Below are 57,671 nucleotides of genomic sequence, written 5' to 3' on the forward strand. Positions count from 1 at the left end.
CGATGTGCTGAGGCAAGTTCGAGACGCCCCGGAACCCAGTCGAGCACGACGCGAGACTGTGAAGGGGCGAGTCCCTTCTTCGGCAGAAATAAAATGATTAATTTATTACTTTTCCAATAGCAGCGAAAAGAGTTGCAACTCCTAACATCCCGCCTAAAATCCAACGAGTTTGAGTAGAAATAGTTTTGCGAATATCTACAATGGACTTTTGTAATTCTAAGAAATCGGTTTTTGTTTCTGCTCTAAGATCAGCAATTTCAGTTTTTAATTCCTTTCTAATTTTAGCCATTTCGAATTCAAATTGAAGCTTTAAAATTTTAGAATTTACTTCGCTGAAATTTATTTTCATCTCTGCCCGAAGATCTAAAACTTCTCCTTGAAGATTCACAATTTTAACAGCCACTTCATAACGAAGCTTTTCAATTTCTCCCGATAGAGTTGTTTTCACTTGCTTGATCGTAGAATCTACCTGCGAAATCTCGGACTTTAAAAAAGTTTCATACTGTTGAAAGCTAATCTCAAGAGTCGCGTTCTTTGAAGCAGTCAACGCTTCTTCTAAAAAAGCCAAAAATTGATCCTTCCTTCAGGACCCAATATCTCTTCCATTTGATCAAATTCAAAAAAATCCGAGACACGATCACCAAGTTTTTAAAAAGAAAAGGAACCGAGACAATCACTACAAATATGATCCGAGAATTTCAATCGGGTTCTTCAATACTTTCTCTAAATAAAAGTGCCATTTTAAATGTAGCTAGCCAAAGACATTTAGAAAGAATCAATTGTATTGTTTCCAAAATTTTTTAATCCGATTTTTCTAAAAAAGCTTAGGAGAATTTGATTCTTTTGCAAATTTTTAAGCCAGGTTTCGGTTTTTAATGAAACAAGATTTCAAGTTAATCGTAATCCATTGAAAATAATTTAAAAATATCAAAAAACATTTTCATGATTCTTTCTCAATTTAATGTGGATCCGGCCGAAAATAAAATTATCTTTAGAATAATTGTGGAAATTACAACGCGATGTTACATCGCTGGATTTGGGAACCAAAGGGATCAAAAATTTTCAAATAGAATGATTATCAAGTTAAAAATCATTTTAAATTCTTATTTAATTTATTATTTCCTGAGAGGACAAAAACACTTTGATTCGAACTCTTCTTTTTGAATTTCCTTTAACTACCTTTTTCGTTTTTTTAATGGTAGCGACTTTTTTTATCGTGAACGTTTTTCTTCCTGAACATTTAATTCGACAATATTTTTTAAATCATCCGGGACAAATTCAACCTCTCTCTTGGATTGGAGCCGTGTTCTATCACGGAAATTTAATACATCTATTTGGAAATATGTTTTATCTTTTTTTCCTTGGAAGAGCAGTAGAATATAAAGCCGGAAAAGGAAGATGGCTTTTGTTTTTTTTTATGGCAGCTTTGATCTCTTCTTTGTTGGATTCTTTCATCCGAGGAGTGATCTTGCATGACCCCACTCCAGTTGTAGGTGCATCCGGCGCGATCTCCGGAATCGCCGCAGTAGCCGCACTACTTTCTCCTTTTTCACTTCGTTTTAATCAAAGAAACATTCCATTTCCGGTTTTTTTAGTCGCTTGGATTATGGTTTACTCGGACATTACCAATGTCTTTACGGAAGACGGGGTAGCACGTTGGGCGCATTTAGGCGGTTTTATTTCTGTAATTTTTGCGGCCTATTTTCTAAAACCGACGGAAAGAAAACAACTTCATTCTGGTTTTATACTTAATTTAATATTCATTATTTTAACTTTGATTCTTGCATTTTTTTATTCAAATCGATCTTAGAATTTAACTCGCTGGTTTGATAAAAGAAACATTTTCAAATCAATGATCAAACAACTTTATCAATACTTGATTTTATAGATCCAAGTAAAAACAGAAATAAACTTAATAAGGTTGTTGAAAAATTCCATAGTGAAGATTTATAAAATTGCTTCAATTGTCCGTTTCAATACAACGGAAACAGATCAAGAATTAATTTTTCAACAACTCTAATATTAAAGTAAGTTTGTGGAGAAATAACTTTCTTAAAGTAATAACTCTCAGATTTACTACTAATCTTATAAAATTAAATACCATAAATTTTTATTGCAAAGCCCTCTTTAGCACAAAGTATTGAAAACTTTATTTATAATTCTGAGTAATACGATTCGATTGTGTTTTATAATCAAATTCCTACAATGACGAACCAATATAAAAATGATTGTCAATAAGGAAAAAATCTCAGCCCCTGTAGGAAATCCGGAGAATGAATGAGCAAACACGGCTTTTTTCAGATTACCCAAAAACTTTTCTTAAGAAAAGGAGACGAACTTCTAATTCTCAGAGATCGCAAATCTGGTTTAGGAGATTTGCCCGGCGGGAGGATGAACGAAAATGAATTCTTTGAAGATTGGAGCCTCAGCATGCAACGCGAGATTGAGGAAGAATTAGGTTCGCAAGTACAAATTAGAGTTTCTACAAAGCCATTGTTCATTCACAAACACAAAGTTAACGAAGGAAATTTTCCTTGTATCATTATTGCTTATCACGCGGATTATCTAGGAGGGGACATTATTCTCTCCGATGAGCACGATTATATCTCATGGGAAAAAGTTCAAACTTATGAACCGAGTCCCTTATTTACCGAATATATGCTCGACGCGGTAAACCTATATCTCAAGGAATATGCCCCTTTAGTACATTAAAAAAAAAGAATATGATTCTATTTTGGAAAAACGTAGCCGCTTCATTCATCTTAATTCCTATTTTTTTAGGAATTGCGTATATCTTTTCAGGAAAACAAATTTCATCGGAACAATACAACCCCCTCACCCGTAAGGAATATCAAATTTTAACAAATGGCTACGATAGAAATGCAGGAAACGTAGTCGTAATTCAGCCAGAGTGGAGATTAGAAAATTTTTCTTCCGAAGAAAGATTTCTTAAATTTGTGGAGGCACCTCTCAAACAAGCCAAACAAAACGGGCTTTTAAAAAAGAATACTTTAGTGGTTTTTCCGCCTCATACTGGAAGTTTTTTGTATTTTTTAAATTCCCGCCAAGAAGTTTTTAAAAAAGCAAATCTTGAAGAAGCATTCCATTTTATTAAATTAGAGATTCTTTTTAAATCTATATTTGGATTGAATACGGAACAGAAACCGAACCCCAGCTCTACATATTTAAGAATTTTTTCCAATTTATCCAGAACCTACGGTGTTTATATTCTACCAGGTTCAATTTTAACACCGATTGAAAATTCAAATCCTGATTTCAAAATTTGGCAAGAAGTAGTTTATATTTTTGATCCGAATAAACAAATCTCTTTTAAAGAAAACATATTGGCTAGAACTCCTACGGCGACCTGGAAAAAAAATTTAACCGCTTTCCAAAAAATGGAAATACAGTCTAACGAAATCGAAAATAATTCACTAACAACTTATCAATTTCCTTTTGCAAGATTTGGAATTTTCTATCTGGATGAATTTAAAAACCCTGAATTTCAGGAAAAAGTGAAAAAAACATTCGTTTCAAGAGTGATCGTGTTAGGTGAGAATCCTTCCGAAACGGATCTAAAAGAATGGGCTACAAAATCCAATTTAGAATCGACGATTCGAGTCATTCCTTCAGGTTCTTTTTTGGATAAAACTTATGGGGGAGGAAGTTATATTAAAACTAGATATGGTTCTTCAACTCCGGGAGTAAATAGTAGAGAACCTCTAATTTTAAATTTATTCTTATAACCTAAAGAAATTTGTATATAAAAAATTAGAAATTTACTAATATATAATATTGATAATCCACTAAAATTTTAAATAAAACAAATCTTCACATTAGAGTTACTGAAAATTTTACAGTTCAAATTAACAGAACTGACTCAATCGACTATCTCCATGAAATAGAAACAGATGGAGAATTCATTTTTCAAAAACTCTATTCATTTTTGAACTTATTACAAAACCTAGAAATTACGAAAATTTGATGATGGATAACTACTGTAAAATTCGTAAACGTTCAACCTAAGTTCCTGCATTCTTTGAAAGCTAAAGTGTCTCTCTTCTATTGATGATCGAGATAAATTCTAAACTCACCTTATTTACTTCTTACTTCTTCATAGAGTTTCCAAATACTCCAGTCCTCGGGTTGAAAATCCAATTTACTAAGAAACAATTGGCCTGGCTCCGCTTCACAAACAATTCGATCGTCCCCTGTCAAAAAAACGCGCTCACATAAAATCGGAAGATTTTGACTTTTTTTTGCGGGACCCCAAAGATGCACCTTCCCAGAGTAACCGGACAAAAACTCATTTTTTTTAGATAACTTCCAGGGATTAATTTCTTTTCGACTAACAGTAAAAAGTTTCGTGATTACCGGTTTAGCCTTAGAAGAAAAATTAATTCTTCTAAGATGTAGTTTACCAATTTCTCCACCAATATAATAAGCACTTTCTCCATTTCCATAATATAAAATTGGACTGAGAATATCCTTATCTATCTTTTCTGCTGTTTTTTGAAAAGGATGAAACCAATATAAATTATAGGCACCAGCGTTTCCTGAAAAAATTAAAAAAGAATTTCCCGAAGGATACATTAAAAAACGTGTTTTTAAATTAGGAAAAGGTGATACGATTTTTTCCTTTTGTAAAACAAGAACTGGTTTTCTAGGCTCGACCGTTTTTTCTTCATAAAGATTATCATCAACGAAATAGTAAATTTTTGATCCATCGGGTAAAATCGATCCTCGACTTTTACAGGAAACCTGAGCACCTGCTTCGTAAGAAAGACTAGAATCTTTTAAAGAAATAGCTACATATCTACAACCGCCGGAAGCTTGCATCGTGTATTCAACCAAAGCATAATTCGCATTTTGAGAGAGGGAAAGATTGGAAGGAATCTGATCCAAACTCCTGGAATTATTTTCTCCTGCTGCGAGATCCTGAAAAAAAATCTTTTGATCTTCGGTCCAAACAAGTTTTAAACGATCGTTTGAAAATTCTATGATCCGAGTAGATTCCGGAGCTTCTGCAGAAAGAAGTTCGTCTCTATCTTTAGGAAATTGAAGTTTTTCCTTCAATTTTTCCGAAGCTTTTTCGTATTTTTCTTGTTCGACGAGTTCTTGAATTTCTTCGATAAAAGTTTCGTGACTACTTTTGCAGAAATTAAAAAAAGAAATCCCAAATAAGACTAGGATCATGTTCCTTTTTATAAAAATCTGTTTAAGAAAAAACGAAATCTTACTGCTTATTATTTTTTCATGAGAGAACAAATAGATTCCTAGAAAAATTGCAAAACAATAGGGTTTGATTTTATTTTTCAAAATAGTTTTAAATTTCATAATATACTGATAGTCCAACTCAGAAACTTTTTTATTTTTTATAATAAAGCCGTAACGTTATTATAAAAATTTCCAGGATAATAAAAAACTTTTTCCAAGTCTATTGTTCAAATCGGCCTGTAAATTCCAATTCCTTTTGAAAAAGGTCCCTAGCCCTTCTACCAGTAGTTTTTGTATCTAGAAAAGAAATCCCTCCGTTTAAAACGGAGCCGATATACGGCAACCAGGAAAATCTTGAAGAAAAATTTCCATTCCTTTGAAACAATTTCCATCCCAAATGAAACCCGATTGAACGAAAGATTTCCAAAGTAGCCGGTCTAACGAGTACTCTGGTGCCAACGTCTCTAACGATAGAACGAATCAAGGCGTGATTTTTATCCGGAAAAATACAATAACTCATAATCTCGGGAGATACTTGAGATTCTTTTCCATAAAGAGCGGCAATATCTTTTACGAGATGACCTTGAATTCTATAAAATAAGATCATTTCCGGTAACAAAGTCAAATAACCGAAATGTCTTTTAGAAATAGAAAGCCCAAGTCCAATTGCACCGGCTCTAATCGAGGCCTTTTGAATACATTCTTGAATGAGTTCAGAAGGATTTCCTACGGTTTTGCCAAATGGGCTTCGATATCCTCTAAGATCGGTCAATAAGGATAGAAATTTTTCAGAAAAAACTTCTGCGAAGGAAATATGGTTTTCCATAGAGTGCGTTGATTTATAAAGGAAAGGTCGAGTTCATTCAATGATAGATAGACTTGAAAAAATACAAGAAAAATACCTTCGAATCAGTGAAGAGTTAAATCAGGCAAAAGATCCTTCTTCGCTGAAAAATCTTTATAAGGAAAGATCGAGACTCACTCCTCTGTATCTCAAAGTAGAAGAATACCTCAAAATCTATAAGGATAGAAAAGACGCAGAAGAATTGATTCAGTCCGAAAAAGACGAAGAAATGCATTCTATGCTTAAGGAAGAAATTCGAGAAGCGAATCTAAAATTAGAAACTCTCGAAAGAGAATTCGAAATTCTACTTTTACCTCCAGATCCTAATTCGGGAAAAAACATTCTCGTGGAAATCAGAGCCGGAACCGGCGGAGAAGAAGCAGGGTTATTCGTTGCGGATTTATTTAGAATGTATTCTAAATTTGCGGACAAACAAAAAATTAAAACCGAAATTATAGATTCTTCTCCAACTGGAATCGGTGGTCTAAAAGAAATTATTTTCGCTTTAGAAGATGATCGTGCTTACGATCTTTTTAAGTTCGAGGGCGGGACACATCGGGTTCAAAGAATTCCAAGCACTGAATCAGGAGGAAGAATTCATACGAGCGCTGTGACAGTTGCAGTTCTTCCCGAAGCAGACGAAGAAGAAGTCCAAATTAATGAAAGCGACCTTAGAATTGATGTATATCGTTCTTCCGGTGCGGGAGGTCAGCACGTAAATACTACAGACTCTGCGGTTCGGATTACCCATATTCCTACCGGAGTTGTAGTTGCGTGTCAGGACGAAAAATCTCAGCATAAAAATAAGGCAAAGGCTTTGAGAATTTTAAGCGCTCGAATTTTAGAAAAACAAGCCGAAGATAAAAAGCAAGCTTCGGATGCGATCAAAAAACAAATGATTGGAAGTGGAGATCGTTCTGAAAGAGTAAGAACTTATAATTTTCCTCAAGGTAGATGTACAGATCATAGAATCGGTTTTACGAGCCATAATCTTTCTGCAATTATGGAAGGAGACTTAGACGAATTGATCGGAGCCTTAACAGAAGAGGATAGAGTTCGAAAAATTTCCGAGACTCAAACACATTAGAATTTTAATAAATTTACATATTAAAAAATTCCCAATGAACAACCACTGGAATCCATAAAATGTTAAAAGAAATCAACGAACCACACCGAACACTTTGCGGAGAAAGAATTCCATTTGAGAACATCCACGCGGTTTCTGTAAGTCTTCCACAACTGTCAGATGTGATTGGTTACGAAGAAAAAAGAACGGAAACTCTTTCTAGATTGAAGTCTGGTTATCCCAGATTTGTCGCACATTCTTATATAGCCAGAATTTTAGACTACAACAGGGATACAAAAAAAATCAACACGCCCCAATTTATCATTTCTTCCAAAAAAGCTGCAAACTGGATCGTACAAAAATTCTCCATTCAAAATTTTGAAATTATCGAAGACGAAGGAATTACAACCTTAGTCATTCCAGATTTAAAAGATTTAGAAAAAGAAATTCTTTCTTTCATTCAACACACCGGATGTCTTGCTTCTTCTAGAATGGCAGAGGACTTCCTTTTAAAAAAAGGAATCCTACAAGAAATTTTTAGGGAGAAAGTTGAAAAAGAAAATCCGGTCGATAAAATTCTTTCTACTCTATCTTCTTTCTATGGAGATCTAAATCCTGAAATACTTCTTTCCGCTTCTGGAATGAACGGTGTCTATTCTGCTTTTGAATCCTTAAGCTTAATTCAACAAAAGAAAGGAAAAACTATTTGGGTTCGTTTGGGTTGGCTATATGTTGATAATATTAGAATATTAGAAAAATATACAGAAAGTTCTTACGTAATTCACAACGCTACTGACCTAGAAGAACTGGAAATATTTTTAAAACAAAATTCGGAGCAAGTCGCTGGAATTATCACGGAATGCCCTACTAATCCACTTCTTTTGGTTCCGGATTACGAAAAACTTAAATCCATCGTAGACCATTACAAAATTCCTTTGATTGTAGATATTTCCGTGGCAGGATCAGCGATAATCAACATTCTCCCCTACGTAGATGTAATCGTGGAAAGTTTAACCAAATTCGCCTGTGGAAACGGTGACCTTATGATGGGTGCTGTAATATTAAATAAAAATTCAAATTGGTTCTCCGAAATTCTTCCGCTATGTAAAGAATGGATTGAAAAACCATATTTTAGAGATTGTGAAAGACTAGCTTATGAAATCAAAGATTATGAAAAAAGAGTTTTTAAAATCAGCGAGAACGTCAAAAAACTCGCAGATTTTTTTTCAAAACAACCCGGTATTAGAAAAGTTTTTTGGACAGGGGCAATAGATTCTTTTCAAAACTTCCAAAAAGTTACCAGACTTCCAAATATACATTCTGGAGTTTTATCGATTGAACTTTCAACTTCATTAGAAAAGTTTTATGATCGACTTACTTTATTAAAAGGACCAAGTTTTGGCACCGAGTTTACTCTCAATATGCTTTATGTCTATCTGGCTCATTACGACTTAGTGATTCAAGATGAAGGAAGAAAATTTTTAAAAGAAAACGGACTCGATCCAAACTTGATCCGAATTTCCGTTGGCATTGAAGATCCGGAACTTTTAATTGAGGAATATAAAAAGGCTCTAGAAGTTTAATTAATTTTAATATACTAATTTAATGTATAAAATTTATTTATAGAAATCTAGATAAAATCCAAAAAAGAACCATAGTCTTAATTAAACTTTTGTATAAAATCGTCGTTTTATGGACATTATAAAAATGGAAAAACTATTTTATATAAAAATTCCCTCAGTGTAAATTTAATGCAAAAAAAGTTTTACCGTGAAATCTAAATTTGAGGTGAGTTCGGAAGTCCATGGTTTATTTTTCTAAAAACCTGATTTTTCCATAAAAATGAATGTTTAAAAATTCATTATGTGACTTAATCTGTGGGAACTCTCACAAATTTAGATTTCACGGTAAAACTTTGAAATGTGGGAACTCCCACAAATCACGATTTTACGAACAAATTCTAAAATTGTAGGAACTCATACTTTTAAAAAATTTTTTCTCATTTTCTTACGCCGAACTCACGTTCAATTTATAGGAGTTCCTACAGATTTTGTTTCTTTACAAAAGTCTAAATACATCTTTCGTAATTTAACTCGTATGAGTTCCTACATCTTTCAAAATTAAGAGCCTACCTCAAAACTTTAGAATAATCATTTTTAAATCTTCAGCAAAATGTAGTAGCTCCCACAGAAACTGTTGTATTGTATGATTTAGAGTTTTTTAATATTATAGTTATTGAAAAATTAATTCTCCTTCTGTTGCATGGGAAGCCGTCGATCGAAGCAATTTTGTTAATCTCCGTTATGAATTTTTTAACAACTCTATTTTTCTGTTATTATAATTTTTGTAAGAGTTCCCACTTTACGGGAAAATAAACTTTCATAGAAAAATATTTTAAGATGGGCAAAATGGCGACCTAGGCTTAAAAAATCTCAAAAATTTTACGTAGTCGTCCCTAAAAAAGGCCTCAAATGTCGTATAACATAAATAAAACGCCATCCAAGAACAAATAGTAAGAAATAAAATCACCGGAAAGCATTAAAAAATTATATAAAACGTGGTGAAAATTAAACTAGAAAAAGCTAAATTTTTTGAAATCCTTTAGATTCTTCTTTTAGCCTCAAAATTTGAGTTTTTCCATTTTTTCAGGAACGACTATGTAATCATTTTTTAGAAATTTTTAATCAAATGCGGTAGTTCCTACAAATTAAGTCGTGTTTGGAAACTTTCAAGTAGTTCTAATGTCGTTCAATTTTCGTAGTAATTCCCACATTTTTGTGAAACTCAATCTCGCGGGTCATTCGAAAAATTCAGCAAACACCTCTTAAGGATCGGTGAAACTCAGCGTCTCGCTTCTATTGGCGCTCGACAGGATTTGGGACAAGTTCTAAATCAACCAATCGAAAGAGGAATATGAATTTTAAACTGAGTTCCTTTTTTAGAGTCAGATGAAAAGTCGATCTTACCACCTAGTTGTCTCACAAGTATATTCACAAGTTTTAATCCGAGCGAATTAGAATCCTTCAGATCAAAACCAAAAGGCATACCAATTCCATTGTCTTCAACACGCATTTCTAAATTTTCACCTGATTTAGAAAACGAGACTCTTAACTCCGGTTTGTTAGGAATTGATCTACCTTCCGGAAAAGCATACTTTAAAGAATTTGAAACTAATTCGTTGATAATCAATCCGATCGGAATTGCACGGTTAACCGTAATATCCAAAGGCTCTAATAAAGTTACTAATACAACCGAATCTGATTTTCCATAAACCTGGAAAAGTTGATTTAAAAGTTTTTCGATATAAACAGAATATTGAATTTTACCCAAATTCTCGGATTGATAAAGTTCCTCATGAATCATGGACATCGTCCTGAGTCGATTCTGGCTTTCTATAAAAACAGAAAGGCTTTGTTTATCCTGAACGTAATCGGATTGCATGGATAATAAAGAAGAAATCACTTGAAGATTATTTTTTACTCTATGATGAATTTCCTTCAACATAACCTCTTTTTCGTTCAGAGAGAGTTGTAACTTTCTTTCTGCGGATTTGATTTCTGTAAAATCAAGAAGAGTCACAATCACACTAGAAAGAGAAGATTCAAAACCAGGCGGAACGGACCAGCGAATTTTGATGTCAAGTCTTGTATTATCCTTAACCCTAAAACCAACTTCAACTTCGTAAAAATAAGATTTTTCGCGAATCTTTCTTAAAACTCTTTTAAAAACTTTAAAATTATCCTGACTGAAAAAAAATCTCCAGCCTTTATAAACCTCATCTATAGATCCGACCCTCAACAAATTTACAGTTTCTTGATTTACTCCAACTACTTGGATCGAATTAAAACAATGCCGAACAAAATCGGGACGTGTTTCGATGTAATCGGAAAAAATGTCCCCTTGAATATCAGAAGGAAGACAATCTAAAACTCGTTTGAGTTCAGAATAGTCTGCCTCGATAATTGCAACGGGAAGGTGTTCAAACAATCCCATATATCGAGTCTGGCTTTTTTCAAGAGCGGCCCTTGCTTCATTCTTTTCTTGAATTTCTTCTCGAAGAATTTCATTAGAACGAAGAAGTTCATGAGTTCTTTCTTCCACTTTCTCTTCTAAACTTTGATGAGAAATTCTAAGCTGATCTTCCACTTCTTTTCTTTCATTCACCATACTCACAACAAGTAAACTCGTGATGGATAAAACTGCGATAAAGAACTGAAGTAAAATACTAGACTCCCCAATAGATTCCGCATTGAACCTTGTAGGAATCGATCCAAAGATCGCTATGATAGAAGAAAGGATAACTGCTAAACTGCTGGCCCGTTCTCCCAATCGAAATGCCGACCAAAGAATCAGAGGAACCAAAACATAACCTAAAGAATAATTGAAGAAAAAAACTGAAGTAGTTAAATCAAATGAAGTAAGAGAAAAAAATACGATTAAAAAAAGTAATATTGCAGATTCAAAAAATTCTTTCCATCGAAATAACTTGTATGGCCCTCTAAACCAAAACAGAATAAACGGTGCTCCTACATAAACTCCAAGTACTTCTCCCACCCACCAAGTCAACCAACTCTGACGAATTGAGGATAAGTCGATCTCTCCCAAAAAGTACATCGAAGCCACAGAACCGGTCGCGTTGATTACACATACAATCGCTTCTAGAAAAATAAAAAGAAATACAAACTGAGTACGATCGGAAATCTTATATCCGGGAATCTTACGGGTAAGAACGGTCTTTCCAACATAGCTTTGAAATGCAGAAAAAAAACCGATCAAAAAGTTAAGATATAAATTATCTCCGGATAATATACCCGTTCCAAAGTTGAAAAGAACAGAAGCTAAAAAAACTCCTAAAACCGCATAATTTCCAAAAAGTAAAGTGAAACCAAGTGCTGCTCCAGAAGCAGGCCAAATCGCGGCAGCATAACTTGGATAAATCGCAGTTTTCCTTCCAATCAGCGCGAGGACATAATAGATCATTCCAGAAATAAAAATGATTCCGCAGATCTTTACGATTTCTTTGAAACGAAGAGACAAAATGATCAATCCAAATTAAATTTGTTCTATAATGAGAATCGAAGAACTACTATTCTCTGACCAGCCTTTTATGATTTTTGACGAAGGATTCCATCCTTTCGGGAAAATTATATTCCGCAATCCAATTAAAACAATTGAAGTTTATCATTTAGATACACTGTTAACTTCTCTTAACGAAATAAACGTTTATATAAAACAAGGTTATTATGTAGCCGGTTTTATTTCCTATGAGGCAGGTTATTTTTTTTCCGACATGAACTGGAAAAAAATCGATACCGTTTTGCCGCTTTTGTATTTTGCGGTTTTTCAAAACCCCGAAAAATTTCCCGAAATTGAAACAGGACCCTCTCAAAATTATGGCTTTTACATTTCCTCGATTCCAAACCGTAAAACTTATTTTGAAAATCTAGATATGATTCGAACCAAACTTTATCAGGGAGAAATTTATCAGATTAACTATACTGATAAAATTTTTTTTGATTTTGAAGGAGATATATTATCTTTTTATAAAACACTGTCCGAAAGACAACCCGTTCCCTACGGATCTTGGATTAGAACCTACGATTGGGATATACTTTCTTTTTCACCGGAACTTTTTTTTGAAAAAAAAGAAAAAACTCTGATTACAAAACCAATGAAAGGAACTTATCCAAGAGGCAAATCTCCCAAAGAGGATAAAAAAAACGCCGAGGCTCTTATCAATTCCGACAAGGAAAAAGCAGAAAATCTAATGATCACAGATTTAATGCGAAATGACCTCGGAAAAATTAGTAAAGAAGGAAGTGTTCATGTTCAAAATTTGTTCTCGGTAGAAAAATATAAAACGATCTTTCAAATGACGAGTACGATTCAATCAGAACTATTAGATTCAATCGAATGGAAAGATATTTTTAAAGAACTTTTTCCAGGTGGATCGATCACAGGAGCACCAAAACTTAGAGCGATGCAACTGATTCAAGAGTTAGAAAAACCCAGAGGAGTTTATACCGGAGCAATCGGAGTAATTCAACCAAACCAAAACGCAGTTTTTTCGATCGGAATCCGAACTTTAGAATTAAAAAAAGGAAAAGGAAATATTGGAATCGGTTCGGGGATTACTTGGGATTCTGATCCTGAAAAAGAATGGCTTGAAATTTTAGAAAAAGCAAAATTTTTTACGGAAGCTTCCAACAAATTCTCTCTTTTTGAAACCATACTTTATAAAAATGGAATATTTTATTTTCAAAAAGAACATTTAAAAAGGATCAAAAATTCAGCAAAAACATTCGGATTTCCTTTTTCCGAACAAGAATGGATTTCTTGTTTGAAAAAAGTTTCCACAAATTGCATAAGCTCTAATACTTATCGAGTAAAGATCAGTTTAAATTATCTCGGAAAATTTACACTTGAGTTTCAAACACTCGAAAACTTCCCCAAAAAAGGAACATTAAAAATATGTAATACTTTGATGAATTCTTCTTCCGAATTCAGAAAACACAAAACAAATCTAAGAGAAATATACGACCGGGAAGGAAAACGTTCTAGAGAAGCGGGTCATCTTGATATTTTATTTTTGAATGAAAAAAAAGAAATCACCGAAGGAAGTATCAGTAATATTTTCGTAAAAATTGGAAATTCTTACTTTACCCCCCCGGTGTCTTCAGGTTTACTTCCCGGTATTTTTAGAAACCGCCTTTTAAAACGAAAAGGATTTTACGAGAAAACTCTTTCTTTGGATGATTTGTTTCGATCAAATTCGGTATTTCTATGCAATTCTCTTAGAGGAATTTTAAGAGTAAAAGAAGTTTATAATTTCATAAAAGAATAACGTAGGAATCTAGTTGCGTAAACCCAAAAGGATTCTAAACTTTAAGTATGAGAACTTTTCTCGGAATCTCTATTCCAGAAGAAATAAAAGAACAATTAACTTCGATTTGTTACGGTCTTTCGGACATTCGATGGGTTCCAAAAGAAAACTTTCACATCACCTTAGTATTCTTAGGCGAACAATCCTCTGAATGTCTGGACATTCTATCCGACTTTTGCTCGGAAATATCTTTTACCGAATTTGATCTGAGTTTAAAATCAGTGGGAACTTTCGGGAAACAAAAATCTCCTTCTATCCTTTTTGCAGCTGTAAAACCTTCCATCGAACTTTCACAACTTCACAAAACTTTAGATTCCGGAATTCGCAAACTTGGTTTTTCTATAGATCGACAGAATTATCAGCCTCATCTTACAATCGGCCGTTTTAAAAATTCGAACGAAACAAGAGTAATTATGTACTTGGAAGAATTTGCAAATTTTGTTTCTTCCAATTTTAAGGTTTCCGAATTTCATATCTACTCTTCTAAAACATTCTCAAATGGACCGGTCTATTCCATCGAAGAATCTTTTTCACTTTTACCGTCTTACAAAATATGAAAATCCTAAATTATAAAGTTTTAGAAAATTCTAAAATAGGAAACAAACCTTGAAAGACTTCTCCGATTTTTTTCGAAACCCTCACATTTGGGATCGAGAAATTGTAGCGGTCGGAGGTGATCTTTCTCCCGAGCGACTTTTATATGCGTATAAAAACGGTATTTTTCCCTGGTCGGATCAACCGATCCTTTGGTATTGTTTAGACCCGAGAAGTATTTTTGATCTTAACAAACTACATATTTCTAAACGATTAAAAAGAAAAATCAATCAAAAACGTTATACGATTACATTCAACCGTGCATTTGAACAAGTGATGCGATGTTGTGCTTATCGTCCAGGTGAAGATACTTGGATCACAGATCTTTTTATCAAAAGTTACACTGAATTTCATAAACTTGGTTATGCTCATTCTTTAGAAGTTTGGGACGAAAACGGAAAGTTAGGTGGAGGAGTTTACGGAATTGCAATCGGAAATTTTTTTGCCGGTGAATCTATGTTTTCTTTCATTCCAGACTTTGGAAAAATAGGACTCTTTCATTTATTTGAAACTTTAAAAAAAGATCATTTTACTCTGTTCGATACTCAACAATTAAATCTAGTTACTCTAAGTCTTGGAGCTTATCAGATTCCAAAAAAAGAATATCTCAAACGATTAGAATCTGCCGTAGCTTCCGGGAAAAAATGGAATCCTTCCCATTTCGTTCTTTAAAAAACGTATTTACATTTTTCCTGAGGATGTTGGACTTCTCCAATCAATCATTCTATTCAATAGGAAATTTACAAATGACCCTTTTTAAGAAAATTCTTATCCAACTTTTGATCGCCGCTATGGCCTTAACCGGATTCTCAGCACTCGTCGCAGAAGAAACTTCAGAGACCCCAAGTGAGCAAACGGAAAGCCCAAAAGAAACTAAGTCCGAGAAAAAAGGAAAGAAATCTAAGAAATCAAAAAAATCCAAAAAAGAAAAAGCAGAAAGTAAAAAAGAAGAAGCCGCTCCCGCTTCGGAATCTTCTACTCCTGCAGGTGAAGAACAATAATATCTTCTTCTCCGTCTATCTTTCAAAAGATAGACGGACTTTCCTTTTATCTTTTTGCAGCGCACCTTCCAAATTCTCTTTCTAAAATTTGATTGACTCTTTTAATTTTTCTTTTAGTTTAATCAGCCTTTAACCTACCGAAATCAGTTCGGTAAAACTCACTTAAGAGGAATTGAAAATGTATAAAAACCTCGCGGATATGTTGATACAATCCACCGAGAAATATGGAGATCGACCTGTATTTTGGAGTAAAGGAGAAGATAAAGAATTCCATCCAACTTCTTATAACCAACTTTATGACATGGGTATAGCGCTTGCCGAAGCGCTCATTCAGTTAGGATTAAAAGCGAGAGAACACGTCGGAGTTTTGGCAGACAACAGACTAGAATGGATATTAACCGATTACGCGGTTCAATTTTCTGGAGCGGCCAATGTGCCAAGAGGAACGGACGTCACCGAGTCTGAATTGGAATATATTCTCAATCACTCGGAAGCAAAAATCGTTTTTATCGAAAATGATAAGATGCTGGAAAAATACAATAAGGTTAAATCAAAAGTTCCTAAAGTAGAAACAATCATCATTATGGATAAGTCTTCCTCTGCAAAAGGAAAAAACATTCATAAAATTTATGATTTGGTTGAAGAAGGAAGATCCCTTAGAGCCAAAGGTAGTAAAAAAGCAGAAAAAAGGATCGAAGAAATTAAACCAGAAGATCTTTTTACTCTCATTTATACTTCTGGAACCACTGGAATGCCTAAGGGTGTAATGCTGATGCATTCTAACATGATTCATCAAATGGTCTACGTAGTTCCTATGCTTTTGACCGAAATCAAGCCTACGGATAGTATGCTTTCTATATTACCAATTTGGCATATATTTGAAAGAATAAACGAATACGGAGCTATTTCGAGCGGTATCCAAACGTACTATACAAAAGTAGCCGATCTCAGAAACGACCTCGCGAAAGCAAAACCTTCCTTTATGGCTTTTGCCCCTCGCGTTTGGGAAAATGTTTATGCAAATATTTACAATAAAGTAAACGACCCAAAACAAACCCCTCCAATTCGTAGGGTTTTGTTCAAACTCGCGTATTTCTTTTCGAAACACTATAATGCTTCTAGAAGATTTTTAAATGGACTAGAAGTTGATTACGAAAACAGAAATATAATGAAATCTCTTGTAATCGGAATCAGATCCCTGATTGTCCTTTTACTAACGGGGCCTTTTACGTTAAGCGCAATTTCGATTCTGGCTTACCTGACTCTTCCGGTCTATGGGATCCATCTTCCAAATTGGCTTTTCTTCTCTTCAGTGGGTTTAGGGCTTGTTTTCAACGCAAAAACTTTAGATACGATCGTTCTTTCTAAAATCCGCGCCGCTACTGGAGGAAGATTAAAGGCATCTTTATCGGGTGGTGGAGCACTACAATCACACGTAGATAACTTCTTTAACGATATAGGTATGCTCGTTTTAGAAGGGTACGGCATGACCGAAACAAGTCCCGTAATTTCAGTAAGACCTTTTGTAAAACCAATCATTGGTTCCGTAGGTTTTTTGGTTCCTAAATCTGAACTGATTATCAAAGACGAAAACGGTAATGTGCTAACTCACATCAACGATCAATATGAAGTTTTGGCTGGCAAATTAGGACAAAAAGGAATCGTTTTTGTAAAAGGCCCACAAGTAATGAAGGGTTATTATAAAAATCCAGAAGTTACTAAAAAAACCATCGTAGACGGTTGGATGAATACTGGAGATATAGGGTTTATTAATTTCAAAAAAACTCTTACACTGACCGGTAGAGCCAAAGACACCGTAGTATTGTTAGGTGGAGAAAACGTAGAACCGGTTCCAATTGAAAATAAAATGGATGAATCTCCATTTATCAAACAATCCATGGTAATCGGTCAGGATCAAAAAGTTTTAGGTGCGATCATTGTTCCTGATATGGAACATTTAGGCGTTTGGTGTAAAGAAAATGGAATCGATTCTTCTAAAATTGATGAAATAATCAAAAATCCTAAAGTGATCGACTTTTATAAGAAGGAAGTTCGTAGCTACAATAGTACTAAAACTGGGTTTAAGTCTTTTGAACAAGTTCAACACGTAATTCTAGCTAAAAAACCTTTTGAAGTTGGAGACGAGTTGACCAATCTTCTTAAAATGAAACGTCATGTGATCACTGAAAAATACAGTAAAGAAATTAAAAAAATCTACGAAAAAGATTAAATGTAAAATCTATTTTCGTATTAAAAATAAAAGCTCGGAGTTTTTACTTCGAGCTTTTTTATTTCTTTGTCTTAGCAAAGAATTGACTTGTTACAACTTAACTAAACTTTAAAATACGATGAATATAATCTTTCCTGGTGAAGCAGAAACTCCGTTTTTAATATTTTGGGCTTTCATTTTATTAAGTGGCCCAGCTTTGGGAATCTTGATAGGAATTTTAACCCGATTCGAAACAGGGTTCGTTATCGGAACGTTCATCCCAGCTCTAATCGGATTTTTTTTTACGATCCAACTTTTTCAAGAATACAAAAATCTTATCACACCAGGTTCCGATTTATATCCAGGCAAAGTGGTCGACATTAAATACAATGGAAAAATATCGAGCACGTTTTCAGAATTATCGTCTGAACCAGTAATACAGTTTGTTACTAATAAAAATAAGACTATTGTTTTTCATGGTGGTCCTAGAGATTACGAAGAATATAAAATCGGCTATCAAGTCGCAGTCTTATACGATATTACCACTGACAAAGTTATTTGGACTTACAACGTTTCAATTCTAAAAATCCAAGTTCTCGTCTTAATGGTAAGCTCAACCTTCTTATTGATTATCGGACAATTTCTTAGTATGGAAATCATCACAGATATCATAAGAGATATAAAAGCGACTCGAGCTAAAGAGTATGCCTATCCCGAAAAGAACGTTCGAGGAACTTTGTCCATCATCTGGGAAAATCTTTTACGAAAAAATAGAAGCTTGCCAATCGAAAAAGAGAAGGAAGTTTCCTTATATTATAAAAGTTTAACCGTTAAACTCAATTCTATATTTACAGTTCTTTTGTTCATAGGTGTTATAATACCGGCCTTTTTTCATGATCTTCGTTTGGGTATTCCGATAGGATATGGAATTTTCTCTTTCAGTCTATTAGGTATTATGATAAAAGAGTTTTTTAATCCGAATAGATCTTTACAAACGTGTTACGGTTTATTCTTATTTTGGATCATGTTATCAACTATAATCTTAGCAATTACAGTCTGGATTTAATAAAACCTTAGTAAAGTGAATTCGATACAATCAAATTTGAACGAATTCAGCAATGTTCTAGAAAAGTAAGTTTGAATATAATAAGACAGAAGTGAGCTTTAGTTAATACGAATTTGGTGAGTAAAAAAACTCAATGTTGTTTTTATGAATCGTAATATAATAATCGCCTTCACATTATTACACCAAACTTACGTTAGTTACTGAAAAGGATTTACTATTCTAATTTTTGAAAAAACTCATCATAATATTGTTTTTATGTGTTCTAGTAGTAAAACCAAGTTAGATAAAAGTAATATTTCAAATTTTTTTATGTAAATTTTATAATTGATATAAACTTCTAAAACGACTATTAAACGGATTAAGATCGAAATGAAATAAATCTAACAGATATAGCAAATTACTTGGATTCTTTTTACAGCGAAAATTGAGTTGAACACAAGTCGGAAATAAATATAGAACAACACCCATTTTTAAAAAAAATCAAGAACACGAACTCCGGGGGTAATTTCTTCTCCTTCCTGCAAAATGGAAGGATCATGTAACGTAAGTATCTTTGTTCCTTTACCGTTTAAGATCCGGATATATTCTATAAAATCACGATTTCGTTTTAAAGAAAAAGCGGCTTCTTTAGGAAGACCAATTCCATTTTTACATTCTTCAATAAAATAACATTCATCGCCAGTAAATAAAATTTGTATTCCAGAAGGCGAAATCCATTCCAAAGCTTGAGATCCAGGAGTATGCCCACCCGTAAATAAAATTTGTAATCCCGGTAGAAGTGAATAAGTTCCATCAAACGAATGGATTTGATTTGTTTTTATTAAAGAATTTAAATACATAGATTGATTTGGAAAGTAAGATTGTTTTTTAAGAAGATCCAAATCGTGATTTTGTATGTGTAAAATTGCTGAAGGAAAAAGAAAAATTCCTCCTGCATGATCGAAATGAAAATGTGTAAGTACTATATCTGTAATTTCTTTTGGATCAATTCCACATTTTTTTATTAGGCGATCTGGATTTTCAAAACTTAAAAAACCAAATTTTTTTTTGTAAGATTCGTTTAAAAAGCCTGAATCAATTAAAATATTTTTTCCAGGAATTCGAATTAGATAAAATAGATAAACAATTTCACGACTTTCTTTATCTTCTTCTACATTTAAGAAACGGTCGGGATATAAACTTCTTCCATAAGTAAACACATAAAGACCAAAACCAGATTTACAATTTCCACGTTCCGTAATTTTCAAATTAGTTGTATTATGATTTTTTGAAATACAATTTAAGATCAAAAAAATAAAAACTAAAAATCCGAAAATAAAATATCTCATTTCAAAACTTCTACGGGCCCACTTTTGATTATAGAAAAACCTTTTTGAATAGGAGTTCTGAATTGCATTAGGATTCCCTTATGAAGATGACCAGATAATAACATCCAATCCTGCAAATTTTCCAGAGGTTGAACATTATAATGTAAAGGATAATCCACCGGAATTTTTTCTCCGTCAGGTGATCCATATTCTTCCTTGGTTCCATTTTGCATTGTTCTCAAAACAACTCCCTTTTCATCCGTGGGTAAACTCAGTAGGTTGTCTCGAAAACTATCACTGTAAGAAAAATAGTCTTCTATATTAGAAAGATAAACAACTCGAATTGGAACGTTCAATCTTGCGGCTCTCTCCGCCACAGATCTCATACTTTTTTCAGCATTAATGTCCCCTTTTAATATTTGTATTCTTCCTTGAAGAACCATGTTTCGAATGTAATTGTATTCTTCTTTAGAATGAATAAACGTCTTAAGGCCAAATCTTTGCGACGTTCGATCAAGCTCATTCCATCTTTGTGGAACGTCTGATTTGCCTCTATGAGCCACTTCCCAAGCTTCTCGAATGAGTGGCCATTCTGGATCTTTCTCCCATTCTTTCTTTATGATTTCAAAAGAAGTATGTTTATTTTTTCGAGCCCAAAGCTCCCGATACGATTCAGGATCTACGGCAATTCTAAAAAACAAAAGATGAATTCGATTAATTAGACAAATCGTATAATCAAAATCCATTAACCATACATATTTACTCTTTGCCCAAACGATAAATGTAAAGTTCTGATCCGTTCCAGCACCTAAATAACCACCTTCTAAATTTTCAATATACGGTTTGAAAAGATCGATTCTGAGTTCGCTCGATGCAGGATAATGCCTTCCTCCTAAATCTTTAGAAACAAACTCATCAACTTTCAAAGGAGCTAAAAATAGTTTTTCATTCTCTTTAAGAGAAGGAACGATCCACGGATCTTTAGGAGGAGGCGTTTTACAAGCCGAAACGAAAAAAATAAATCCAGTTAAAACAAACAGGATCGTTTTAAAATGAAACATAAACCTGATTACTTAAAGTTGAGTTTATACCAATTCAGCCATTCGTTCCGAGAATGGAAGTTCTTTCCTGTAATCGATGAGAGAGAAAGCATTAAAAGTTTAAAACTTACTTCTTCGTTTTCATGCAAAATTTTCATCAAAACGGGAATACTAGCACGTTCCTTTCTTTCTCCGAGTTCGGAAATCGCAACCTGTTGTAAAGAAACGTTTTTCTTTTGTGCAAAATCTTCTAAAACTTTGCGTGATTCTTCTCCTGGAATCGAAGCAATTGCGGAAACTATAATGGAGGACGAATCTGGATTTTTTTCCGCGAGCGCTGTCAAAGTTGAAAGCGCTTTTGGAGATCCTAAAAACCCAAGTGCTTCGATAGCCAACAAAGAAAGCTTTGAATCCTTAGATTTTGATGCTGCAATTAAATCGTCTAAAACTTCTGTTGCCTGTAAAACTCCCAAAGACCAAACCGCTCCGTATCTGCCCTCTCCTTCCGATTCTTTAAGAACATTCAATAAAACTGGAATACTTTTTTTATCTCCTAAATAACCTAAGGATCTTCCGATCATTTCGCGATCGGGTAACTGAGAATTTATAAAACTTTTTTCAATTGTTGGACGCGCCGGTTTAAAACCAATTCTACCTAAAACCAAAGCTGCCGGCCCAACCGAGTTCGGCTCATTCTCCTCAAGAATTTTTAAAACCTTAGGCCCAGTTTGAGAGGAAGGAATTTCTGAAAGAACATTTACCGCACGATAACGAACATCTCGATTTTTATGTTTTAAAATTGGAATTGTAGGCGTAATCGCAGCCGGACTCTTAATCTCAATCAATGCGATCATAGAATTTTCACTTCCTTTATCAAAATCTCCTGCTAGTCCTCGAATTAAAATAGGAATCGATTTTTTACTGGAAATCCTTCCCAGAGCAAGATAAGTAGCGGCTAACGTAGGAGATGGTTCCGCCATTTTTGCAAGTTCCATCAGATAAGATTCCGCAGAACGAACCTTAAGTTTTCCTAAAGCCATTGCATACGTTTTTGCAATTTTAGGATCTTGATTTTTGCGAGCTAAATTAAGAATCGCTTTTCCGGCAGAATCGGCCCCTATACGAACCAGGGTATCAACGGCAATCAATCTCAAAGTGTGATCCTGAGATTGTAAAAAAGGAAGGATAGTATTAGCACAAGAAGGATCCCCCATTCTTGCAAGAGCTTCCAGTAAAATTTCCGGAGTCACTCCAGAATCTTTAGAAAATAATTTTATGATTTCCGGAATAGAAGTCTTATCTTTCCAGGTCCCGAGCGCAATGGCAGCCGTTCCTTTAACCGCAGGATTGACATCGTTTTTGAGTAAATTTCGAATTTTACCCAAAGAAGGTTTATACATTCTATTAGAAATCTCTAAAATAGCTTGCGCTCTAACCTGTGGATTTTCGGAATTTAATTCCTCTTGGACTTGTTCTAACGGAATTTCTTTTTTTTCTTCTGGAACCGGTAACATTTCAGGTCTCGGCGGTCCCTCACAACTCCATAGAATGAATATACAAATTGAAAATAATCGCATAGAACTCTCTCTTAAATATTTTAGTGAATAGAAAAAATTACAAATCTGGAATTTGGTTTTGAACCTGTTTTAATTCCGAAAGTTCTTTTTTCCAATCTCCTAAATCCTGATATGCCGTTTCAGCTTGGTCTGGATCTAACCTTCCTTCTTGAATCGTATATTCAATTAATTGAATTCTTGATTCTAATTCTTCGATCCGATATTGGAAATAAGTACGTTGTTCCTTTGGATCTACATTTGGTTGAGAAGAAGGTTCTTCAGGCGCTTTTCCTGGTTCTGCATATTTCGCTAAAGAATATATAATCGCGTTTTTGGTTTCTATATCCGTAAAAGTATCTAATCTTTCTCTCGCTTTTTTTTCTTCTGTTTCCGTCAAAGGAGGTCGGAACTCCGAAGGAATGTATAAATTTTTGGGATACCTTGCTATAAAGTCCGCCCATTCTTTGCGAATCTGTTCTTTTTCTTCGGGAGTTTTTTTAGGACGGAATGCTTCCGGCCAAAGTTTTTTCGCCTGAACTTCCAGATCTGGATCTTCATTAAAAGGATGAGGAGCATCCGGATAGTAAGGATCCATTTCAGAATAATATTTTGTTTTTAAGACAACTTTGTTTTCTTCTGCAATTGAAACGACTCGTTTTTTTGAATTTTCAGGCCAAAAGACAAGGAACAATATTAAAAATACTGCAAGTATAAAAATTATAAAAATATATTCTTTTTTGAATTTCATAAATAACTCCCTAAATAATTGAACATCGCCTACCATTAGGCGACATTCAATTACACTCTCCTGTTATTTTAGGTAATCTGCATAAATGAATTTTTCATTTTTGATAATATTCGCATAATATCAATTTAATGAAAAAACCTGATTTTACTAAGCTATATAAAACGAAGCGCCATAAATTTTTATTACAAAATATTAGAGCTCTGTTATATAGTTCTGAGTAAAACCTATATATTTTTAGATTTCATAGAAATTCGCTTAAGTAAAAGTCCGAAGAATCCAAGAAATAAATATTCCAAAAGTATATTCCTTTAGATATTTTTTTAGATCGATTGGATCTCTATTTAAACTATCGTAATACCAAGCTGCATATTCGCTAACTTGAGGAATACTAAAACCGTAATGAGAATTTATGGCTTTAATTAGCTCATTTGCAAAAACGGCATGTCCATACATGTTAGGATGTACACCGTCCAAGCTAAAAACCCCAGGTTGTCCTGGTAAAGGCCAGCTTGCACGAGCATTACCCGGACTCCAACCACTAGGGCTTTCAATACGACGTCCATTTTCTTTCAAATCGTCAAAGACTACTTTTAGATCCGCAACCGCAAATCCCATCGCTGCACCTTGAGCTTTGATTTCATCGTTCAACATACTTAAATAATTTGTAATCTGATTAACTTCTCTCGAATCTAAAACTTGACCTTCATGAGTTACGAAACTACGGTAAAACGCTTTTAATCCTGTTAAATTTCCTCTCCCTCTTGGATCCCTATATCGATCCAAAAAGAAAAGTGTAGTTACATTCGGAATCGTAAATAACACTCCACCTTTGATACTCCCAATAGCTGCCAAACGTTTCATTACTTCACGAATATCTTTTTTATATCGCGCTTCATCCAAACAAGAGGTAGAAGTTGTAAGTACAGTACAAAGCACGTGATTGCCTGCTGCGGTTCCAAAAATAAAGGTGGGTTTTACCTTCTCCATAATTTCTATTTGAGTACCAGAATCGCGAAGACCAAATCGATGAAATTTATCAGGAGTTTGACAATCTTGGACTTTTACCCAACGATAAGTAGGCCAAAACCAATTCCACCAACTCCATTCTTTCTTCCATTTCATCGCGGTAACATCTTTACACTTTCCCGAAGTTCTCAAAACGGAACTATATTCGGCCCCTGTAATTCCGGCATTTGTAGGAAGATCTACGGTAGAAACGTTTCCTCCTATCAAAGAACTTACAATACAAAAGAGCCCACAATTTCCTTGCAGAAAACTCTCAAAATCTATCCAAGGTCCTTTAAGAACGTTATACGAAACAGAAGAGCCTGCCTGCTCACTGACTAATACAGGATAAGCCCAGCGTTGAGTTTTTTTTTCCACGGTAGCACCAAAAAAACCTTGGCTCAAAGAATCGCCGATAACTCCAGGCTTTGCAAAAAGTTCGGCTTGTGATTGAGCCGCTAAATTTGCGACTTCAAAAACAAACGACAACAGAAAAATCATAAACCATTTTATCTTTCTAAACATTTGCATTTCTCCTTATTAGAGTTCGGACAACCTGTTTGTTACTATAAAAAACTTATTCTTTGATCATCCATAACCCTTGTTTTTTTATAATAACACTAATAATAAAAAAGATTCGTCAATAGGATTTATAAAACATGTTATGAAAAAAATAATTTTTTTCATATTTGCTACAAAAGTAACAAATAAAAATCCATTGAGTAATAAGTAATTAAGAATATAATATTAAATTAATAAATAAAAATTATACTAAAGAAACACATTACTTAAGAATACGTAACATTTTTGTTAATTTAAGAAACTTGCATAAATTAAACTTATATAAAAAAATTGATCGTTTTCTTTGAAAAGATTATAGATTTTTAGATTGTATTCCGTATAAAATTAGCCGCTTGAGCTACTATGCAAAAATTAAAAATCGTTTTATAGAATCTTGCTAAACAATAAAAAATTTCGAGAAAATCTTGAATAAAATTTACGTACGAATTCACTTAGAATTATATAAAATAGCATAAAACAAATTTTTATCACAAAAGTACAATTACTACTCGGATGCATAAAAAGAATATTATGTTGTACCTGTTTCAAAACTTAGAATATTAGATTCTTTCAAAAAAGCGAACAATTCTAGGTTTGGCGCAATTTTGTAAGGACTTCTATATCTTTAAAAAAATTACCTGTTAATTTTTGATGAACATTTTCACGTGTCCGAGTAGTAAGTATAAAATATTGGAACACAATAATATGATTATCAGTAAAATTTGAAACGCGACGTGTTTCAAAAAGGAATAAAAAAACCGGAAGAAATCTCCGGTTTTGTAATGAGATAAATCGAAAAATTTTTATTTTAACCTATACTTTTCTTATTTCCATACCACGAGTTTATTTCTATATAAATTGAAATTAAAGTTTTTGTAAAATTCCAGTCGCTGCCGAATCTTCAATCTGTGTCCCCGCAACTCCACCATATGAATTTCCACAATAAACTCCACTGGAACTAGCAATAAGATTAATTTTAAATTTATCTCCTGCACTTGCATTGAAAATAATAAAAGACCCCGTCTCATCACTTCCATTTACCGGATTTAAATTAGAATTAGAATTATTTAAATAAACTGCAAGATGCTTTTCATTAGAAAGAGTTGAAGTTCCACATTTAATTTTATAATAACCACTTTTCATAGAACCTACTTTGTATCTGCCACTCTTCTGAATCGTAATTTCTGCAAATCCTTTGTCCATACCACAAATCGTAATCGGCTTATCTTCTGAATATGAATAAACAACCTCAATATCATCGAAAGAAAAGGATGCAATTTTTCTTGCGATCGCTACGTCTGCACCACATCTTGGAGTAACAATATTATAAAACTGAACAAGACTCATGATTTCTTCATCAGATAAATCTTTAAATGGATCTTTTGAATCTTCTTGGTCTTGTTTACATTGTAGTAACAAAAAAATTAAAATGAATATTTTTAAAACGAAATACAAATATCGATACATAACGTTATTTTTTATGAAATTGTACATAGTCAATTTAAATTGATAAGATTTAAACATTTTTAGAAATTAGAATATTTAGTACAATGTTTCGTTTTAGTAAAAATAGAATTTTATATACTTAAAAAATTATTTCCAATCTTTTTACACAGAATTTACGTTTATCAGCAAAACAAATTTTATCACAAAGCCATATTTGAGTTAAAAATAATAGAGTTGTTGAAAAATTCCATAGTAGCGATTAACAAAACTGCTTCAATAAACCGTTTCCATAAAACAAATGGAGAATTAATTTTTCAAAAACTCTAAATATAGAAACTCTGAGTAATAATAAAATTTTAATCTTTCTTTTCGACTTTTACGATAACTTCAAAGTGTTTCGTTCTTGGAAAAAAGTCGACTAACGTTACATTAGAAAGTTTATAATCTTTATTTAAAAACAGAGAAAGATCTCTTACAAGGGTAGAATGATTGCAACTAGAATATAAGAAACCATTTGGACTTGTTTTTATTAGAGTTTGTAAAACTTTTTTAGAGAGTCCCGCTCTAGGAGGATTCATAATCCAAAAAGAAGAATTCAAAACTTCTTCGGAATCAATCCAATCTGTTTCCAGATTCAACGTTTTAAAATCACAAGATGAAATACCATTTAGTAAAACATTTCTCTTTGCTTGTTGAACACAATCCGAAGAAATCTCATAACCCAACCAACTTGTAGTCTTAGACTTAAGAGCAATTGCGATCAAACCTGATCCACAATATAATTCTAATATTCTATTTTGATTATTTGGAACTAATTCAAAAATTTTTTCCAACCAAGGAGCAATGAGATAACGATTTACTTGGGAGAATCCTCCTGCCGGAATTTCCCAAACGATCTTCTTTAATTCTGGAATTCTAATATTTTCACTAAAACTTACCGATTTTTTTTTGTAGGAAATAACTTTTGTCCCTTCTAATCGAAAGGAAAGTGTTTTTGACTTTAAAATCTGTTTTGACCCCTTAACTTCCTGTTTTAAAAACTCAGCAAAAGCAAAATTCATTTCTTGAGGTAAATTTTTACACCCTTCTTCGGGAAGATTTACAATAGAATGAGAAAATTCCTCGTAAAAACCTGCGAGTCTTTGATTCCCAGCAAATCCTAATTGGATCTGAGCCGTGTTTCTATAACCGTTCGGATCACCGCTGAGAATTTCAATTTCAGGAATTTGAATATGTTTTTTGGATAAAAAATGTTCCAACGTTTCTTGAAGCAGAAACTTCTTGATCTCTAATTCTTTTTGATAAGAAACGTGACGATAAGAACAACCACCACAACGAGGAAATATGCTACAATCGGAAGAAATTCTCTCCGATGAAACCTCTTGAATTTCGGAAGCAACTCCCCAAAATAAAGAACCAGATCTTTTAAGAAGAACCGTATCAACCGTTTCACCCGGAATCGCATTTTTTAAGAAGAAAGTTTCTTTTTCTGAATTTGCGATCGAATAACCTAAATTCACCCAAGAACGAGGTTTAAGTAAAATTTTACCTTTATGAATTTGTATTTTAGAACTACTTTTATGTCCCTCAGAATCACTTTTCATTTCTATCTATAGTGATTCCAGGAAATACAAAGATCCAAGAACGCAAAGAACAATTCCCTTGACACAGAGGGGTTTTCTCACGGTAAAGTAATTCCGTCGTCAGGAGAAGTGGCTGAGTGGTCTAAAGCAGCGGTCTTGAAAACCGTCGTGGTAATCCCACCGTGGGTTCGAATCCTACCTTCTCCGACTGCAAACCTTTGGAGACGTGCCTGAGTGGCCGAAAGGAGCAGTTTGCTAAACTGTCGTACGGGTAACTGTACCCAGGGTTCGAATCCCTGCGTCTCCGGATTTTGCTTTCATTTTAACTGAATCACTTGAATTCTCACTTATGTCCTCAGAACGATTCAAAACCCAGGAATTGATTCAAGAAACCTTGAGAATTCTCAAAAGTGAAGAACTTCCAGGTTTGATCGCAGCCCTATCCTACATTCCTTTTTTCGGTTGGTTGCTTATTTGGATTTTCCGCAAAACCCAAAAATTCGCGTATTTTCATATTCTGCAGTCGTTAAAACTTAACTGTGCCTTTATTGTTATTTATTCTATAGTCTGGTTTCTCAGAGAATTTCCAGTGATTAGTTGGATTTTATCTTTAATTAGAATGAATCCGATCGTTACAGATTTTATCAGTTACGTTTCTTGGATCGCATTTTTAAGTTATAGCCTACTAGGGGCATGGAACGCGTATCAAGAAAAAGAATCTACTCTACCTTTTTTTCCGGAGATGGAAAATGAACTTCAAAAAATATTTAAAAAAATACGAACCGGTTCTCCGTAATTTTCCCGAAATCGCAAACCGATTTCTCAGATCGGAAAGATTTTTGGTCTACTTAGTTTCGTTGCCCTTCTTTGGAACTTGGTTAATTGGATTCACTTTTTATTGGGAGAACCAAACGGTTCGAAAGTATTCCGGAATTTCTTTCCTAAATTTTCTTTATTTTCTAGGATTTCTTTTAGTGAGTGTTTTAGTTTCTTGGATCCCAATAGCAGGCCCTTGGCTAGGAAATATAATCCATCTTATGGGTATTTTGATTTATCTAGGGATTTCCGGATTACTGCTATACAATTACACAAGTGCAAAAAAAATTGGACTTACGATTCCTGAAAGACACCTTTCTCATTTGGAATCTTACATCCATTGACCCACGCGCCCATAGCTCAGCTGGATAGAGCGTCTGACTACGGATCAGAAGGTCGGAGGTTCGACTCCTTCTGGGCGCGCCAATTTTTTCAAGACTCTAAACAATTTCATTTTTAAAATCAAATATCTGCATGAAATGACAGTTTTACGATCATCATCGAACTCACATTATTCGGTGTATAAAGAATTCGTTTTTAAAGGTTTGTTTTACAGTAAAAAAATAAAATGAGTATGGGATTAAGTTCAAAAGATTAGTTAACGTGAATTCTACATAAGAAAACGAGAAAAGATTTTCTAAAAGTATGAGTTCCTACATTTTGAAAATTTACTACAAAATTTAAGTTTGCAGTAGTTCCTACAAATTACGTCGTATTGAAGTTTAAAACAGATTTTTCATACTAATAGTTTCCACACTTTAAAAATCGATTTGTAAAGTTCAAATCCAAACTTTTTTCAGAAAAATGAATTCATTATATATCGAATTCACGTGAACAAAAAAGTACTCAGTATTTTGGAAATAGTCTCTTGTAATAAAAATTTACGATACTCAACTTTATAGGAATCAAAATACCTTTTATTGAAGATTTAAAAATAGAGTTGTCGAAAAAATCCATATCAACAAACGATTTTTACCCATTCAGGCTTATAAAAAAACGGAAGAAAATTAATTTTTCAACAACTCTAATGATTCATCCTAAGGTTTTAAGGCAAATCCAATGAAAAAAATATTTGTAAATTCTAATATATTAAAAAAGAAAATTTTTATCTTTTTCATTTTTGCATTGGGAATTGGAATAAGTATTTGGATTATAATTCAAAATTTTACAAATTATCAAATAACAGTTTTTTCTAATATTTCAAATGAAACTCAAAAATCAATCGTTCAAACCAGTCAAAATCAAAACTCTGAAAAAATCATAGAAGGTTGTAAAATTCTTCCTCTCAATGAAAAATTTAAAAATTCTACATCAGAACATCTACGTGGCGGAGCAATATGTAATTTTACAATTCATAGGAATTTACCTATTTATAAATTTCATCTTGTAGGTGGAATCAATACATATAACGTATTTGATCGTATTGAGATTTCAAAAGGAAGTGAAAACGTTTTCGTCCAGACACTGAAGATTGAAAGAATTGATTCTCCACAAGAAGATGAAGAATTTTTTGTAGCAGAAGATATGAATTTCGATGGGTATAAAGATATTAGATTGATACTCTATCAAGGGGAAACTGGAAACAAAGGTTATATCTTTTGGTTATTTGATCCTTCTAAAAATTTTTTTATTGAGAATAAGGAATTAAATGAATTAGTACGTCCTGTATTCGATTTAAAAACAAAAACGATTCAGACTCATTATCACATCTCTGCTTGTGAATATATAAATCAAACCTATAAAATCGCTAAAAACGGAAAGTTAATTCAGATTAGCGAAGAAACACAAGAATGGATCGAAAAAAATAAGTCGTTTCGGCAAAAAATCGGAAAATTAAAAAATGGAACTTGGGTATATCGCACTCGATTGACAGAATGCTAATTTTTAATTTGAAACGAAGTAGTTCCTACATTTTGAAATCTAATACAATCTTTGATAGTTTGGGATCGATTTAAATTATAGAATACCTTATATTCCAAAACCTCTAAAATCAGAAATCTTCCTTGAAATCTTTTTCAAAATTATGTCTCTTTTAAAATTTATAAATTTTTAGATTTTTAAAAAATTCTTAAAAAATCAATGTACGATTTGACACTAAGACTGAGTCTCATTTACATTGTTAAGGAAACCGTCCCAAAAGTAGTTAGATCAAAAATGGATAAATGTCACTGTGCACAAGTCGCTTTCGAAACTATAGTTGAAACCGCGAGATACGAAGGTGTAGAATATCAAGAAATTATAGAAAGGGTAAATGCGGGAAATACTTGCACAGCCTGCAAATCATATCTTATTGACTACTGTGAATCTAGACTCCAAACCCCACAGACAACTACTTACGGATTCTCTTTTTTTGGAAGTATTGCAAAAAGCGAATGCCTCCCCTCGTAAAAGAGCAAACCACAACTTTCACGAACTTTCCGAAGTATATCAAAGATTTTTAAACGTGCTCACACGTGATACTTACGTACAAGCGCACAGACATAAATTCCCACCAAAACCGGAAACCTTTTTGGCGTTAAAAGGAGATCTAGGATTTATCCTTTTTAATGATGATGGCTCAATCCAAGAAACTCATTACCTAAGTTCCCAAGGTCCAGTATATGGAATCGATATTGTCCCTGGAGTATTTCATACTCTCGTTTGTCTTTCTGAAAACGCGATTTGTTTTGAAGGAAAGTCAGGGCCCTATGAGCCCACAACGGATAAAGATTTTGCTTCCTGGGCTCCGGCTGAGACCGACCCAAATCGGAACGAATATTTGGATAAGTTAAGAAAACTTTTTTAATTTGAATTCAAATTTGTTTTTTACTTTTCTTATTCTAAATTCAAGTTCCTATTTTTAAAATATAAGGTTATAAAACAAAACCTTGTAACGAAAGTGTAACTCCAAATTATCAACTTGATCTTTCTGATAAAGTTGAATTAGTTTTTAGAGCATTCTGTAAATCATCGATCATAAAGAATTCGAAAAATATTATGAACTACCCCGTCAAATACGGCCATTATAATCTTATACCGGATTCTCTTCCTTGTGAAAGCGAATTTACATTAAAGCTAAGACCTATGGATCTTAGGGTTCAATGGAGACGTTGTTCTCTCACCGCAGATTACATCTCAAATTATTGCTCTTATCAAGAAAAACTGGATTCCGATGCTTCTAATACAATTTCGATTATAATCAATGAACTGATAGAAAATGCCGCAAAATTTTCCAAAGATAGAAAAGGAGAAATCTTTTTAGATTTAAAATATTATTCCGAAATACTAAAGATAGAAATTAAAAACTTAACCGACGAAATTTCAAAGAATAAACTAGAAAAATCTATCTCGGCTCTGGTAGATCGAAACTCAGACGAGATCTATATCAACAAGCTTAAAAAAGGAGAAAAAAACGATTCGGGAATCGGCCTTTTACTACTTTCAAAAGACTTCCCTGTTCGATTAGGATTTTTAATCAACGAAGTTTCTTCAGCTACTTACGAAGTAATTGTAAGGGCTTACTTAGATTTAAACGAAGTTATTAAAACAAAATTTAAAACTTTGAATTTTTAACTTTCACTCAAGACTTGTTTGAATTTCTGATCTGAGTTTTTTAACATTCTCCAAAAACGCGATTTGCCAATATCTATTTTTATTACCTTTGATTTCTACGTTACGAAAGTTTTTCTTATCATAAACCGCTACAAATCTAGAGAGACTGGCGATTCCTGCGCTATTTAAAAAATCCAAATTTTTAATATCAATGACAGCTTTTCCACGCCCAGAATTATCCAGAACAGTTTCAATAGCTGAGATGATCGGATCATATTCATCCACATTCAATAGACGAAGGGTTCCGGAGATTTTAATTCTTCCGCGATTTTTTTCCGTTTCCACAGAATAATCTTCTTTTGAAATTTCCATTTTGCACTAAAGCCAAAGTTTAATCTCTGTTAAAGATCATATCTAACTATTAAAAAATAAGAAGGCATTTCTTGTATTTTTTTAAAAAAAGATCAATCTTTTTCATAATGTTTCCAAATTTAAAATTTCACTGAAAAAATAATTTCTCACAAAGTTTCCGTATTTTTTCTGTGTTCCAGATACTTCTTTTAGGAAATTCTAAAATTTTACTTCCTTCTTTCTGTTTTATAATTTCAATTTGTCTGACTTCCTCAATTTTTAAATTATGTCGTTTTACGAACTCGCCTTCTATCTTCTCCATAAATACTACTTTCGGATTTGAGATAGCTAATCTTCAGGGATAGCCTTCAAAAAAGAATCCTACACTAAAATTATTTTAGGTCTTCTAGCTAATAAGTTTGGTGTAAGAGATTTTGCTTTATGAAATCTAATTTTTTTGTAAAAAATAAAATGTGGGAACTACCACAGGTCTGGGTTTTATAATGAAATTCTGAAAACGTAGGATTTTATACGAATTAAATCATGAAAAAATAGGCATTTAAAAACTCGTAAAACGACAAAATCTATAGGAACTCTTCACAAATCTATATTTTACGGTAAAACTTTGAAATGTGAGAATTTCATCATTTTTAGTCTTTAGAAACTAAAAAACCAGGATCAATCATTTCCATAAATGTAGAAACTCTTACTTTTAGAAAAATTTTCCCAGCTCCTCTATTATGTCCATAACCAACCCCACAAGCTGAATAGGATTTTAGAACCAGAATGAACTCAACAGAACGGGCTTTCTATGGATCGCCGTTCTGGGCTCAAAAAGGCACATTTTTCAAGTGTTCCGACAAGAATGAGTCTTTTTACTTGCAAAAAGTATGTTTTTCTGATAGAGAAAAATTTTCCGAACCTTACCGCCTCCACCCCCACCCAAAAATAGGGAAAACTCAACACAACGCCCTCTATGAATCGCGTTGTGGGGTGGGAACTAAGTTTTACAGAGGATTTGTCGTAACTCCGACAGATTTATATTGAGATCAAATACTTGTGGGGCTGGTTATGATTATGTCAAGTCACGTTAATCTATTAAAAAACTAGAAGATGCTTCTTATGCTTTAAGAAAATCAATCTTTACAATAACTTCTCAACTCAAAAATCCTATTGAATAGCTCTTCACAAAGTTTTCATATTCCAAATACTTATTGGAGATAAGAATTTGGATAAATTTTATTAATCTATTAAAGGACCAACAAACCTCATTAACCAACATCTTCTACAAATCGTTAGATTTGTTATCTCAAACTTATATAGTTTTCAAATGCATTTTTTAGAGTTTACGATATGAAAACTCTTGCAAGACCGCTCCCCAAGAAGACTATATGAGATTGTGGGAATTTTACCCACCTATATAAATAAACCTGGAAAAGAAGCTCTATGCCTGAGTTTGATTCGATTGATCTGATGAATTATGCTGTCTACGGGAACGAATTAGATCCCGAATGGGCCGATATAAGAAATTATATTAAGTCCAGTGCTTCCGCACAAAAAGAATTAGAAGAATTAAGACGTTCCGTTCCGCATCCACAGAACGCCAGAAAAAGGAGAGACCCTTCTCAACCCCAAGAATTGGGCCGAGATAAGTCCTACAGTTCCGACCCAAGAAACGCAAATTCTACAGAGGAAAAAAAGAAATGGTGGTCTATTTTTTCGGGTGAATAAAATAGCTCCCCTCATCGTAACGATTCGAGGAAATGCCCATGGAAAAGGAAGTTCAAACTTATCTCAGATTGAAACAATTCGTGGCCCCTTTTTTGGGTTTTGCCGTTAACATAAATGCATATGGTACGGAACATATTGCCCATGAAGGAAAATTAATTCTAGTCAGCAACCATAGATCTGATATGGATCCTTTCATTATTTCCTACACTTTTCCACGTTATATATCTTGGATCGCGGCCGATTATACTTTTCGAATTCCTATTTTTAAAGACTTAGCTAAATTAGCCGGAGGAATTCCGATGGCTATCGACGGAAAAATTTCCATGGCAAGTATCAAAATGGTACAACAAGTTTTTAAAAGAGAAGGTGTTTTAGGAATTTTTCCAGAAGGCCATGATTATATGGTTCAAAATAATTTTTCCGCGCCTATGGTACCATTTCACGAAGGTTTTGCTGCATTTTCGATCCGAAATAAAGTAGATATTCTCCCTTCTGTAATTGTTCCGATCGAAGAAAGTTATTCCGATATTCCAATTCCTTCATTAGTTCGTTCTTTTATGGGAATGCCAAAAGAAGTCTGTGACATCAAACGAAGATCCATTTATAAAAAAGTTCGCGTTCTCTATGGACCTAAAATTGATCACAGACCTTATCTAGAAGGAAAACTAGAAAACAATCTCAAAAAACTTTCCAACGAAGTTCGAGTGAGAATGGAAAACTTACAAAAGACGGAAGTAGTTTAGAATATACTAAATTTCTATTTCTCCTGAAAATATCTCACGGGCTGGGCCAGTCATTAAAATGTTTCCAGATTCTTGCCACTGAATTCTAAGAGTGCCACCTCTCAAATCGATTTGAACGTCTTTTCCAGATCTTCCCGTTAAATTCCCAGCCACCATCACGGCACAAGCTCCTGTCCCACAAGCGAGAGTTTCTCCCGCCCCTCTTTCCCAAGTTCTTTGATAAAGATGGTCTTTTCCACGAATAGTAACAAATTCCACATTCACTCTTTTCGGAAAGATAGAATGACGTTCGATTAACGGTCCAATTCCTCTTACTGGAAATTCATCGCTATCATCCACAAAGATTACACAGTGTGGATTTCCCATACTAACCGCAGTAAATTTTAAATTTTTATCTCCGATCTCAAGTGGTTGATCAATGATTGTTTCTTCATTTTTCCAAACGACCGGAATTTGAGATGGAACTAGAACCGGCTTTCCCATATCTACGCTTACAAGATCAACCTTGTTACCGGATCCAATTTTTAAATCTACTTCCAAAATTCCCGCGCCAGTTTCGATCTTAGGATTTTTAGAACTCGTTAAACCGTGATCATATATGTATTTGGCAACACAACGAATTCCGTTCCCGCACATTTCGGAAGAACTTCCATCCGAATTGTACATATCCATCATAAAATCGCCTTGTTTTGAATTTCGAATAAAAATGACTCCGTCGCTTCCAATTCCGAAATTACGATCGGATATTTTTTGAATCTGTTCTGGTGTTAGACGAATATCATTCCGAGTAGAATCGATATAAACGTAGTCGTTACCGATTCCTTCCATTTTGGTGAACTTAAGCGAAGCCACAAAAACTCCTAAAATAAATTGATTTCTATATTTTCTTAGACTGTGATCCGAGGAAATTCAAAAACGAGAAAACGTTTTATAGTTTTTTCTGGCTTTTCCGGGTTTAACCTTAAAAATTGAATATACGAGGAACCTTTTTTGAATCGAACCTGTTATCTTTGCTCAAGCGCACAAAACTCCGTCGTTTTCGTGGAAAATGGAATTGACATCGTTCAATGCTCCAATTGCAGCCACGTCTTTTCTACATACGAACAAGAAGAACACTACGAAGGTTATTGGGATGATGATTCTTCGTATGATCTAGGTTGGTGGGACAACGCTCACAGAGAAATTTATCAAGACTTTATCAATAAGTTTTTAATTGCTCCTTCTGGTAAAATTTTAGACGTGGGTTGTGGACTCGGCTTTTTTGTTAAGCGCATTATAGATCAAAAACCAAATTGGGAAGCGATTGGTTACGAAATATCCGAAAAGGCGGTTCAATTTGCAAAAGATAAAAACGGATTAAAAAATGTTTTTTCAGGAATCGTTCAAAATTCGGGAATCAAAAAGGGTTCTTTAGATATAATCACTCTTTGGGACGTAATCGAACACATTCCTAAACCTCATAGTCTATTAGAATATTTGCATTCTCTTTTAAAACCGGGTGGAATCCTTTTTTTACAAACACCTAACTTTCCGATCCAACTTTTTAAAGCGAAATTAAAGGTAATGCTCAAAGGTATGAGGACAGACGGTCATTATTTAGAAGCGAAAGATCATATTAACGACTACACTGAAAAAACGATGAAGATGCTCGCAAAACAAACCGGATTTCAAAATTGTAAATTTACGATTTTAAAACCGATCGCTTCTGTTTCGGGAAGCCAAGGTGGAAGTTTTGGTTCTTTTTTTAAAAAAGTTTACTATTATGTGACTAAAATTATTTGGTTGTTCAGTTTTAAAACGATGAATCTAAATAACACGTTATTCGCTGTTTTAAAGAAATGATTCCAAAGCCGTTCTAAGATCGTTCGTTTCTAAATAAGAATATTCTTTTTTAATGGAATTGACCTCCAATTCTATTTTCCGTTCTTTTAAAGGCTCGTTTTTCTTTGAAAAGATAGAAGTGAGATGAATCGCCGGAATTCCATTACAAAGAGCACCTTCTACGTCGTCTTTGAGAGAATCTCCGATCATCGATATTACTGTTTCATTGTTAACTAATCCGCTTGCACGGGAAAAAAATTCTTTCGATGGTTTTTCCTTTCCTACCTCTTCCGAACTTAAAATTGAATACAAGAAAGATTTTGGAAATACAAGATTCATTTTAATTAGTTGAGTTCTTAAATTTTCATTTGTACAAAAAAGAAGTTTATGTTTTTCTGAAATTATTTTTAAAAGCATAAAAACTTCTTTATATTCTCTTTTGTACTTTTGTTTACGAACCTTTATTCCCTCTTGGAAATATTTAAAATAATCGTTCTCTAATTTTAAAATCCATTTAGGATCTAAGGTCCCCCACTTAGATAAACACATCTTTTTAAAATAGATGAGACGGAGTCGGTTAGAGGGAGAATCCGATAATTCGAACTTGGTCTCTTTTCTTGCTACTTCATAGAATCGTGAAAATTCTTTAACAGATAAAAACCCGTATTCTTTTGCATTTTTACATAGCTGCAAAATCGTAGTCTCGTAAATTCCTACTGAGTCCAAAAACGTGTTATCAAAATCCAAAAATAGAGCCATTTTTGCAAAAGAATCTTTTCAATTTCAAACGCAATTCTTTTACTCCATTTTTCCTTGCACTACCAGAGATTCCATTGAATCTTCCCAACAAGTATGAATTACAATTCAAAAAACATCTCCAGAAAATCCTTTCTTGCCATTTTGGGTTTTTGTTTTTCGGCGCTTGTAAGTGGAATTTGGTTTTTAAAATTTAGGAAAAAAATTTCAGGAAAAATCATAGGTCCGAACATGGAAATCGGACATAGAATTCGTAATTCAAAATTCAATCAAATAGCGCATAACGTCAATTTTTCTAATTCTGAAAAAGTAAAAGTTCTAATTTTAGGCGCTGGGATTTCAGGACTAAGCGCTGGTTATTATCTTTACAAATCTGGTTTTGACGAATTTAAAATTTTAGAACTGGAAAACGATCCTGGTGGAAATTCAAAATCCGGAAAAAATTCAATTGGTTCCTTTCCTTGGGGAGCACACTACTTACCACAACCAAACGAAGAAGCCGTGCTCGTTCGAAAATTTCTAGAAGAAAATAAAATCATCATCGGTAAAGATAAAAACGGAAAACCAATCTACGAAGAAAAGTATCTTTGTTTTGATCCCGAAGAAAGAATTTTTTACCAAGGAAGATGGAACGAAGGTTTATTTCCTGGTGGAACTCCAGGTTCAGTATCTGCAAATGAAGAACAAAAATTTAAGAATTTCATTCGGATTTGGAGATCTAAAATCGGAAGAGACGGTAAAAAAGCATTTTCAATCCCGATTGATCTTTCCTCCAGAGATCCTGAATTTTTGAAATTAGATAGAATTAATTTTTTTGAATATATTAAGGAACAAGGTTTTCGAACCAAAGAACTTTTTTGGTTCTTAGACTATTCGGTTCGAGACGACTTTGGCGGTTCTATGAATACAGTCTCCGCGTGGATTGGTTTACATTATTTTTGTTCTCGCCCCGTAGATGAGAATGGGGAAGACTTAACACTTCTTACTTGGCCAGAAGGTAATGGATTTTTAGTAGAAAAACTTAGATCCCCAATTCAATCTAAAATTCAAACGGAAACACTCATAGAAAAAGTTAAACCTTCCGCTTCTAAAAAAGCTAGGTTTGAAGTTCAAGTTTATCAACCTTTCACCAAAGAACAAAAACATCTTCTCTGTGATTCTATCGTTTACGCTCTTCCTGCTTTTACTCGAAAATATATTCTGGATGAAACTTCAAACGTAACGGAAGGATTGGTTTATTCTCCTTGGCTCGTAGCAAATCTAAGTGTAGACAAAGTTCCAACAGGAAAAGGAATTCCTCCTTGTTGGGACAACGTAATTTACCAAAGTCCGTCTTTAGGTTATATCGTATCCACACACCAAGATTTACGCGCCAGCAGAGAAAAATCGATTCTAACATATTACCAAGCCTTTGGCGAAAAAGACACTATTTCCACACGCAAAAGAATGATGAAAACTTCTTGGGAAGATTGGAAAGAATCTATTTTTTTCGATTTGAAAAAAGCTCATCCAGACATAGAAAAAAGAACACAAAATATAGACATAACGACTTACGCACACGCTATGATCCGCCCAATTCCAGGACTGATCTGGGGCGGTCAAAGGGAAAAACTTTCTGTATCTTATTCAAATCTCCATTTTGCACATTCTGATTTAAGCGGAATTTCTATTTTTGAAGAAGCACTTACAAGAGGGTATAACGCAGCTAACAAGATCCTAGGAGAACAAAAAATATGAAGTCTCAAGGTTGGATCTTTAAACCTTCTCTGGATTTAACCTTTATCATCTTTCCTGGAATTGTTTCTGTAGTTTTTTTATTTATATTAAAGAAATATAATATTTTGCCTTCCGAAATTAATCCCTGGACCTGGTTTTGTACAGTCTTGTTAATAGATGTCGCCCACGTGTATTCTACTCTTTTTCGATCTTACTTTAATATGGAAGAATGGAGGGAGAAAAAAAATCTTCTCATTACACTGCCGATTGTTTGTTTTTTATTTTCGATATTTTTATATTCTTTTGGAACGATTTGGTTTTGGAGAATCATGGCATACGTCGCTGTGTTTCATTTCATCAGACAACAATTCGGATTTTTAGTGCTTTACCGAAAGAAAACAACTTCCGTTCAAGTTCCGTTTCTATTTGATAAAATCACGATTTATCTGATGGGAGGTGTTCCTATTTTATATTGGCATCTTACGGATCAAAAAAGGGAATTCTCCTGGTTTATGGAAGGGGACTTTTTAATATATCCGTTTCCTGCATTAGCAAACTCAATACTTTGGTTACAACAAATTTGGCTCTGTTGTTATATTTTAATTCATATATATCATTTTACAAAATACCGTTCAATACCTTTGGGTAAGATTTTGCTTGTATTGAATACTTGGATCGTTTGGTTTTTTGGAATCGTTTACTTTAATTCTGATTTTTCTTTCACAATTACAAACGTAATCAACCATGGAGTTCCTTATATCTTTTTACTTTTTTATTATACAATTCAAAACCAGTCGGAAATTAAAATAGAAATGTTCCAAACTGGATCTTGGATAAAAATTCTGAGTTGTTTCTTAGGTATTCTATTTGTATTTGCTTTTATTGAAGAATGGATTTGGGACAGTTTTATTTGGAAAGATCATTCTTTTATTTTTAAAAACTCAAGTTTCTATTCTTTCGAACTTCCCGAGTTTGTATCCGCACTTTTAGTTTCTGTTCTTTTTCTCCCTCAATTTACACATTATATTTTAGATGCTTATCTTTGGAAGGTAGAGAAATCCAATCCGAGACTGTTTCATTTTTTTGAAATCTCTGAAAAGAATTAAAAATCTATTTTCTTGAATTTCTATCACATTAGGAATCAGTTTTCGTTTTTAAATAGACAATCCAGGTTTTCCTACCACAATGACGAAAAAGTTAAACAGGACTGGATCCATGATTATCGTTGAAGGAATCGACTATTTCTTAATACCTGCGGAGAATCCGGAAGCCTCTGCGAAGTTTTATTCTGATATATTCGATTTTGAATCGTTAGATGAGAAATCAGGAGAATATGTTATAATGGGGCTCGATTCCATTAACATCAAACTTCAAAAAATTTCAGGATTTAAAAATTCTTTAGGAGAAAACAAAATTCCTGTTCTTAGTTTTGTTCTTGATGTAGATGATTTTACAGAAGCGATTGCAGAATTAGAAGAAAATAAAATCTCCATCGTTCGTGGTCCTGAAACCAATCAAAGCGGAGAATTCTTACATTTTTTAGATCCTTCCGGAAACGTTTTAGAAATCAGCTATAAAGATTAATTTTAAAGCATTCTTCTACCCAATAAAAAAGCCTCTCAAAGGAGAGGCTTTTTTATTTTCTAAGGATTTAAACCAATTTTCTCCCGGTTCAACCTACCTTATCAACAAAAGTTCCCTTAACCTTATAGAAATCCCCGTCTTGGCCGGCTTCAATTGCAAAGGCTCTTTTATCTGAAACGTTAGCCTGCTTATTTTCATAAGGCTCGACGTGAATCATCCCTTCTTCTTTTGGGATTTTTCTTGTATCCTTGACTCCTTTTTCTGGAAGCCCTAGCTGAACCGAGGAAACTACCTTCATGAGACAACTCCTAATCGAACTCTAACAGATTTATAGAAAAATCCAAACATTTTTTATAAAGAACGATTCTAGGAAATTATAATTTCTAGCAAGTTTTTCTCGAAATCTATTCTTAAAGTTCTGTTGAATGATCTCAGAAAATTTTTATTCGTTTAAAAAATCTTATGCTATATTGAACATTTTTTTGTATCTGATTTAAGCTTTTTACTAAGTTATATATGATAGAATGCCGTGAATTCTAATTTATAAACGGATTTTGGACACTCAGTTTTATAGTTCTGAGCTACACCTATAAAGTTTAAAATCTTAACATTTGAGTGTTTTATAATACTCTCAGGTACATTCACGAAAACTAAGTTTTATAGAACTGAATTTTTACTAAAAAACAAATGGGGACTCTTACAAATCTAGACTTTACAATAAAATATTAAAATGTAAGAACCACTATAAATCCAGTCTTACAACGAAATTTTCAAGATCTAGAATTTACTGCACGAAATTAAAACACAAGTTCAGCTTTAATTGATGTAAAAACATTGAAGTCTAGCTTGGTGCATCGCTTCTATAGTCAGAATTCAGAGACGCTTCAATAATGTACAAACTATCAGTTTTTTAATTTAATGTGAATTCGGTATAATACGAAAGGGATCGCAAAAGGAACAAAGCAGAACACTCTTTCAAACCCAGCGTCTCGCTCGGTCTCCATGAGTCGTTTGATGGATCGCGTTCTATAATAAATTGAAACTAAAGACGATATGTTATATAATGTTTCCTATATACAATTTATTGACCAGAGCTGAGAGCCCGGTCCAACTTGCCTGTAAGCTTAGATTCGTCCAGATTTTCTTACTTCGAACTCATATTAATTTAGAACTTGTTTTTATCTTTGAGAATGATCGATAATTTATTGAAAGTTGATTTTACAACTTCCCTTTCCAGTAGTTATAAAATATTGAACCGCATAATTATCCGTAAAATTGATAGTTGGATTAAAAACCGGAGCATCAAAAGTACCTACATCTGTGGTTTTACAACTTGGAGAAAAATATTTTACGGAGATTAGGTTATCACATTCGAACGCGAGTATCGTTCCTCCAGCTTCTCTAAGATTAGAACGAAAAGCTTTTGTGGAAAAATTTTCCTTAAATTCTATTGTCTGAGAATCCGGATAATTAATTGCGGTTTCATCTCCATAAATATTGTTGTAAGCCTTATAACAATCCACGTAGAACCTTCTCGCGGAACAGTTATAACCGTCTGTCCCGTAAACAGTATCACAAGCACCATCCGCTTTTGACACCGTTAAAAATCCTGCAGTCGCTCCCGTAGGAACCGTCGTAATAATTTCAGTCGTGGTTATAGAAAAAATTGTGCCCGTAATTCCATTAAACTTTACAGTCGTTTCGGTTGAATTGGGGGTGAAATTCCTCCCTTGAATGGTTATCTGAGTCCCAGTATAAGAAACTCCGTCACTTTGAGGAGGTGATCCTGACGGTGGATCAATCAAAGTAATTACCGGATTTCCAAAACCAATTGCGGCCAATAAGCCGTTATCCGAATTTTTTTTATCACATTGAATGAAGAAGAATATGAATGGAAATAAGAAAAGAATCTTTATCAATTTATGCAACATAACTTTATTTGATCTAAAAAATCTAATACGGGCCTCTAGTTTATAAAAGTAAAAAGGTTTCGGCAAGAATTATTCTGCTGAAAAAATGGTGTACTGAAATGAACGAATTTTCTACAGTATTGTATTCCACGGAAAAAGAAATCGCGGTTCTACTTCTAAATAGACCGGAAAAAAGAAACGCAATCAGTAAAGAACTTCTTTCTACACTTCATAAAAATATTCTCAAAGCAAAAAAGGAAAAATCAATCCGTAGTCTTGTTCTAAGCGGCGTTGGACCTTCCTTTTGTGCAGGAGCAGACTTAAAAGAAAGAGTAACCATGTCTCCTAAAGAAGTGAAACGTTTTTTAGAAGATCTCAAAAATTGTTTTTTGGAATTGGAAAACTTTCCATATCCTACGGTTGCCGCCTTAGACGGAGACGCATTTGGAGGAGGATTGGAACTTGCACTTTGTTGTGATTTGATTCTTCTTAAAAACGATATTAGAATTGGACTTACAGAAACTCGTTTAGGAATTATTCCTGGTGGAGGAGGAACTCAAAGACTTTCACGTAGAATCGGAATCTCGAAAGCGAAAGAAATGATTTTTACGGGCAAAACAATTGACGCACAAACCGCTTTAGATTTTGGAATCGCAAATTCCATTTGGCACGATTCCTCCCTTCCCGCAGCAAAAATGTTAGCTGAAGAAATCGCATCTCAATGTGCACCAATCGCACTTCAGCTTGCAAAGAAAGCAATTACAGAAGGTTATGGTCAGGACATACGAAAAGCTCTCATAACCGAGAGTAAATACTATAATAACACTTTAAATACGGAAGATCGGTTGGAGGCACTCAAAGCGTTTCAGGAAAAACGAAAACCGATTTTTAAAGGAAAATAAATGATTCTTACTGGAAAAGAAATTCAAAAACGAATCGGTAATGATATTGTAATTACTCCTTATTCAGAAAAACAACTCAATCCAAATTCTTACAATCTAAGACTTCATGAGGAACTTCTAGTATACACCGAACTTCCTCTGGATATGAAAAAACCAAATCCGGCCGAAAAGTTGGTAATTCCTGAATCAGGTCTTTTATTAAAACCAGGTATATTGTATTTAGGTAGAACCTTAGAATCCACCGAAACTCACAATTTAGTACCTATGCTTGAAGGACGATCTTCTATTGGAAGATTAGGAATGCTCGTTCATGTAACTGCAGGATTTGGTGACGTAGGTTTTAAGGGATTTTGGACTTTAGAAATTTCGGTTATCCAACCCCTCATCGTTTATCCAGGTGTGGAAGTTTGTCAGATTTTTTATCATACACTAGAAGGACAGATAACGGAATATACTTCCGGAAAATACCAAGCCAATCGAGGAATTCAAACTTCTATGTTATATAAGGATTTTGAAAAATAGGGATCCTTTCTTTTTTGTTGACTTTCTTCGTATTCTTTTGAGAATTTTGTCCGCAAAACACTCTTGGAGAATGGAATGAATAAGTCTAAGTTGATCGCAATTTTTTTTGCGTTCGTATTGATTTCAACGCCGGCGTTTGCAGGCGAAGAAGATGCAATTCTTGGAAAATGGTGGAATAAGGAAAAAGACGCGCAAGTAGACGTACATAAATGCGGAGCTAAGATTTGTGGAAAAATCGTCTGGTTAAAAGAACCTACTTATCCAGCGGATAGTAAGGAAGGTACTCCGGGTTCTCCAAAAATAGACGTACACAATAAAGACGAAAGTCTTCGTACTCGTCCTATTTTAGGATTGGTTTTTCTTACCGGTTTTTCTTACGAAGGAGAACAAATCTGGACCGGAGGAAGAGTTTACGATCCGAAAGGTGGTAAAACTTACGATGGCAGGCTTACTTTAAGAAATGCTGATACTCTCGATTTAAAAGGTGGTTATAAAGTCGGCTTTATGATGATCGGGAAAGAATCTACTTGGACTAGAGTTAAATAAAATTTCTAAACTCCGCTTTTCCTTTGTTGCAAACTTCAAAAGACCCTCCTACAGGAGGGTCTTTTAATCTAAAAAATTTTCTTTTGATAATCACTATATAATAAACTACTCAATACTTTGTATTCAAATGGGCTTTACAGTAAAAATTTGTGATACTCCATTATATAATTCTGAGTAATGAGTAAATGCAAAAGTTGTTTTGCATTTTGATTAAACCATTGTTTTTTCGGATTTATGAGAACAAACTTCTATAAAGTTCAAAAAGAATAATTGTTTTCGCACTGATCATTATTTACTACTGATTCTAGCGTAATCGAATGTTGTAAGTTTTTAAGATAAATTTTAGTTTAGAGATAAAATTTGAGACACTTTATTGTAACGTAAATTCGACGTAAAGAATCCATAATTTATTTTCTGAAAAAGTTGACTCCGAATTTTACAAATCGTTCCTAAAATGTGGAAACTACCACAAATCACAATTTAAGAATAAATTCATAATTTTAGAAAATCTTTTCTCAGCCAGAACTTAAATTAAGATATAGATTTGTGAGAGTTCCGACAGATTAAGTCACATAATAAATTTTTAAACATTCATTTTTTGTGATTTAAATCGGAGTTCCCACATTTATTTCTTATGGAAAAACCAGGTTTTTATAAAACGAATTCTTATGCCGAACCCACATTAACATAAATTGCATTTTGAAATTTAGTTTTAGGTTTTAGATATACCATTTTCAATTTTCCTAAGAATTTTTTTTGCGTTTTCATTCTGAGGATCTAAATCTAATACCTGAGCTGCAATCTCCTTAGCTCGAGTATATTCATTTTGGAGTCGATACAAATCAGATAGATTTACTAGATTGTTTGTATTGTCAGGCTGTTTTGCTAAAACCTTTTCAGAAGCATAAATTGCTTCAGAAAATTTTCCTAATTTTTTATTCGCAATAGAAAGATAATACCAATATTCGCTTAGTTCAGAATCGACTTCTAAATACTTACCTAAAACTTCCACAGCCTTTATATAGTCCTTATCTTTAAAACTTAAAAGTGCGAGTAATTTAATTACTTTTATGTCTTCAGGAGTTTTTGAATAAAGTTCTGCAAGTTCATCAATGGCTTCTTTTACATTTCCATCTTTATACAATTGTCTAGCGTGTGAGTAAGACGCACTCCAATCTGAAGTTTCTTCTTTTAAAAAATCATTTCGGGTTTTATCAGTATTTAAAGAACTTTCCTCTGGATCAGCCGACCTAATCCCGTATTCTATTCTCAACAAAGATAGATCGTCCGTAATTTCTCCTTCTTTGTAAATAAGTTGTTCAATCTGTTCTATATTCCCTTTTCCAATTTCTACTGTTTTTAAAAAAAGCGTTTCGTCTTCGTTAATCGTTCTTGTATCTTGATCGGGTGTAAGATCTAAATCATCTTTACCATCAGAACCAACAATCAAAACGTCTCCTTCTTTGAGAGTAGTTGTAAAAACTTGGAAAGGATATTCTGATTCTAAACCTATCTTTCGAAGCATTAAGGAAGAATCCAAAAAAGTGGCTTTGCCATCTTGATAAAAAACGGTAAAAGGATGTTCTGCGTTAAAATAATAAGTTTTACCTGAACTTTCTTCAATTAAAAAGAAAGAAGCTGAAATCACCATACTACCGTTAAACGATTTAAACACGGAGTTTATTTCCTCATAAGTTTCCGTAAGCCATTGTTCAGGAGAAATATCCAAAATCCGATCGTTTGCCGCAGATCGAGCCAAGATGGAATTCACTACAACCCCCATAACCAAAGCACCACCTGCACCTTGCATCGATTTACCCATTGCGTCTCCGTTCATCGCAAAAACATATCTCTTATAATCCGATGGTATTCCTAAACGTAAATTCCCAGTTATGCAAACATCTCCACCTAAATCGGCTCGTTTTCCTCTAAATTCAAATTGCTTCTTTTGTCTGAGTAAAAACTGAGTCGAAATACGAGTTGATTTATTTGCGTTATAATTTAGAGGTTTTGCAAGTAGAGAAGTTAAAAAATAATCCCCATCTTGTTGGATCTTAAGTCTTTGAAATTCTTCGATTTTTTCAGACAATTCTTCCGTTCTTAATCGGACCTTTGTAGCAAGGTGTTCTGCATAATCTTGAAGTTCTTTTCTTGCGTCCCGAATGGAAGAAACCATGTCATTAAACGAATCCGCCAAAAACCCAATTTCATCTTTAACTCTAATTGGAACTTCAACTTCTAGATCTCCCTCATTTACTTTTTCTACTCCACTCAACAAATCATTCAACGGAGCGACAAGACTTCCTCGAAAAAAAAGTGGAAATAAAAAAATGATTACTACGATTACAACTCCTAAAACTAAAATCTGTTTTAACGCGGTAGGATGCATAAACTCTCGATAAGTTCTGTAAGAAAATCCGACTTCGCTTACGTTATTCTTTTTATGATTATATTTTATAAATCCTATATAATGAAGGCTATGATTCCCTACGTCTTTCTTACGATAATACCTAGTAAAGGAAGGTACAAACGGTCTAAAATAATTCAAAACTTCTTCTTTTAGTTTTGATAAAGCTATCTCCTTACCATCCCATTTACAATCGTTCCAACGAGACTCTAATGCGACACGAAACATTCTCACTTCTTGAGCATTTTCTAAATAACTTTTTCCTTTTGTACAAAAATCTTCTTCGAATATGTTATCCAGTTTATTAGAAGTTACGAATACATGAAGTCCTAATCTTGATAATTCTTTATTTAATTCGAGTTTAAGAGTTTTATCTTTTAAGTCAGGATGTTCTTTCAAAAAATTAATGATCGAATATTTATATCCCCCAAAGTTTCTATGAGACTCTTCCATAAGCTTTGTAAGTGATTCTCTAAAATCTTTTTCAGAAAGATTGAATATTTCATCATATAATAAAGTGTTTTTAAAATCGATTTCTATCTGTTCTAGATTAGGATGAAGTTTAGAATCAAATTTCTCTTGATCAAAAGAATTATCTTCTCTATTCCATTTGAGTATATAAGCAATTCCACCCTTTACGGTTCCACCTTCTAACACCTTTTCCATATAAATTTGGCTTAATATATCGTATTCGGATTCTTTGTCTTGATTGGAAATATAGACCAACACTTGCATAATTGTTAATACAGTTACAAATGTAATTCCTACGATCTTAAGCATAAAAGAAGTTTTTTCGACAGAGAAATTTAAATACAAGATGAGAATGATAAAAAACGCGGCCATGAATAAGAGCACTATCGAAGTAAGGTAAATCGATCTTTCAATATAACCGTCTCTACTTAAAAGATTGGCGACTACAGGTACCGTTCCTCCTACCAAAAAAGACATTAAAAATGCGAAAATGATCCATCTCGTTTTTCCTTTAAGATAAATTATTCTCCAAATAGGAATCGCAAGAAAGTTGATAAACACATAACTAAAAATAATAATCGCAATCGTTCTACTTACGTTTTCTGCGTTAAAGTCCCAGTGATGTGCAGTGAAGTGATATTTTACAGAAGCATCCCACGTAGAATAACAAAAATAACCTACGGAAAAAACGGCAACTATCCATAACACGATCATAGTTATCCGATTGAACTTCGGAAAATCATTCTCTGGATAACGAGCAACAAACTGTCCTATATGTAGGATCGCAGGTAAAATCAAACCTACTGTAATCCAACGATGATATGCAGCAAAAGGATGATAAAGAACAGCAGCAAAAACGTATCCAAATTGGAATATGCCAAGGAGTAAAGCCCCAAATGCTAAGTGTTTTGTGCTTGATACTTTTTTATCTATAAAAAGGAAAACGCCAGCTATGAGTATAGCCGTTACAAACGACAATAAACTCCCAAAAGAATAGTAATTGAGAAGTATGTTGCTCCAAATGGATTCAGTTTCACTCATAATTTTAATAAGACCTTTTTTTCAAAAAATTTTTTCCGATCTATTTTATTCTTTCAAAACAGGCATTACTTTAGCTACGGGAGTCTTACTTTCAATGATAAAATCAAAATGATTTCGAATTAACGAACGTCTATAAGACCGATTACCCAGAACTATAGAATGCCAATATTTTGCATTCAAACGATACTTTGTAATAAATTCACGATACTTAATTTTATAGATATCCGTATAATTTGAAAAACTGAAATTTTTGGAAGATTTCAAAATCTTCACCTAAATAACAAAAATAAATGCAATTTTTTCAATATTCTATTTCTTTTAAACAGTAAACCAATATTTACAAAATAGAATATATAAACTTTGAGACAAGCTCACTATTTAAATACAAAATTGCAAACGTTCTACCATTCAGTACTTGAATAGGATCTAATTTTTGCATAAAACTGCTGTTCTACGAAGACTTTCTAATTAAAAATTAGAGTATGGAATTAAGTTAATATAACGTGAGTTCGATCTAATTCATTTCTCTGAAAAAAATTTGAATTTGAGTTTTATATACCTAAAATGTGGAAGCTACCGCAAATCACGGCTTTAAGAACAAATTCTAAATTTGTAGGAACTCATACTTTTAAAAAATTCTTTCTTATTTTCTTAAGCCAAACTCACATTATTCATAACTATATAATAAAGTACCTAATATTTTGCATGGAACCAGCGTTTTGCGATAAAATTAATGGTACTCAATTTTATAGAGATCAGTATAAGAATTTGTGAACAGACTCTTATAGTTATTTTTGTGATAAAACAAAATCAAGTTTTAGAACACGTTGTAAGTTCAATTTAAAAAAAAGAAAACAATTTTTTAAAGCTTTATTAAGGCAGCTGTACAAACGTTCCTAAAATAGATTCTTTTTGGAAAGTTTTCCAAGTATAAACTTCGTAAGGCCCTGGAATAACCCAACCTTTCAATAAACTCGTCCAGTTCTTATCTCGAATCGATTTTAATTTTAAGATCACTTCTTTTGTGGTCTTAGGAGAATTCTCAAAAACCAATTTCTTGACGAAATCTCGATAACCCGCAGGACCTAATTCCTTATAAAGAATATATTGAATTTTTAATGCTTTATTATAAAAGGTAGAAGTAGAAGAAGGATTTTTTTCCCTAAAATCAGGATCTAATGGGAAATCTTTTTCTCCTTGAAGACCTTCCTCTGTATTCCATTCTTCTGCGATCGAAATCAATTCTTCTTTTGTAAGATTTATTTTCCTCTCCTTATACAAAACAAAAGGTAAAAAAGAAACCAAACCTTCACTCAACCAAGGCAAATCCGAAAAGTAAAAATGTCCGAGTTCATGAAACAATAACGCAGGATAACCTACAGGAGAAAGATTCGGTTCCATAAAAATTCCACGCACCGATCCTAAATCTCCTGAAATATTATTGTATCCACCTACCCTTGTTCCATTTAAAAGAATTCTATCTTGGACTATTAAAAGAACCTTATATTTCTCGGAAGCCTTTTGACCCTCAAACACGGAAGCGCTCGCTTCGTGGAAGGAAATCCCGGAATAAGATTCCAAAGCCTTAAAAAGGTCAGAAGTTTTATGATAAGCGAATTCATTCCAATTTTTATCTTGGGAATGATTTTGAATTTCAAGGACGAGTTCCCCTCTACTTAGAGGAATTTTTCGAATCCACGCGCGTTTATCAGAATAGAGACTAAAAGAAATTAGGAATAAAATTCCAAATAAAAATTTATGCACGATCTCTTTCGATGAGTTTCAAAAGTCTTTCTCCGTTTTGATTTCCTGGATCCAAGTGTATTAATTTTTTTGCAACTTCTTCGGCCAAATCAAATTGATCCATCAAACGATAAATATCGGAAAGGTTGACTAAATTGGATAAATTTTCCGGTTGAATATCATTTAGTTTTAAACTCGCCTGAAGAGCTTGTTCATATTTTCCTACTTTTTTATTTGCAATCGAAAGATAAAACCAATATTCGTGTAATCCCGGATCGGTTTTGAGATAGTTGTTCAAAACTTCAATTGCAGTTGTATAGTCTTTCCCTTTAAAACTTAAAAGACCTAAAAGTTTATTGATCTTTTGATTTGCCGTATCGTGTGTATATCCCGTTTTGAGAAGCTCAAGAGCTTGATCTACTTTTCCATTTTTATAAAGTTGTTTTGCATCTTCATAGATTATATCAGGATTTAAGGCGACTTCAATTCTATCTCCACCGGTAAACGTCTCTTCTTCCGGTTCATCCGATTTTCTTTCCATCTGGAATTCTACTTTTAAAAGAGAAAGGTCATCCGTTAATTCTCCATGTTTGCGAATTTCACTTTCAATATCTTCTAAGTTTCCTTTACCTTTTTCTACGTTTACGAGAAATAAATTTTCGTCTTCGTTGATTGTTCTTACAGTTTCTTCGGGGGTAAGGTCTATATCGTCCCTACCGTCCGATCCTAATATTAAAACGTCTCCTTTTTTCAATTCGAAAGTTCGTACTTGAAAATCAAATTCAGAATCCAGTCCTAATTTACGAAGTTGTAATCCTTCTTCCAAAAAACTGGCTTTTCCATCTCGATATAAAACCGTAAACGGATGTTCTGCATTGAAATAAAAACATTTTCCAGATTCTTCTTCGATCAAAAAGATCGTCGCGGAAATCACCATACTTCCATTAAACGACTTAAACACCGCATGGATCTCGTTATATACGTCTTCTAACCATTCGGAAGGAGTTTTATCTAAAATTCGATTGTTAGCCGCTGAACGAGCCATAATGGAATTCATTACAACGCCCATCACCAAGGCACCACCCGCACCCTGCATGGACTTGCCCATTGCGTCCCCGTTCATGACCATCGTATAACGTTTATAGTGATCTGGTTTTCCTAAACGTAAATTTCCGGTGATACAAATATCTCCACCTAAATCGGAATGTTTTCCACGGAACTCGAATTGTTTTTTTTGTTTTAACATAAATTCTGAATGTACGAGTTTCGATTTGTTTGCATTATAAAAAAGTGGTTTAGCTAAAAGAGAAGTAAGAAAGTAATCTCCGTCCTGTTGAACTTTTAGTCTTTGGACTTCCTCCATTTTCTCTTGAACTTCCTGAGTCCTCTCTTTTACTTTTTCCTCTAAGTTCTCCGCGTAATCTTGAAGTTCTCTTCTGGCTTGTTTGATAGAAGAAACCATCGAGTTAAAAGAATCCGCCAAAAACCCAATTTCATCTCTCACTTTTACGGGGACTTGAACGTCAAGATCTCCTTTATTTACCTTTTCCACACCGGACAATAAGTTGTTCAATGGATTAACAAGACTACTTTTGAAGAACAATGGAAATAATACAAGAACCACAAAAATCACCGCAAACAAAATGATCGTTTGTTTTACAGAAGTAGGATGTACAAACTCTCTATACCTTTTATAAGAAAAACCTAATTCTACCACTTGTTTTTTAGAAGGAAGATATTTCATAAACGCAACGTGATGTCCAAGCCCGTCTATACTTCTTCTATAGTGTCTGGTTTCTGCAGGTTTAAAATAACTGAAGTATTTTAAAAATTCTGCTTTCAACTCTTTACCTGAAAGTTCCTTTCCTTTCCAGTTACATCCTTCTAGATTTTTCAAAATCCCGTTTCTATACGATTCCAAGTCCTTATTCTTTTCTAAATAAGACTTTCCTTGTTCACAAAAAGAATCAGAATTAATTCCCTGAAGTTTATTAGTATTTACGAAAGCGTCTTTATTTAGTTTTTCTGCATATTTCAAAAGTTCTTTTTTTAGATCTTTTGTATTTAAAGAAGAATTTTCTTTTACGAAATTATAAATGGTGTCTTTGTGGCCCGCAAAATATTCCGGCGATTCATCTAAGATAATTTTCAAATTTTCACGGAAACGATCTTCTTTTAAAGACGCAATTTCTTCGTAAATCAACGTATTTTGTAAGTCAACTTTAACAAGGGATAAATCCAATCCGTATTTCGGGTCGTAATCATCTGTGATCAACTCGCCGGTTCTTTCATCGTATCGAAGCGTATATTGTACCTCGCCGTTACCACGACCGCTCTCTAAAACCCTTTCGGCGTTTACAATATTCAAACTATCGTATTCTGATTCTTTATCCTGGTTAGAGATAAATACAAGAGCCTGCATAATCAAACAAATGGTAAATAACGTGATACCCACGATCTTAACCATAAAAGTAGTTCTTTCGGTGCTATTATTGATAAAAGCGATAACCACAACGGAAAAAGCCGCAATAAAAAAGATAACGTTGGAAGTCATGTATGTGGATCTTTCCATATAACCGTCTCGACTTAAAACGTTTGAAATATTCGGATAAAACGCAGCGATCATAAACCCGATAGAAAATAAGAAAATCGCAAATTTTTTCTTTTCTTTATCTGTAATGATTCTCCAAGAAGGAATGATAATAAAAGCGATAACGGAATAAAAGGCGATGATAAACGCAAGATACTTGCTTGCAATCAACGCGTTAAAATCCCAATGATGAGCAGTAAAATGATATATCTTTTCGGAAATAGCAGTAAGATAAATAAAAAAACAAGCAACAATAAATCCCAGGATGTGTTGGAATACCATCATCCAAAACCCAAACTTTCGATTGTTATTGCTCGGGTAACGGATAAAAAATTGAGTAAAGTGCGTGATTGTAGGTAAAATTAAACAACCAGTCAACCATCTATGATAAGCCGCGATCGGATGATAATAAAACGCAGCCATGAAATATCCGATTTCAAAAAGACCAAATGTAAAAAAAGCAACTCCGAGATGAAACGTAGCGACCGTTTTTCTTTTTAAACTAAGAAAAAAAGCGGCGAGAAAAAAAGTTGTAATCGTTACTAAAAGACTTCCAAAAGAATAATAATTGAAGAGAATCAAATCTGATCTCAGAAAATCTAATCCCATAATCTATAAGTCCGTTTTTCTAATTCTTTATTTGTTTCGAAAAAATAGGGCTTCATTAAAATCTCGAAAACGGCTTTAATAATTCACACCAAAACTAAAAATCAATAGAAAAAATAAGGAATCAAAAGAGTTTTCCAATATGCGAGTTTTCGAGAAACTAACTTCCCTTAATATCAAGATCCTAAGTAGTTTGAAAGAAAAACTTTGGTTAAAAATCTTCGTTGGAATGTTAGCTGGAATTCTTACTGGGGTTTTACTTGGTTCCGATTTATCTTTGGTAGATAGAAACACCGCACAACTTACCACTTCTTGGCTCATTATACCCGGACTTATATTTATCAACCTTTTGCAGATGATTATGATACCCTTAATTTTTTCTTCTATTATTCTCGGAATTTGTTCCGCCGAAAATTTAGAGAATATTAAGAAACTAGGAATCAGAACCTTAATTTATTTCGTTTTTACAACCTTCATCGCAGTTACAATTGGGATTACGTTAGCACTTTGGTTAAAACCCGGAAAGTCAGCGGTCCAAATTCAAACCACTTTCAGTTCCAAAGTTCCAGCTCCGGCTGAAATCCCATCTTTAGATAAATATCCAGAGTTATTGATGTCATTCTTTCCGAAAAATCCGTTTCTATCGATCACTCAGGGAGAAATGTTAAACGTAATCGTATTTTCAATTTTACTTGGAATTGCAATCCTTTCTGTTTCAAAAGATTTATCAAAACCAATTTTGACAATATTGAATTCAGTTTTTCAGATTAGTATGAAAATTGTACATTGGGCGATGGTTCTAACCCCTTTCGCCGTTTTCGGTTTAATGACAAAAGCGATTTCTTCTATTGGCATAGAATTGCTAGTTACCTTAGGCGTTTATATGAGCGTCGTTTTATTGGGACTTCTTTTAATTATTGGAGTTTATTCGATTATCCTTATTTTTTTAGCAAGAAGAAGCCCGATTGACTTTTTCACTAAAATTGCAGGTTTACAATTACTAGCATTTTCAACCTCAAGTTCAGCAGCTGTAATGCCCGTTTCAATTCAAACCGCAACTGAAAATTTAGGAGTAAGAAAAAACATAGCAGAGTTTATCATCCCGGTCGGAGCAACGATTAACATGGATGGGACCGCACTTTATCAGTCAGTAGCTACAATATTTTTAGCGCAGTATTTTGGAATCGAATTGGCCCCAGCTCAATTGGTATTTATTCTTTTTGCGACTGTCGGAGCATCAATTGGAACCCCAAGTACCCCAGGTATTGGAATTGTAATTTTAGCCACAATTCTTTCAGGACTAGGCATTCCGACAGAAGGGATTGGAATCATTTTAGGAGTAGATCGTTTTTTAGACATGTGTAGAACGACTATTAACGTTACGGGGGACATTACGGCATCCTGTGTAATGGATAAGATGACTTGATTGGGATATCAAAAATTTGTCCCGAAAAGAACTTAACACTTTGTTACCTAAAGATCTCTCGATAAGTATTGAAACACGTCATAAGTTTTACAAACTTACATTCTACAACATTCTTGCAAATATCACGGTTCCTCTTACTGGTATAGTAGATACATCTATATTAGGGAATCTTAATACCTATGTTTTCATGGCGGGAGCTGCTTTATCCGGAATTCTTTTTGATTTTATGTTTTGGATGTTCGGTTTTTTAAGAATGGGAACCACAGGTTTAACTGCACAGGCAGTAGGAGAAAAAAATGAAAAAGAATCTATTTTCATTTTGGTTCGATCAATTTCTTTAGCTTGTTTTTTCGGAGCGATGATTCTAATTTTTTCTCCTTGGATTCGAGAAATTGGATTTCAAATTTTGGAAGGAAGTTCCGAAGTCAAAATGGCGGGAATTTCATACTTTGACGCTAGAATTCCGGGTTCGATTGCGGTTCTTTGTAATTACGTTTTTACGGGCTGGTTTTTAGGAAGAGGAAAGAGCTCGGTCGTATTGATTGCAACCGTAGTTGGAAACGGAATCAATGTTATTTTAGATGTTTGGTTTATTTTCAAATTAGGTTGGGAAGCTTATGGAGCAGGTTTAGCCACAAGCATCAGTCAATTTGGAATGTTGTTAATTTTTATATTTTTATTTTTTATAGAATTAAAAATTCAGAATATTTCAAAATTCTTATTCTTAAATAATAAAAATTTATTTTCAGTCCAAGGTTTTTCTTCCCTTCTCCATCTCAATAAGGACATCTTTTTGAGAACCTTTTTTCTGATTATTACATTTAGTATATTTCGAAATTTTAGTTCGGAAGCGGGTACAGAGATTTTAGCGACAAATTCAATTTTGCTTCAACTGATACTTGTCAGCGCTTATTTAGTAGACGGTGCAGCGTTTGCTACGGAAAGTTTAGCCGGAAATATATACGGTAAAAAAAATTGGAAACTACTTAAAGAACTTCTTTATTTAGCTTTTTATAATTCTATTTTTTTTACTTCCATTTTTCTTGGTTCTGTTTTTTTGTTTCCCAATTTTATTTTCGGAATGATTACAAAAAGTGATAAGGTATTATCTCTATTAATAGACTATAGATTCTGGTTGTTTCCTGTATTAGAAGTCGGAGCAATAGCATTTATTTTAGACGGTTTTTTTATAGGACTTACAAAAGGAAAAATTCTCCGTAATTCTATGTTGATAAGTACCGCTTTTTTCTTTTTTCCAATTGTTTATCTTGGAAAAATTCAGAAGGACAATCACCTTCTTTGGCTTTCTCTAGTTTTATTCATGGTTGGAAGAGCTTTAACTTTATCCTTTCAAGCAAAAAAAATTTTTGAAAATTCTAAACTACAAAACGTAAACTAACATGAGTTTGGCGTAAAATGGAAAAAAGATCTTATAATTAACGTGAATTCGTGAAGAAATCTATGATTCTGAAAAAATTAGAATCTGAACCTGCAAATTTTTTTCTAAAATATAGGAACTACCACAGAAAGCTTTCTCCTTCCCTCGAAATCTGACCTCTATCCACTAAAATACTTTTAGAAAATTAGAAAGCGACTCCTATATTGATAATACATGATTACTCATCGAGCATACCTAACAGAGCTTTACAATAAAAATTAGAGAAGTTAAAAAATGAATTTTTCATTTTGTTTCTGTTTCATGAAATAGTCGATTGAAGCAGTTTTGTTAATCGCCGCTATGGAATTTTTCAAAAACTCTATTACTAAACTCTCGTTGTAACTACTGCATTCTTAGAATTTTCTTCCCGGCATTAATATAAAAAATAATATTATAAATACAAAAATTCTAATATAACATTTCCAACTGTTTATATATCTTATCTGGCTCTCTTAAGAATAAATTATAATTTTTTTCCTCCGTATCACATACATTTAAGATATTCAAACTGTAAAACCATTCACCTGTGTCCGTATGCCTGCCGTTATATAGGATTCTTCCGAATTTATTAAAAAAAATATCAAAAGCTTTTTCATGTAAAAATCCAAACGTCTTTCCGTAGCGTATCGGATTTCCGCAATTTTTAGAATATAAAAAATATAAATTGTATTTAGAATTTTTTATCGTTTTACACTGAACACAGTTTATATTACATTATTTATAACTTATTCAAAAGTTACGGAATCACTCTAAAATTACCTGAATTTCAGCCGGAAGATTTTTCCATTCTTCAGAACCCCTACTTTTGTAAAAAACAGGGGATTGAATATCGTTCCAACTATCAGCTCGAAATAGATCGATACTTTCTTCTCCCTTTTTAAATACACGAGAAGA

At 33.6% G+C, this 57,671-nt stretch carries 51 protein-coding genes, 3 tRNA genes and 2 pseudogenes (1 of these 56 running past the window's edge); 32 read left to right on the top strand and 24 right to left on the bottom strand.

Features of this window, described 5'->3' with window-relative positions; all coding sequences use genetic code 11:
* Window positions 1-97 precede the first annotated feature (97 nt).
* A pseudogene (locus BW942_RS09865) lies at window positions 98-606 on the bottom strand (LA_3696 family protein).
* Between BW942_RS09865 and BW942_RS09870 the strand changes: the two are divergent.
* The 3 genes from BW942_RS09870 to BW942_RS09880 all read left to right on the top strand — a co-directional run bounded on the left by BW942_RS09870 (window position 607) and on the right by BW942_RS09880 (window position 1,810).
* A complete protein-coding gene (locus BW942_RS09870; RefSeq protein ID WP_000589227.1) occupies window positions 607-804 on the top strand; it encodes a hypothetical protein in 198 nt (65 codons plus the stop codon). It abuts the pseudogene before it with no gap.
* 138 nt (window positions 805-942) lie between these two features.
* Complete coding sequence (locus tag BW942_RS09875; protein ID WP_000603897.1) at window positions 943-1,164, top strand: hypothetical protein; 222 nt, start codon at window positions 943-945, stop codon at window positions 1,162-1,164.
* Window positions 1,142-1,810 carry a rhomboid family intramembrane serine protease gene (locus BW942_RS09880; protein ID WP_000621499.1) on the top strand — a complete coding sequence of 223 codons (669 nt, stop codon included), beginning with the start codon at window positions 1,142-1,144 and terminating at the stop codon, window positions 1,808-1,810. Before BW942_RS09875 ends, BW942_RS09880 begins: the two co-directional genes overlap by 23 nt.
* 317 nt (window positions 1,811-2,127) lie before the next feature.
* Here BW942_RS09880 and BW942_RS22105 read toward each other — a convergent pair whose 3' ends face one another.
* On the bottom strand, window positions 2,128-2,310 hold the full coding sequence (locus tag BW942_RS22105) for a hypothetical protein (RefSeq protein ID WP_002075512.1): 183 nt from the start codon (window positions 2,308-2,310) through the stop codon (window positions 2,128-2,130).
* Here BW942_RS22105 and BW942_RS09890 point away from each other — a divergent pair.
* Window positions 2,278-2,712, top strand: coding sequence for an NUDIX hydrolase (locus BW942_RS09890; RefSeq protein WP_000033731.1), 435 nt, complete (start codon window positions 2,278-2,280; stop codon window positions 2,710-2,712). The two genes, BW942_RS22105 and BW942_RS09890, sit on opposite strands and share 33 nt — an antisense overlap.
* Window positions 2,713-2,723: 11 nt before the next feature.
* Window positions 2,724-3,746 (top strand): carbon-nitrogen hydrolase family protein, encoded by a 1,023-nt coding sequence (locus BW942_RS09895; RefSeq protein ID WP_000600224.1) that lies wholly within the window; start codon window positions 2,724-2,726, stop codon window positions 3,744-3,746.
* Between the two features lie 349 nt (window positions 3,747-4,095).
* Here the strand turns inward: BW942_RS09895 and BW942_RS09900 are convergent, their stop codons facing one another.
* Window positions 4,096-5,337, bottom strand: coding sequence for a hypothetical protein (locus tag BW942_RS09900; protein ID WP_000669757.1), 1,242 nt, complete (start codon window positions 5,335-5,337; stop codon window positions 4,096-4,098).
* A gap of 100 nt (window positions 5,338-5,437) precedes the next feature.
* Complete coding sequence (locus tag BW942_RS09905; RefSeq protein WP_000427417.1) at window positions 5,438-6,043, bottom strand: hypothetical protein; 606 nt, start codon at window positions 6,041-6,043, stop codon at window positions 5,438-5,440.
* A gap of 40 nt (window positions 6,044-6,083) precedes the next feature.
* Between BW942_RS09905 and prfA the strand changes: the two genes are divergently transcribed.
* Both prfA and BW942_RS09915 read left to right on the top strand, forming a co-directional pair.
* On the top strand, window positions 6,084-7,148 hold the full coding sequence (gene prfA / locus BW942_RS09910; protein ID WP_000567183.1) for a peptide chain release factor 1: 1,065 nt from the start codon (window positions 6,084-6,086) through the stop codon (window positions 7,146-7,148).
* Between the two features lie 59 nt (window positions 7,149-7,207).
* The gene (locus BW942_RS09915; RefSeq protein ID WP_000910559.1) at window positions 7,208-8,710 is read left to right on the top strand and encodes an aminotransferase class I/II-fold pyridoxal phosphate-dependent enzyme; all 1,503 of its coding nucleotides are present in this window, start codon (window positions 7,208-7,210) and stop codon (window positions 8,708-8,710) included.
* 1,309 nt (window positions 8,711-10,019) lie between these two features.
* On the opposite strand, the gene BW942_RS09920 is transcribed toward BW942_RS09915, so the two are convergent.
* On the bottom strand, window positions 10,020-12,164 hold the full coding sequence (locus BW942_RS09920; RefSeq protein ID WP_000058536.1) for an MASE1 domain-containing protein: 2,145 nt from the start codon (window positions 12,162-12,164) through the stop codon (window positions 10,020-10,022).
* Window positions 12,165-12,195: 31 nt separating this feature from the next.
* Here BW942_RS09920 and pabB point away from each other — a divergent pair, with 31 nt between their 5' ends.
* The 6 genes from pabB to BW942_RS09950 all read left to right on the top strand — a co-directional run bounded on the left by pabB (window position 12,196) and on the right by BW942_RS09950 (window position 18,880).
* Window positions 12,196-13,971, top strand: coding sequence for an aminodeoxychorismate synthase component I (pabB, locus tag BW942_RS09925; protein ID WP_001217386.1), 1,776 nt, complete (start codon window positions 12,196-12,198; stop codon window positions 13,969-13,971).
* Window positions 13,972-14,018: 47 nt separating this feature from the next.
* Window positions 14,019-14,567, top strand: a complete 549-nt coding sequence (thpR, locus tag BW942_RS09930) for an RNA 2',3'-cyclic phosphodiesterase (protein WP_001258732.1) — start codon at window positions 14,019-14,021, stop codon at window positions 14,565-14,567.
* Window positions 14,568-14,616: 49 nt separating this feature from the next.
* Window positions 14,617-15,276 (top strand): leucyl/phenylalanyl-tRNA--protein transferase, encoded by a 660-nt coding sequence (gene aat / locus BW942_RS09935; protein ID WP_000651373.1) that lies wholly within the window; start codon window positions 14,617-14,619, stop codon window positions 15,274-15,276.
* Between the two features lie 74 nt (window positions 15,277-15,350).
* The gene (locus BW942_RS09940) at window positions 15,351-15,605 is read left to right on the top strand and encodes a hypothetical protein (protein ID WP_001984564.1); all 255 of its coding nucleotides are present in this window, start codon (window positions 15,351-15,353) and stop codon (window positions 15,603-15,605) included.
* A 178-nt stretch (window positions 15,606-15,783) separates the two neighbouring features.
* Window positions 15,784-17,835 carry an AMP-dependent synthetase/ligase gene (locus BW942_RS09945; RefSeq protein ID WP_002971210.1) on the top strand — a complete coding sequence of 684 codons (2,052 nt, stop codon included), beginning with the start codon at window positions 15,784-15,786 and terminating at the stop codon, window positions 17,833-17,835.
* Window positions 17,836-17,953: 118 nt separating this feature from the next.
* A complete protein-coding gene (locus BW942_RS09950; RefSeq protein WP_001021257.1) occupies window positions 17,954-18,880 on the top strand; it encodes a hypothetical protein in 927 nt (308 codons plus the stop codon).
* 470 nt (window positions 18,881-19,350) lie between these two features.
* Here the strand turns inward: BW942_RS09950 and BW942_RS09955 are convergent, their stop codons facing one another.
* The 7 genes from BW942_RS09955 to BW942_RS09985 form a co-directional block, all read right to left on the bottom strand.
* The gene (locus tag BW942_RS09955) at window positions 19,351-20,208 is read right to left on the bottom strand and encodes an N-acyl homoserine lactonase family protein (RefSeq protein ID WP_001268419.1); all 858 of its coding nucleotides are present in this window, start codon (window positions 20,206-20,208) and stop codon (window positions 19,351-19,353) included.
* Window positions 20,205-21,248 carry an LIC_10091 family lipoprotein gene (locus BW942_RS09960; protein WP_017861863.1) on the bottom strand — a complete coding sequence of 348 codons (1,044 nt, stop codon included), beginning with the start codon at window positions 21,246-21,248 and terminating at the stop codon, window positions 20,205-20,207. Before BW942_RS09960 ends, BW942_RS09955 begins: the two co-directional genes overlap by 4 nt.
* A gap of 8 nt (window positions 21,249-21,256) precedes the next feature.
* Entirely contained in the window at window positions 21,257-22,741 is a 1,485-nt protein-coding gene (locus tag BW942_RS09965; RefSeq protein ID WP_001984000.1) for a HEAT repeat domain-containing protein, read from the bottom strand.
* A gap of 100 nt (window positions 22,742-22,841) precedes the next feature.
* Window positions 22,842-23,531, bottom strand: a complete 690-nt coding sequence (locus BW942_RS09970) for a hypothetical protein (RefSeq protein WP_000669416.1) — start codon at window positions 23,529-23,531, stop codon at window positions 22,842-22,844.
* A gap of 255 nt (window positions 23,532-23,786) precedes the next feature.
* Window positions 23,787-25,061, bottom strand: coding sequence for an SGNH/GDSL hydrolase family protein (locus BW942_RS09975; RefSeq protein ID WP_000488656.1), 1,275 nt, complete (start codon window positions 25,059-25,061; stop codon window positions 23,787-23,789).
* Between the two features lie 900 nt (window positions 25,062-25,961).
* Window positions 25,962-26,564, bottom strand: a complete 603-nt coding sequence (locus BW942_RS09980; protein ID WP_000286526.1) for a hypothetical protein — start codon at window positions 26,562-26,564, stop codon at window positions 25,962-25,964.
* Between the two features lie 335 nt (window positions 26,565-26,899).
* On the bottom strand, window positions 26,900-28,147 hold the full coding sequence (locus BW942_RS09985; RefSeq protein ID WP_000834071.1) for a class I SAM-dependent RNA methyltransferase: 1,248 nt from the start codon (window positions 28,145-28,147) through the stop codon (window positions 26,900-26,902).
* Window positions 28,148-28,249: 102 nt separating this feature from the next.
* Here BW942_RS09985 and BW942_RS09990 point away from each other — a divergent pair.
* The 8 genes from BW942_RS09990 to BW942_RS10025 all read left to right on the top strand — a co-directional run bounded on the left by BW942_RS09990 (window position 28,250) and on the right by BW942_RS10025 (window position 32,494).
* Window positions 28,250-28,333, top strand: a tRNA-Ser gene (locus tag BW942_RS09990).
* A 13-nt stretch (window positions 28,334-28,346) separates the two neighbouring features.
* A tRNA-Ser gene (locus BW942_RS09995) sits at window positions 28,347-28,433 on the top strand.
* Between the two features lie 42 nt (window positions 28,434-28,475).
* The gene (locus BW942_RS10000; protein ID WP_000093706.1) at window positions 28,476-28,922 is read left to right on the top strand and encodes a hypothetical protein; all 447 of its coding nucleotides are present in this window, start codon (window positions 28,476-28,478) and stop codon (window positions 28,920-28,922) included.
* The gene (locus BW942_RS10005; protein WP_001009658.1) at window positions 28,876-29,286 is read left to right on the top strand and encodes a hypothetical protein; all 411 of its coding nucleotides are present in this window, start codon (window positions 28,876-28,878) and stop codon (window positions 29,284-29,286) included. Before BW942_RS10000 ends, BW942_RS10005 begins: the two co-directional genes overlap by 47 nt.
* Before the next feature lie 5 nt (window positions 29,287-29,291).
* Window positions 29,292-29,368: transfer RNA gene (locus BW942_RS10010), tRNA-Arg, on the top strand.
* A gap of 633 nt (window positions 29,369-30,001) precedes the next feature.
* Entirely contained in the window at window positions 30,002-30,823 is an 822-nt protein-coding gene (locus BW942_RS10015; RefSeq protein WP_000719355.1) for an XAC2610-related protein, read from the top strand.
* 370 nt (window positions 30,824-31,193) lie between these two features.
* Window positions 31,194-31,727, top strand: a complete 534-nt coding sequence (locus BW942_RS10020) for a WbuC family cupin fold metalloprotein (protein WP_001206947.1) — start codon at window positions 31,194-31,196, stop codon at window positions 31,725-31,727.
* A 191-nt stretch (window positions 31,728-31,918) separates the two neighbouring features.
* Complete coding sequence (locus BW942_RS10025; protein WP_001109024.1) at window positions 31,919-32,494, top strand: slr1658 superfamily regulator; 576 nt, start codon at window positions 31,919-31,921, stop codon at window positions 32,492-32,494.
* A gap of 3 nt (window positions 32,495-32,497) precedes the next feature.
* Here BW942_RS10025 and BW942_RS10030 read toward each other — a convergent pair whose 3' ends face one another.
* Window positions 32,498-32,845, bottom strand: coding sequence for a slr1659 superfamily regulator (locus tag BW942_RS10030; protein WP_000406163.1), 348 nt, complete (start codon window positions 32,843-32,845; stop codon window positions 32,498-32,500).
* Window positions 32,846-32,972: 127 nt separating this feature from the next.
* A complete protein-coding gene (locus BW942_RS10035) occupies window positions 32,973-33,146 on the bottom strand; it encodes a hypothetical protein (RefSeq protein ID WP_000411020.1) in 174 nt (57 codons plus the stop codon).
* Window positions 33,147-34,270: 1,124 nt separating this feature from the next.
* On the opposite strand from BW942_RS10035, the gene BW942_RS10040 reads away from it, so the two are divergent.
* Window positions 34,271-34,555 (top strand): hypothetical protein, encoded by a 285-nt coding sequence (locus BW942_RS10040; RefSeq protein WP_001113793.1) that lies wholly within the window; start codon window positions 34,271-34,273, stop codon window positions 34,553-34,555.
* Window positions 34,556-34,593: 38 nt separating this feature from the next.
* Entirely contained in the window at window positions 34,594-35,298 is a 705-nt protein-coding gene (locus BW942_RS10045) for a lysophospholipid acyltransferase family protein (protein WP_000410308.1), read from the top strand.
* A 6-nt stretch (window positions 35,299-35,304) separates the two neighbouring features.
* Here the strand turns inward: BW942_RS10045 and dapF are convergent, their stop codons facing one another.
* Complete coding sequence (gene dapF, locus BW942_RS10050; RefSeq protein WP_000157608.1) at window positions 35,305-36,150, bottom strand: diaminopimelate epimerase; 846 nt, start codon at window positions 36,148-36,150, stop codon at window positions 35,305-35,307.
* 138 nt (window positions 36,151-36,288) lie between these two features.
* On the opposite strand from dapF, the gene BW942_RS10055 reads away from it, so the two are divergent.
* Window positions 36,289-37,140, top strand: a complete 852-nt coding sequence (locus BW942_RS10055) for a class I SAM-dependent methyltransferase (RefSeq protein ID WP_001082180.1) — start codon at window positions 36,289-36,291, stop codon at window positions 37,138-37,140.
* On the opposite strand, the gene BW942_RS10060 is transcribed toward BW942_RS10055, so the two are convergent.
* Entirely contained in the window at window positions 37,129-37,878 is a 750-nt protein-coding gene (locus BW942_RS10060) for an HAD family hydrolase (RefSeq protein WP_001173175.1), read from the bottom strand. The two genes, BW942_RS10055 and BW942_RS10060, sit on opposite strands and share 12 nt — an antisense overlap.
* 93 nt (window positions 37,879-37,971) lie before the next feature.
* Here BW942_RS10060 and BW942_RS10065 point away from each other — a divergent pair, with 93 nt between their 5' ends.
* From BW942_RS10065 to BW942_RS10075, 3 genes are all read left to right on the top strand, one after another.
* The gene (locus tag BW942_RS10065) at window positions 37,972-39,612 is read left to right on the top strand and encodes an NAD(P)-binding protein (protein WP_001108815.1); all 1,641 of its coding nucleotides are present in this window, start codon (window positions 37,972-37,974) and stop codon (window positions 39,610-39,612) included.
* Complete coding sequence (locus BW942_RS10070) at window positions 39,609-40,697, top strand: hypothetical protein (protein WP_000842011.1); 1,089 nt, start codon at window positions 39,609-39,611, stop codon at window positions 40,695-40,697. The genes BW942_RS10065 and BW942_RS10070 overlap by 4 nt, the downstream gene beginning before the upstream one ends.
* Window positions 40,698-40,806: 109 nt before the next feature.
* Window positions 40,807-41,175: a VOC family protein gene (locus BW942_RS10075; protein WP_000587664.1), complete on the top strand. Its 369-nt coding sequence runs from the start codon at window positions 40,807-40,809 to the stop codon at window positions 41,173-41,175.
* An 88-nt stretch (window positions 41,176-41,263) separates the two neighbouring features.
* On the opposite strand, the gene BW942_RS10080 is transcribed toward BW942_RS10075, so the two are convergent.
* Window positions 41,264-41,473, bottom strand: coding sequence for a hypothetical protein (locus BW942_RS10080; protein ID WP_000869875.1), 210 nt, complete (start codon window positions 41,471-41,473; stop codon window positions 41,264-41,266).
* A gap of 904 nt (window positions 41,474-42,377) precedes the next feature.
* The gene (locus tag BW942_RS10085) at window positions 42,378-43,106 is read right to left on the bottom strand and encodes an LIC10067 family putative lipoprotein (protein WP_000902644.1); all 729 of its coding nucleotides are present in this window, start codon (window positions 43,104-43,106) and stop codon (window positions 42,378-42,380) included.
* Between the two features lie 98 nt (window positions 43,107-43,204).
* Between BW942_RS10085 and BW942_RS10090 the strand changes: the two genes are divergently transcribed.
* The 3 genes from BW942_RS10090 (at window position 43,205) to BW942_RS10100 (ending at window position 45,055) form a co-directional block, all read left to right on the top strand.
* Complete coding sequence (locus BW942_RS10090) at window positions 43,205-43,987, top strand: enoyl-CoA hydratase-related protein (protein ID WP_001001943.1); 783 nt, start codon at window positions 43,205-43,207, stop codon at window positions 43,985-43,987.
* Entirely contained in the window at window positions 43,988-44,509 is a 522-nt protein-coding gene (dcd, locus tag BW942_RS10095; RefSeq protein WP_000604072.1) for a dCTP deaminase, read from the top strand.
* Between the two features lie 75 nt (window positions 44,510-44,584).
* On the top strand, window positions 44,585-45,055 hold the full coding sequence (locus tag BW942_RS10100; RefSeq protein ID WP_001043223.1) for a DUF2147 domain-containing protein: 471 nt from the start codon (window positions 44,585-44,587) through the stop codon (window positions 45,053-45,055).
* A gap of 712 nt (window positions 45,056-45,767) precedes the next feature.
* Here the strand turns inward: BW942_RS10100 and BW942_RS10105 are convergent.
* The 4 genes from BW942_RS10105 to BW942_RS10120 all read right to left on the bottom strand — a co-directional run bounded on the left by BW942_RS10105 (window position 45,768) and on the right by BW942_RS10120 (window position 53,916).
* Entirely contained in the window at window positions 45,768-48,974 is a 3,207-nt protein-coding gene (locus BW942_RS10105; RefSeq protein WP_000004845.1) for a SpoIIE family protein phosphatase, read from the bottom strand.
* A gap of 45 nt (window positions 48,975-49,019) precedes the next feature.
* Window positions 49,020-49,247 (bottom strand): hypothetical protein, encoded by a 228-nt coding sequence (locus tag BW942_RS10110; RefSeq protein WP_000698109.1) that lies wholly within the window; start codon window positions 49,245-49,247, stop codon window positions 49,020-49,022.
* Window positions 49,248-49,847: 600 nt separating this feature from the next.
* On the bottom strand, window positions 49,848-50,738 hold the full coding sequence (locus BW942_RS10115) for a hypothetical protein (RefSeq protein ID WP_000548653.1): 891 nt from the start codon (window positions 50,736-50,738) through the stop codon (window positions 49,848-49,850).
* The gene (locus tag BW942_RS10120) at window positions 50,731-53,916 is read right to left on the bottom strand and encodes a SpoIIE family protein phosphatase (protein WP_000521950.1); all 3,186 of its coding nucleotides are present in this window, start codon (window positions 53,914-53,916) and stop codon (window positions 50,731-50,733) included. Before BW942_RS10120 ends, BW942_RS10115 begins: the two co-directional genes overlap by 8 nt.
* Window positions 53,917-54,055: 139 nt before the next feature.
* Here BW942_RS10120 and BW942_RS10125 point away from each other — a divergent pair, with 139 nt between their 5' ends.
* Together BW942_RS10125 and BW942_RS10130 are read left to right on the top strand one after the other, a co-directional pair.
* Window positions 54,056-55,339 (top strand): dicarboxylate/amino acid:cation symporter, encoded by a 1,284-nt coding sequence (locus BW942_RS10125; RefSeq protein ID WP_001263200.1) that lies wholly within the window; start codon window positions 54,056-54,058, stop codon window positions 55,337-55,339.
* A 16-nt stretch (window positions 55,340-55,355) separates the two neighbouring features.
* Window positions 55,356-56,738 (top strand): MATE family efflux transporter, encoded by a 1,383-nt coding sequence (locus BW942_RS10130; RefSeq protein WP_000087371.1) that lies wholly within the window; start codon window positions 55,356-55,358, stop codon window positions 56,736-56,738.
* A 447-nt stretch (window positions 56,739-57,185) separates the two neighbouring features.
* On the opposite strand, the pseudogene BW942_RS22110 reads toward BW942_RS10130, so the two are convergent.
* Window positions 57,186-57,458 (bottom strand): annotated as a pseudogene (locus BW942_RS22110) (hypothetical protein); the annotation flags it as partial.
* A 63-nt stretch (window positions 57,459-57,521) separates the two neighbouring features.
* Window positions 57,522-57,671, bottom strand: the final stretch of a protein-coding gene (locus BW942_RS10140) for an NHL repeat-containing protein (protein WP_000347906.1). 1,266 nt of this gene lie beyond the right edge of the window; only the last 150 of its 1,416 coding nucleotides appear in the window; its start codon lies beyond the right edge, outside the window — the gene reads right to left on this strand; the stop codon is at window positions 57,522-57,524.

It is taken from the genome of Leptospira interrogans, from assembly GCF_900156205.1.
In the GTDB taxonomy this organism is placed as follows: domain Bacteria; phylum Spirochaetota; class Leptospiria; order Leptospirales; family Leptospiraceae; genus Leptospira; species Leptospira interrogans.

Coding starts and splice junctions, on each gene's coding strand:
- BW942_RS09940 (WP_001984564.1), top strand. CDS start 15,351: ATGACCCTTTTTAAGAAAATTCTTATCCAACTTTTGATCGCCGCTATG.
- BW942_RS09955 (WP_001268419.1), bottom strand. CDS start 20,208: ATGAGATATTTTATTTTCGGATTTTTAGTTTTTATTTTTTTGATCTTA.
- BW942_RS10075 (WP_000587664.1), top strand. CDS start 40,807: ATGATTATCGTTGAAGGAATCGACTATTTCTTAATACCTGCGGAGAAT.
- prfA (WP_000567183.1), top strand. CDS start 6,084: ATGATAGATAGACTTGAAAAAATACAAGAAAAATACCTTCGAATCAGT.
- BW942_RS10060 (WP_001173175.1), bottom strand. CDS start 37,878: ATGGCTCTATTTTTGGATTTTGATAACACGTTTTTGGACTCAGTAGGA.
- BW942_RS10105 (WP_000004845.1), bottom strand. CDS start 48,974: ATGAGTGAAACTGAATCCATTTGGAGCAACATACTTCTCAATTACTAT.
- BW942_RS10120 (WP_000521950.1), bottom strand. CDS start 53,916: ATGGGATTAGATTTTCTGAGATCAGATTTGATTCTCTTCAATTATTAT.
- BW942_RS10065 (WP_001108815.1), top strand. CDS start 37,972: ATGAATTACAATTCAAAAAACATCTCCAGAAAATCCTTTCTTGCCATT.
- BW942_RS10085 (WP_000902644.1), bottom strand. CDS start 43,106: ATGTTGCATAAATTGATAAAGATTCTTTTCTTATTTCCATTCATATTC.
- dcd (WP_000604072.1), top strand. CDS start 43,988: ATGATTCTTACTGGAAAAGAAATTCAAAAACGAATCGGTAATGATATT.
- BW942_RS10090 (WP_001001943.1), top strand. CDS start 43,205: ATGAACGAATTTTCTACAGTATTGTATTCCACGGAAAAAGAAATCGCG.
- BW942_RS09960 (WP_017861863.1), bottom strand. CDS start 21,248: ATGTTTCATTTTAAAACGATCCTGTTTGTTTTAACTGGATTTATTTTT.
- BW942_RS09965 (WP_001984000.1), bottom strand. CDS start 22,741: ATGTTACCGGTTCCAGAAGAAAAAAAAGAAATTCCGTTAGAACAAGTC.
- pabB (WP_001217386.1), top strand. CDS start 12,196: ATGAGAATCGAAGAACTACTATTCTCTGACCAGCCTTTTATGATTTTT.
- BW942_RS09915 (WP_000910559.1), top strand. CDS start 7,208: ATGTTAAAAGAAATCAACGAACCACACCGAACACTTTGCGGAGAAAGA.
- thpR (WP_001258732.1), top strand. CDS start 14,019: ATGAGAACTTTTCTCGGAATCTCTATTCCAGAAGAAATAAAAGAACAA.
- BW942_RS09970 (WP_000669416.1), bottom strand. CDS start 23,531: ATGAAATTCAAAAAAGAATATATTTTTATAATTTTTATACTTGCAGTA.
- BW942_RS10045 (WP_000410308.1), top strand. CDS start 34,594: ATGGAAAAGGAAGTTCAAACTTATCTCAGATTGAAACAATTCGTGGCC.
- BW942_RS10040 (WP_001113793.1), top strand. CDS start 34,271: ATGCCTGAGTTTGATTCGATTGATCTGATGAATTATGCTGTCTACGGG.
- BW942_RS10125 (WP_001263200.1), top strand. CDS start 54,056: ATGCGAGTTTTCGAGAAACTAACTTCCCTTAATATCAAGATCCTAAGT.
- BW942_RS10035 (WP_000411020.1), bottom strand. CDS start 33,146: ATGGAGAAGATAGAAGGCGAGTTCGTAAAACGACATAATTTAAAAATT.
- BW942_RS10000 (WP_000093706.1), top strand. CDS start 28,476: ATGTCCTCAGAACGATTCAAAACCCAGGAATTGATTCAAGAAACCTTG.
- BW942_RS09905 (WP_000427417.1), bottom strand. CDS start 6,043: ATGGAAAACCATATTTCCTTCGCAGAAGTTTTTTCTGAAAAATTTCTA.
- BW942_RS10070 (WP_000842011.1), top strand. CDS start 39,609: ATGAAGTCTCAAGGTTGGATCTTTAAACCTTCTCTGGATTTAACCTTT.
- BW942_RS09985 (WP_000834071.1), bottom strand. CDS start 28,147: ATGAAAAGTGATTCTGAGGGACATAAAAGTAGTTCTAAAATACAAATT.
- BW942_RS09980 (WP_000286526.1), bottom strand. CDS start 26,564: ATGTATCGATATTTGTATTTCGTTTTAAAAATATTCATTTTAATTTTT.
- BW942_RS10080 (WP_000869875.1), bottom strand. CDS start 41,473: ATGAAGGTAGTTTCCTCGGTTCAGCTAGGGCTTCCAGAAAAAGGAGTC.
- BW942_RS10025 (WP_001109024.1), top strand. CDS start 31,919: ATGAACTACCCCGTCAAATACGGCCATTATAATCTTATACCGGATTCT.
- BW942_RS09895 (WP_000600224.1), top strand. CDS start 2,724: ATGATTCTATTTTGGAAAAACGTAGCCGCTTCATTCATCTTAATTCCT.
- BW942_RS10020 (WP_001206947.1), top strand. CDS start 31,194: ATGCGGGAAATACTTGCACAGCCTGCAAATCATATCTTATTGACTACT.
- BW942_RS09945 (WP_002971210.1), top strand. CDS start 15,784: ATGTATAAAAACCTCGCGGATATGTTGATACAATCCACCGAGAAATAT.
- BW942_RS09890 (WP_000033731.1), top strand. CDS start 2,278: ATGAGCAAACACGGCTTTTTTCAGATTACCCAAAAACTTTTCTTAAGA.
- BW942_RS10030 (WP_000406163.1), bottom strand. CDS start 32,845: ATGGAAATTTCAAAAGAAGATTATTCTGTGGAAACGGAAAAAAATCGC.
- BW942_RS10005 (WP_001009658.1), top strand. CDS start 28,876: ATGAACTTCAAAAAATATTTAAAAAAATACGAACCGGTTCTCCGTAAT.
- BW942_RS09975 (WP_000488656.1), bottom strand. CDS start 25,061: ATGTTTAGAAAGATAAAATGGTTTATGATTTTTCTGTTGTCGTTTGTT.
- BW942_RS10100 (WP_001043223.1), top strand. CDS start 44,585: ATGAATAAGTCTAAGTTGATCGCAATTTTTTTTGCGTTCGTATTGATT.
- BW942_RS09875 (WP_000603897.1), top strand. CDS start 943: ATGATTCTTTCTCAATTTAATGTGGATCCGGCCGAAAATAAAATTATC.
- BW942_RS09900 (WP_000669757.1), bottom strand. CDS start 5,337: ATGAAATTTAAAACTATTTTGAAAAATAAAATCAAACCCTATTGTTTT.
- BW942_RS09950 (WP_001021257.1), top strand. CDS start 17,954: ATGAATATAATCTTTCCTGGTGAAGCAGAAACTCCGTTTTTAATATTT.
- BW942_RS10015 (WP_000719355.1), top strand. CDS start 30,002: ATGAAAAAAATATTTGTAAATTCTAATATATTAAAAAAGAAAATTTTT.